The following is a 57,671-nucleotide window of genomic DNA, read 5'->3' on the forward strand; positions in this document are numbered from 1 at the left end:
TTTGACTTTCTTGGAATAACGATACAGTATGAGATGTGCTACACGAATATCCTACAGATTCTTGAGCTGAGCGGGATGGCACTTAAAGCAGAGGAAAGAGGGGAAGACTCGCCGGTTGTTATTGGCGGGGGGCCATGTACGTACAATCCTGAGCCGCTGGCGCCGTTTTTCGATATGTTCTATATGGGAGAGGGAGAGACGGTATATGACGAACTATTGGATGTATACAAAGAAATAAAAAGAAGAGGCGGGGCCAAAAAGGAATTTCTTGAGGCTGCCGCCCATATAGAGGGGATATATGTGCCCTCTTTTTATGATGTCAGCTACAAAGACGATGGGACAATCGCGTCTTTCGTGCCAAATAACGTACATGCCAAGGAGAAGATCAAGAAACAGGTCGCCATGGATGTGACGGTAATTCCCTATCCTGAGGCACCGGTCGTACCGTTTATCAAAGCGACCCAGGATCGTGTCGTCCTGGAGATTCAGCGTGGCTGCATCCGGGGATGCCGGTTCTGCCAGGCGGGTATGCTTTATCGTCCTACGAGAGAACGTGAGGTGGATGTACTCAAGGAGTACGCCTATAAGATGCTCAAAAGCACCGGACATGAAGAGATATCCCTGAGCTCCCTGAGTTCCAGCGACTACAGCTGCCTTCAGGAGCTGGTGACATTTCTCATAGATGAGTTCAAAGGGAAGGGGATCAATATATCCCTGCCGTCTCTCCGTATCGATGCGTTCTCTCTGGATGTTATGAGCAAAGTGCAGGATATACGCAAAAGCAGTCTTACTTTTGCACCGGAGGCGGGATCTCAGCGTATGCGGGATGTCATCAACAAGGGGCTTACGGAGGAGGAGATCCTTAACGGGGCCGGAGAGGCCTTCGAGGGCGGCTGGAGCAAGGTGAAGCTTTATTTTATGCTTGGACTTCCCACTGAGACAGAAGAAGATAGGAAAGAAATCGCGGTGCTGGCGGATAAGGTGGCGAGAAGATATTATGAGATTCCAAAAGAAGAACGCAATGGAAAATGCCAGATTACGGCAAGCACTTCTTTCTTTATACCAAAACCATTTACTCCGTTCCAATGGGCAAAGATGTATACGAATGACGAATACATCTCCAGGGCGGCGACAGTGAAGCATGCCTTCAACGAGCAGCTGAACCGCAAAAGCCTCCGCTATCACTGGCACGATGCGGAAGTCACCGTGCTCGAAGGGGTATTTGCCAGAGGAGACCGCAGAACCGCTGCTGTTATCGAGGAGGCATACCGGCTCGGCTGTCTGTATGATTCCTGGAGCGAGCATTTTGACAATGAGAAGTGGATGCAGGCATTTGAAAATACTTGTGTCGACATAGCGTTTTACAATCAAAGGGAGCGTTCCTTGGAGGAAGTGTTCCCGTGGGATTTTATTGATATCGGCGTTACAAAAGATTTTCTCGTGCGGGAGTGGAAACGGGCCATGGATGGGGAAGTGACCCCAAACTGCCGCCAGAAATGTTCCGGCTGCGGCGCGGCAAGATGGGGAGGAGGTGTCTGTATTGAAGGCAAGAATTAAATTCCGTAAAACAGGTGTGATGAAGTTTATCGGTCATCTGGATGTAATGCGGTATTTCCAGAAAGCGATGAGGCGTGCCGACATCCCCATTGCCTTTACATCAGGCTATAGTCCGCATATGATCATGTCGTTTGCACAGCCTCTCGGAATCGGGATTACAAGCGATGCAGAGTATCTCGATATCGAACTGGCAGAGCCGGTCACGTCGGCAGATGCTGTAGGGCGGCTTAATTCAGTGATGGTAGAAGGAATAGAAGTCGTAAGCCTCGTAAAGATAGCAGATGACAGGAAAAGCAGCGGCATGACCATCGTCGCTGCGGCCGGCTATGAAGTGACATTCCCTGAAACATTCCAGACATCGGAAGAAGTAATAAGAATACCCGAATCATGGAAAGAGCAGGCCGAATCCTTCATGAATCAGGAACAGATAGTCGTGTGGAAGAAGACGAAGCGCAGCGAGAAAGAAGTAGACATAAAACCGATGATTTACGATTTTACAGTGAACGAAGACAGCATATATCTGCTGCTCGCCACTGGAAGCGAACAGAACCTCAAGCCGGACCTGGTGATGGAGACATATGTCAGATACATGGGGATGGATATAAAAAAGATACCTGTACATTACCATAGGTTGGAAGTATATGCCAGAAAAGACGGTAATCTGGTACCACTTGAGAAGCTGGAAATTTGAAAGGGGTCAGACCCCTGTGTACACAGGGGTCTGACCCCTTTCAAAATTTAACATATCGTCCGACTTCTGCTTTTGAAACATCCAAATTGTCTGACGCATATTTTATAAATTCTTTCTTCAGTTCAGACGACCAGAAAATTGCATCTTCAGAAGGCAAATTCTTTCCTGCAAGAAAATATTTAGAACATTTCTCAATGAGAAGCTTTTTTCTTTCATACACTTCTTCTGGCGTATCAATATATATGAATCGGTCATGTTTGTTATGAAATTGCTGGAAGTCAATCGTGTTCGGAAAATGTTGGACATAAATGCGGAAAGCTTTAGGATGAATGAGAAATCTTGATTTTTTTACATATTCTCTCATGCTACTGAATTTATACATTACGGGAGAGGGCACAAGACATGCTTGCATAGGATTGTTATGGATATAGCGCATGCAGCACCAGAAATATTTTTCGTTTTGTATAGCTTCGCTGTGAAAACGCCCCTGGAATACATGGCCGCTTTTATTATATTTGGAGTTATAATACACTGCATATGTAGTGGAAAGCTGCTGGATAAAGGCTGACAGTTCAGTAAAGGGAATTTTGAGAAGCAGATGAAAATGATTAGACATAATGCAATAGGAATAGAGTTCAGCAGGATACTGTAGACATGACTTTTGTAAGATACGCAAGAACTTTTTTTTGTCATTTTCCAAGTTGAAAATGTTGTTTTTATTTATGCCGCGGTTCGTGATGTGATACATGTCCGTAGAACTGCGCATTCTTGGTTTTCTCGGCATAGTTACCTCCTTTCTTGTTGTGCAAACATGATATCACAGTTATAATGAAAAGACCAGAAGAAATCAGAAAAAGGAGAGAATTTTCATAGGGGTCTGACCCCTGTGATATGAAGGGGTCTGACCCCTATGAAAATTATGGAGTATATACCGGCAAAAACAATTGTGACGCGCATGAAAAAGCCTGGGGAATGGTTTGGTGCGGATTATAATATGAATATCTATAAAGGTTGCTGCCATGGTTGTATTTATTGTGACAGCCGATCGGACTGCTATGGCATCGACAGGTTTGATGTGGTCCGTGCGAAGGAAAACGCGCTGCAGATTATCAGGGATGATTTGAGGCGGAAGACAAAAAAGGGCGTCATAGCCACCGGTGCTATGAGTGACCCGTACAATCCGTACGAAAAGGAACTGCTGCTGACCCGTCATGCACTTGAATTATGTGATGCATTTGAATTTGGCGTTACGATTGCAACGAAAAGCACGATGCTAGTAAGGGATATCGATATACTCGAGAGCATAAAGGAACATTCCCCAGTATTGTGTAAAGTTACAATTACTACAGCTGATGACAGCCTTTCTTCAAAAATAGAACCAGGGGCGCCGGTTTCTTCGCACCGATTTGAACTACTTCATGATTTGGCAAAACGAGGAATACCAGCAGGAATTCTGCTCATGCCGGTTCTTCCTTTTCTGGAAGATACGATAGACAATATACGGCTGATTGTACAGAAAGCCGCGCAAAGCGGGGCCCATTTTATTTATCCCGCTTTCGGAGTAACGTTGCGAAACAATCAGCGACAGTGGTATCTCCAAAAGCTTGAACAGTTATTTCCAGATCGGCAGCTTATAGAAAAATATAATAGACAGTATGGCACGTATTACGAGTGCAGGAGTCCCAGAGCAGGGAGGCTTTGGGATTGCTTTAAAAAGGAATGCGAGGAAAATGGGATATTATATCATATGAAAGATATTATACACGACTACAAAGCCCCCTATCGGTGTGAGCAGTTAAGTTTATTTGATGATATATAATTTGATAAAAAGTCAGAAAATAAAAGGAATTTTGAAAGGGGTCAGACCCCTATGCATATAGGGGTCTGACCCCTTTCAAAGGAGGAGCAATGGGAAAGAAGGAAGTTAAGACGAATGCGATGCGTATCCTTGACCGTATGAAGATACCATACGAGTATGATACGTATGAGTGTGATGATTTTGTGGATGGCCTCCACGTGGCAGATATGCTCGGGACGGACAGAAGCCTTGTGTACAAGACGCTTGTGTCGGTCGGCAGGAGCGGTAAATGCTATGTGTTTGTCATTCCTATTGAATCGGAGATTGATTTCAAAAAGGCAGCCCGAGTTGTCGGCGAGAAATCCCTTGAAATGCTGCATCTGAAAGAACTGACGAAAGTGACCGGCTATATCCGGGGCGGATGTACGGCTATCGGGATGAAGAAGCAGTATCCGACGGTGATACAGGAATCAGCGCAGCAGCTGCCCCATATGTATGTAAGCGGAGGAAAGCTTGGCATGCAGCTGAAACTTGCCCCCGCAGATCTGAGAAGAGCAGCAGACGCCTCATTCGCAGACGTCATCCACCAGTAACAGAAGCGGACGGTACCGCAGACAGGAGGAACAGATGGAATACCTTGGTAAAAAAATAGATACGGTGATACTAGACATAGGCAATGTATTGATCGATTTTGCGTGGGAGGATTACCTCGCCTCTTTCCGATATAGCCAGGACACGTATGAGACGGTAGCTAACGCCATGTTCCGGAACGAAGACTGGAGTATGGGCGACTCGGGCCTGGTTACGACGAGCCGGTGGCTTGAACTCTTTATCGAAAATGCACCGGATGCCGAATCTCAGATACGGGAGGTGTTCGCGGATTTTGGCCGCTCTATCGTCCCTTATCCCTTCACGGAGGCATGGATCAGGTATCTCAGAGAGCAGGGAGCGCGGCTCTATTACCTTTCCAACTATTCAGAGGAAATGTACCGCCAGTCAGAGGAACAGCTGGCGTTCCTGCACATGCTCGACGGCGGCATATTCTCATGGAAAGAGCGTCTGATGAAGCCTGATCCCGCTATATACAGCCTCCTTATCGAACGGTACGCCATCACGCCTGAAAGCGCCGTCTTCTTCGATGACTGCAGGGAAAATGTAGAAGCAGCACGAAAGTCCGGAATCAACGGAGTGCTATTTACGACAGATATTCCATTGCGGATGCTCGAAAAATGATGTAATATAAATAGAGAATTACGCAAGAAAACAAAGGCAGTTATGGAGGATTACAGAAAAGATGAAGAAAGTTGTAAAGTTTGGCGGAAGTTCGCTGGCAAGTGCCGCACAGTTTGAGAAAGTAGGAGCAATAATCAGAAGAGATGACGCAAGACGCTATGTAGTTCCGTCCGCACCCGGTAAACGAACGCCGAATGATACAAAGGTGACAGATATGCTGTACAGCTGTTACGGTCAGGCCATCATGGAAGAAGAGTTTGAAGGACAGCTTAAAGAAATCAAATCCAGGTTCAAGGATATTATCAAAGGACTTAAGCTGGATTTGTCTCTCGATGCAGAATTCAAGACGATAGAAGAGAACTTCAGCAAAAAGATAGGAAGGGACTATGCGGCCTCCAGGGGAGAATATCTGAACGGAATAATAATGGCCGCCTACCTTGGCTTTGAGTTTATAGATGCTGCAGAGATCATCGCATTCGATGAGTCCGGAGAATTTGACGCAACCGTTACCAACAGGATATTGTCCGAGAGGCTTGCACATACCGAGCGCGCCGTGATACCCGGATTCTACGGGGCTATGCCGAACGGGAAGATTAAGACCTTTTCAAGGGGAGGTTCCGATATCACAGGATCCATCGTTGCCAAAGCCGTACATGCGTGCATGTATGAAAACTGGACGGATGTGTCCGGCTTTCTCGTCGCCGATCCAAGAATCGTAAAGAATCCAAAGGCCATTGACGTCATTACATACCGGGAGCTCAGAGAGCTGTCATATATGGGAGCGACCGTCCTGCACGAAGATGCCATCTTCCCTGTCAGAAAGGAAGGTATTCCAATCAACATCAGGAATACGAATATACCGGAAGATAAAGGGACGCTTATTGTAGAAGGAACCTGCCGTAAGCCAAGGTTCACCATTACCGGAATCGCGGGGAAAAAGGATTTCGCATCTATCACGGTTGAAAAAGCAATGATGAATTCCGAAGTCGGTTTCTGTAAAAAAGTGCTGGAAGTATTTGAAGAAAATGAAATATCTATCGAACATATGCCTTCAGGTATAGATACGATGACAATCTTTGTGCATCAGGATGAATTTGAGGAGAAGGAGCAGAAAGTGATAGCTGGCATCCACCGCGCGGTAGAACCAGACTTTCTTGAACTCGAATCAGATCTTGCCCTGATTGCCGTCGTGGGCCGCGGCATGCGTGCGACAAGAGGGACTTCGGGGCGCATTTTTTCGGCGCTGGCACACGCTAACGTAAATGTTAAGATGATCGATCAGGGTTCCAGCGAGCTGAACATCATAATCGGTGTGCGCAACCATGATTTTGAAGCTGCAGTCAGAGCATTGTACGATATTTTTGTAACAACGCAGATATAAAAAGACAAGGGGAGGTCTGCAATGAATATATTATTTTTTCTGAAGCCCAAAAGCGAGCTGGCTTACATATACGATTACCATACACTCCGTCAGGCACTGGAAATTATGGAATACCACAAATACTCTTCCGTGCCCATCTTGAACCGGGACGGCAAATACGTCGGCTCCATAACGGAAGGCGATCTGCTGTGGGGATTGAAGCGGCTTGATCTGATGAATCTTCACGATGCAGAAGACATCAGCATCAAAAAGATAGAAAGAAGGCTTGATTACCAATGCGTCAACGCGGAATCAAATATGGAGGATTTGATTGGAAAGGCCATGGAACAAAATTTCGTTCCGGTCGTCGATGATGAAGAACACTTTATCGGTATTATCACACGGCGTGATATTATCGGATACTGCTACGACAAGATGAGCGACTGTGATAAGCGCTGAAAAGCAAATATCCGGCCGGACAAGGACAAAAAGACATAACAGAAAAAGGATGAGCACAATGACAATTGATTTTCATACACATATGTTTCCTGATAAAATCGCGAAAGGGACCCTTCGTTTCCTGGCTTCGGTCTGTCACATAGAACCATACACGGACGGTACGTACGAAGGGCTGAAGGCTTCCGCCATAGCGGCCGGCGTGGACATAAGCGTCGCGCTGCCAATCGTGACGAAACCTTCTCAATTTGAATCTATCAACCGGTTCGCGGCAGAGCATCAGGAGGGCCGCATCGTCTCTTTTGGCAGTATCCATCCCGATAGCCATGACTATAAGCATCAGCTCAGGCAGATCAAATCGATGGGCATGAAGGGAATAAAGCTGCATCCTGACTATCAGGAAGTGTACTTTGATGATATACGATATAAACGGATTGTAGATTATGCGTCAGAACTAGGCTTGATAATAAGCGTACACGCCGGCCAAGATCCCAAGTGCCCTGAAGACGTGCACTGTACTCCGCAGATGGCGGCGGAGCTTATCGATGAAGTACATCCGGAAAAGCTCGTGCTGGCCCATCTCGGAGGCAACGGCCAATGGGACCAGGTGGAAGAGCACCTCGTAGGGAAACATGTCTATTTTGATACGGGAGTCGTGCTTGGAAGAATATCAGACGATCAGTTTATAAGAATTGCCAGAACCCATGGCAGCGATAAGATTCTGTTTGCTACAGATTCTCCGTGGGCCGGGCAGAAGGAATTTATCAGCTATCTGGAATCAATGGACCTTACAGAGGAGGAGAAACGCCGCATATCTGGAGAAAACGCGATGCGGATACTTGGTCTTCTGTAAATGTAGGAAAGGACAAGGATGTAGCCTATGAAAAGACTAGCACCTGTATTCGTTTTGATGGCTTCGGTACTATGGGGCTCCATGGGTATCATAACAAGATACGTGGCGGCAATCGGTTTTAACACGAGGCAGACTGCCGCGGTCAGAATCACGTCTGCCGCGGTGGTACTCATACTGTTCCTGCTTATCACAGACCGCAGCAAGCTGAAGATTGAGAAAAAAGATATCAAATGGTTTCTGGGCACCGGACTCGGAAGCCTTTTTATCAATAATCTGGCCTATGCGGCTACCGTACAGAGAGCATCCCTCTCTGTAGCAGTCGTGCTGCTGTACACGGCACCGTTTTTCGTGATGATCATGTCCGTCCTCTTCTTCAAAGAGAAGCTGACGGTCCAAAAAATATCGGCCCTTCTCCTCTCGTTCGCAGGCTGTGTACTCGTGGTTGGACTGTCTGGCGCAAATGTGGGCGGCAATGCAGTTATCACGCTGATGATCGGATTGAGCGCCGGCTTCGGATATTCCTTGTACAGCATATTCGGCAAAGTATTGATGGGAAAATATGAATCACTGACCGTCACGGTCTATACTTTTATACTGGCAAGCCTCGCGTCGCTCGTTATTGCAGAACCTGCCTCTATGGTGAAGATTATAACGGAAAACACGTCGAAAATGCCGGTGACGGTAATTGGAAGCGTCATCACGCTCGCATTGCCTTATATCTGCTATTCCGCAGCGCTGAAATACATCGAGAGCAGCAAAGCCTCTATCATAGCATCTTTTGAGGTGGTTGCCGCCAGCCTGTTCGGCGTCATCCTATACGACGAGTCGCTGGATATGTTTAATCTTATCGGAATCGTATGTGTGGTGGCTGCGCTGATTATACTGCAGTGGAAGCCAAAGAATGAAAGGGAGAGGTCGTAAACGAAGGCACCGTTTATAGTAATGAGGAAGAGCCGGAATCAGGCAGAGGATGTTCACTCACATAACAGCCCTTTATCTGATGCCGGCTCTTCTTGCAGCAGCAACGTGTACGCCCACGGTCTGGCTGACCGGCGCCCCGGCTACAGAAGATTGATATTGTGGGCGGAAGCTTCTTCCAGCATCTCTTTCGGCCATATGGAAGACTGTACTTCTCCGATGTGTGCCTTTCTCAGATACAGCATACAGATCCGGGACTGGCCGATTCCGCCTCCGATGGTATAGGGGAGCTGGCCGTTCAGAAGCGTCCTCTGGAACTCGAGCTCTGCTCTGTCCTCGCAGCCGGCAGCCTTCAGCTGGCGGCGGAGCGCCTCCTCATCCACCCGGATTCCCATAGAGGAAAGCTCGAGGGCAATATCCAGAACCGGATAGTATACGATGATGTCACCGTTCAGATCCCAGTCATCATAATCAGGAGCACGCCCGTCATGTTTCTCGCCTGAGGCAAGCACTTTTCCAATCTGGGAGATAAATACGGCACCTTTTGCCTTTGCAATGCGGTACTCCCGTTCCTTTGCGTCAGACCCGGGATAAAGATCTTCCAGTTCCTGCGACGTGATAAATGTTATTTCATCCGGAAGGAACGGTTCTATGTAGTTATATCGTCTGGACATGAATTCTTCCGTCTCTTTCAGTGCAGAATATACCTTACGGACGGTATACTGAAGCGTCTCCGTGTTCCGTTCCTCTTTCGAGATGACTTTTTCCCAGTCCCACTGGTCTACATAGATAGAGTGGATGTTATCTGTATCCTCGTCTCTGCGGATAGCGCTCATATCTGTATAAAGGCCTTCTCCGGAATGGAAATCATAACGTTTCAAGGCGTAACGCTTCCATTTGGCCAGAGAGTGGACGATCTCTGCCGGCGCGTCCTCCTGTTCTCTGATATCGAAAGAAACCGGTCTTTCTACTCCGTTTAGGTTATCGTTAAGGCCTGATTCCGGCTTTACAAACAAAGGTGCTGAGACACGGGTCAGGTGCAGGGATTTGGCCAGTGCGCGTTCAAAATGATCCTTCACTTCCTTGATTGCAACTTCTGTTTCCCGGATTGTAAGCGGAGATGAATAGTGTTCCGGGGTTATTAAATGTTCCATATGTAAAACTCCTTTGCGTATTATTCTATCTTTTAATGTATACTTACAGACAGGCGTTAGTCAAGCGATTCTTGATGCCGATTTTACCACGGAAGATGAAACGAGGCAATTTCTGGATATAACTGCATCTTGATAAATACCATATGTTGTGATAATATCTGATATATCCACAACAAATTGTGATTATATGGAGGAAGAACAATGAAAGACATAAAAATCAAAGGGCTGGAACAAGTTCTTGCACATATACAAGGAGATTTTAAAGAACCTGAATATGATCTGTCCCGCCTGTACAGCAAATACGAATCGCTTAAGAAACGGGGGATGGATGAAAGGGAAAAGCTGTCCCTGCTTACGAAAGCGGCTGTGGAGCTCACTACCCAGGAGGCACCTGGATGGGAACTGGTTGCCGCCCGGCTGCTGTACGCCGGATTTCACGACAAGCTGGACGAGGCCATGGAAAGATATGGTATCGCCGGTTTTTATGAGAAGATCGTATTTCTGACGGAAGAGAATCTGTATGGCAGCTATATCCTTGCTAATTACAGCAGGCAGGAGATCGAAGCATTCGGCAGGATGATACAGGAGGACCGCAGCAGGCTTTTTACATACTCCGGCCTGGATCTGCTCCTGAACCGTTACGTCATCCGCACCCGCCAGGGCACTGTGCTTGAAACCCCGCAGGAGATGTTCATGGGGATTGCCATGCACCTTGCTATGAAGGAAAAGGACCGGCGCTCAGAATGGGTGAGACGCTTCTATGACATGCTGAGCCTGCTTAAGGTGACGATGGCAACGCCTACGCTTTCCAATGCAAGGAAGCCTTACCATCAGCTTTCCTCCTGCTTCATTGACACGGTTCCCGACAGTCTGGACGGCATATACCGGAGCATAGACAGCTTCGCCAAAGTGAGCAAATATGGCGGCGGAATGGGGCTGTATTTTGGAAAGGTCCGTGCGAGCGGCAGTACCATACGTGGATTTGAAGGGGCGGCGGGAGGGGTCATCCGCTGGATCAAGCTTGCCAATGACACCGCAGTGGCCGTTGACCAGCTTGGGGTCCGTCAGGGCGCAGTGGCCGTATATCTCGATGTGTGGCACAGGGATCTTCCTGAGTTCCTGAAGCTTCGGACGAACAACGGCGACGACCGGATGAAGGCACACGATGTATTTCCGGCTGTCTGCTATCCCGATTACTTCTGGAGACAGGCAAGGGACGATATCGAAGGGGAATGGCACCTCATGTGTCCGCATGAGATACTGGCTGTGAAAGGATACGCGTTGGAAGACTGTTACGGTGAAGAGTGGGAAAGAAAATATCTGGACTGCGTGCAGGATACGAAGATATCGAAAAGAACCATACCAATAAAAGAAATCATCCGTCTGATTATCCGTAGTGCCGTAGAGACTGGAACTCCGTTCGCTTTCAACCGGGATACGGTAAACCGTATGAATCCTAACGGACACAGAGGCATCATCTACTGCAGCAACTTATGCACAGAGATTGCCCAGAATATGGATGCGGTGGAAGAGGTTCAACAGACCATCGAGGAAATTGACGGGGAAACGGTTGTCGTCACTGTGACAAAACCAGGGGAATTTGTCGTGTGTAACCTGGCCAGCCTCTCGCTCGGCCATATCGACGTGACAGACGAGACAGAGGTCCGACAGACGGTGTCCTCTGTGATGCGCGCACTGGACAACGTCATCGACCTTAATTTCTTTCCGGTTCCGTACGCAAAGCTGAACAATGAAAAATACCGTCCTGTCGGGCTTGGTGTCAGCGGATACCACCATATGCTCGCCAAAAACGGGATTGCATGGGAGAGCGGGGAGCATCTTGCTTTTGCCGATAAAGTGTTCCGTTCGATACACCGTGCCGCTATAGAAGCAAGCTGTGATATCGCGGAGGAGAAAGGGGCCTACGCCTACTTTGAAGGGAGCGACTGGCAGACAGGAGCTTATTTTGACAAGCGCGGGCTTACCGGGACCGGATGGGAACAGCTTCGCACGAGGATTGCCTCCTGCGGCGTAAGGAATGGCTATATGCTGGCAGCGGCCCCGACAAGCAGTACGAGCATCATCGCCGGTACAACGGCGGGCCTTGATCCGGTCATGCACAGGTTCTATCTGGAAGAAAAAAAGAACGGGCTCATACCAAGGGTCGCACCTGAACTATCAATGGACACATACTGGTATTACAAGAACGCACACCTGATTGATCAGACATGGTCCATCCGTGCCTGTGGCGTACGCCAGCGCCATATCGATCAGGCACAGAGCATGAATCTGTATATTACAAATGAATACACCTTCCGGAACGTGCTGAATCTGTATGTGCTTGCATGGGAGTGCGGGGTAAAGACCGTCTATTATATACGCTCCAGGAGCCTGGAGGTGGAAGAGTGCGATGTGTGCGCTTCCTAGTACATGAGCAGAGAGGAGAATGATATGGCAGAGCTTACGAAGAAGATGCTTTTCAATCCGGATGGGGACACCGATGTCCTCAGCAGAAGGATGATTGGCGGCAATACGACAAATCTCAATGATTTTAACAATATGAAATATACATGGGTCAGCGACTGGTACCGGCAGGCGATGAACAACTTCTGGATACCGGAGGAAATCAGCCTGGGGGTTGATATAAAGGATTATCTGCACCTTCCTGACGAGGAGCGCAGAGCCTACGATAAGATTCTTTCTTTCCTTATCTTTCTGGACAGCATACAGACAGCGAACCTTCCTCATATAGGTGCATATATCACGGCCAATGAAGTCAACCTCTGCCTGTCCATCCAGGCGTTCCAGGAGGCGGTGCACAGCCAGAGCTACAGCTATATGCTGGATACGATTTGTGAGCCGCAGAAGCGCGAGGAGATACTGTACCAGTGGAAAGAGGATGAACATCTGCTTCAGCGAAACGAGTTCATCGGGGGCCTGTACAACGAGTTCCAGGAGACAAAAAGTGCACAGTCGCTAGTGAGGACACTTGTTGCAAATTATATATTGGAAGGTGTATACTTTTATAGTGGCTTCATGTTCTTCTACAATCTTGGCCGCAATGGAAAGATGCCGGGTTCTGTACAGGAGATCCGATACATCAACCGGGACGAGAACACGCATCTGTGGCTGTTCCGCAGCATGCTCCAAGAATTAAAAAAAGAAGAGCCATGGCTGTTCACTGCAGAAGATATAAACGTATACCGTCGTATGATACAAGAAGGCTGCGAGCAGGAAATCCGATGGGGGCACTATGTCATCGGGGACAAGATACAAGGGCTTACGAAGGAAATGGTAACAGGCTATATCCGCCATCTTGGAAACCTGAGATGTGCAGGTCTCGGGTTTGAGCCGGTATATGACGGATATGACAGGATTCCCGAGAACATGAAGTGGGTAGAACAATATGCAAACGCAAATCTCATCAAAACCGACTTTTTTGAGGCGAAAAGCACCGCCTATGCCAAGAGCAGCGCTCTGACGGACGACCTGTAAAGACAGACTGGCGGATTGGGAGGATAATATATAATATGAAGCAAAGAAGCAGCCTTTTCTATGGCTCCCTTATTCTGATACAGAATATCTTGCTCGGCATAGGCAACCCGATAGCGAAATACGGGTTGTCCTCCTTTCCTTTCTTCTTATATGTATCCGTGCGTTTCCTCATGGGAAGCCTGTTTCTCGTACTCATATTCCACAAAAGAATCTCTGGCGGCATGAGAGCATCCTTCTGGAAACCGGGTACGCTGATTGCAGCGCTTACGGCGGGAGCGTATATCCTCGGTACGCTGACGTTTAAATATACGACGGCGACAAGCGCCGGTTTCCTATTTGCGCTGCCGGTCATATTTACCCCGTTTCTCATGCGGTTCGTATCTAAAGTAAAAATAGACAAGAAAAAATACATACCGATACTCGTTGTTGTTACAGGTACCTATCTGCTCTGCTGCGGGAGCGGAGGCTTCACATTTGGTCCGGGAGAGGCTATGGCCGTTGCAAGTTCTTTTCTCGTCGCCTGCGTCTTTGAGTTCAGCTCTCTCTATCTGAAGCATATGGAGCCGTTGCTGCTGGCAGCCTACCAGGCCGGATTGACCGGTGCCGTATGTCTCGTCCTGGGAATAGCAAACAATGAGGCCATGCCTGCATTTACCGATGTGCCTGCTGCAGCATGGGGCGCACTTCTGTATCTTGGCATCGGCTGTACGGGAATCAGCTACTGCCTGCAGAACTTTGCGCTCAGCAGGCTTGATTCTACGAAAGCGGCGCTTATCATGTGCTCACAGCCTGTCTTTACGGCGGCAGCTTCCTTCCTCCTGCTGGATGAACGGATGGCGGGACTCCAGCTGGCAGGTGCCGTAATCATAATGGCCGGCATCATCTACGCAAATGTAATGCCTGAACACAGGACTGGCGGAACTATATAAGTCACTTTTGCCTGAAAGGAATGGATCACATGAACATTTATGACGGGGTGTTAGAATTCAAAGGGATATGGAGGAGCTATCAGGAACGTGTTCTTCATCATGCAGAAGAGTACCTTTCCGATAATAAAGTGCACATCGTGGCGGCTCCGGGATCCGGGAAGACAACGTTAGGAATTGAACTTATAAGAAGGCTCGGGAATCCGTGTCTGATTCTGTCGCCGAGCATAACCATCCGGCAGCAATGGATATCCAGGATGGAAGAAGGCTTTCTTAAGGAAGGAGAAGATGCAAAAGAATGGTTCTCCAACGATATCAGGAGCGCCAGGCCCATTACAGCGATCACATACCAGGCGCTCTACAGCTGTATGAAGCAGTATGTGGGACATTTGGAGGATTCAGAAGAGGAAGGCGAAGAAAATACTGCAGAGATGGTGGATTATTCGAATGTGGATATATATGAGGCCATTCGTGAAGCGAAGATACGCACCCTCTGTCTGGATGAGGCGCATCATCTGCGCAGCGAATGGTGGAAATCGCTGGAACTATTTCTGAACCATCTACCGGATGTAAAGCTTATTTCTCTTACAGCGACGCCGCCATATGACAGTACGCCGGCCCAATGGAAGCGATATATCGACTTGTGCGGCCCGATTGACGAAGAGATATTCACACCGGAACTGGTTAAGGAAGGCAGCCTGTGCCCACATCAGGATTATGTCTGCTTCAGCTGGCCTACGAAAGACGAACTGGATACAGTCAGAGAATACACTCTGCGGGCAGGGGCATTTGTCAGGGAACTCCGGACGGATGAGGAATTTAAGAAGATGGTGGCCTCCCACGAAGGTCTGCTCGACCCGGAAGGATACGGAGAGAAATTCCTGGAGGATCCGAAGTATTTTTCATCCATCTTAATATATCTGCAGGAGATGGGAATTCCTTTTTCCCCATATCTGAAGAAGCTGATCGGCACGAAAGGTCATCTCCCCATGTTGGATCATGCATGGCTTGAGGTTCTGCTTCAGGGGTTCCTGTACGATGATGCAGAAGCATATCCCTCCGATACGGTCTACAGAGAAGGGCTGATTGACAGGCTGAAAGAGGCGGGCTGCATACACCGCAGAAGGGTCAGACTCGTCAGAAATGATGAAATCGATAAGATTTTGATTAAAAGCAGAGGGAAGCTGAAGAGCATCCTGGAAATTGTGAAAGCAGAATATGCCAGTTTGGGACATGGTCTGCGGCTTCTCGTCCTGTGTGATTATATCAAGAGGGAATATCTGAGCCAGATCGGAGGTGCAGAGGCCTTCACCGGAGAAATCGGAGCGGTCCCTATATTTGAATATCTCAGAAGGGCCTCTATAGAGGGAATCCGTCTGGGCGTATTGAGCGGAAGCGTAATCATCGTACCGATGGATGTCGAGACTGAGCTTGCACAGCTTCTCCAGGCCTGTGCCTGCGGCGGGGCTCTCGAAGAACTGGAGGGCACCGGATATGGGAGGCTTACGGTGAAAGGGAAGAGCCATGACATAGTCGCGGTCATAACAGAGTTGTTTACAAGGGGAAGGATTCATGCACTGGTAGGGACAAAATCTCTTCTGGGGGAAGGTTGGGATTCGCCATGTATCAACGCCCTGGTTCTGGCTACCTACGTGGGTTCTTTTATGCTTAGCAACCAGATGCGCGGACGTGCAATCCGTACCTTCCCGGAACAGCCGGACAAGACGAGCAATATCTGGCATCTGGCCTGTATCTACAGTGTCACGGGGGACGGGAAGCAAGAGGGGAAGACGGCTGGAGATTATGAAACATTGGTGCGCAGATTTGATGCATTTCTCGGTATTTCTTATAAAGAGGACGTGATTGAAAGTGGAATCGGGAGGCTGGAACTTGATACACAACCGGATTGTAACGGCGATATAAGAAGAATCAACAATAAAATGCTTGAAAAGTCTGGAAAACGGGATGCGCTCAGACGTTCCTGGGAAAAATCCTTGAAAGTCATCTATGACGATATGTGTGTGGAAGAAGTCCAGGAAGCAGACAAGCGGATACTGGAACCAGGCTATCTGTTCCTGAATGCGGTAGCCGTGGAAATCGTCTCGTGGATCTGCATGGTATTGATCATGTTGTTCCGGATTTTTCTACAGGCAGGACTGGAAGCGGGATCATTCTGGTCCGCCGCCACCGGTATCTTATTTCTTGCAGCCGCAGTCTGTGCAGGCAGATATGGCGTCCGCATATTCAGACTGTGCACGCCACAGAAACGGATGAAACAGGCGGCAGAAGGTATTTTGGATGCCCTGATACGGACCGGTAAGATGGAAGCGCCGCAGCACAGCAGAGTAGAAGTCAATGAGGAGGAGTTTCTTGTACTTTCCTGCCTGAGAGGCGGAACTACACGGGATAAGACATTGTTTGCGGAGTGCCTGGCACAGTTCTTTGGTATCATTGACAACCCAAGATATATCCTGCTACATAGGAAGGGCAGCGTACGGATAGGCGATTGTTATGCTGTCCCAGACACATTCGGCAGGAAAAAGGAAGATGCTGTTGCTTTCCGGCTATGCATGAAGAAGAGGATGGGAAAGCATGATCTTATATATACGAGGACTCCGGAAGGCCGCAGGCTGCTTTTGAAAGCCCGTATACGCTCTTTCGCCGCCAAGAATGAACGCATTCTGACAGGACGGAAGCAGGTAAAAGGCAAGTACGAATAAAACAGATATTATCATAATATTTTGGTTGATTTTGACAAAAGTCTGTGCTATAATACAACAGTATGCCGCACAATGAGGTTTTCAAGCGCTGCAATTTTATGCGGCCACCACAATTGGCGAGTAATGATAATAGGAGGTGCCATATGTACGCGATTATAGCAACAGGTGGTAAACAGTACAAAGTAGCTGAAGGCGATATCATTAAAGTAGAAAAACTTGGTGCAGAAGCCGGCGAGACTTATACATTTGACCAAGTGCTTGCAGTAGACGACAACGGATTGAAAGTTGGAAATCCGACTGTTGACGGTGCAACCGTAGAAGCTTCTGTAATTGAAAATGGAAAAGCAAAAAAAGTCATTGTTTACAAGTATAAGAGAAAAACTGGATACCATAAGAAAAATGGTCACAGACAACAGTATACTGCTGTAAAGATTGACAAGATCAATGCTTAATCAGGGAACTACCGATGATTAAGGTAACTATCTATCACAATGAAAAGAATGAATGCGTAGGCTTCAGAGCTTCAGGGCATGCAGGACAGGATGAATGTGGACAGGATATCGTATGTGCGGCTGCGTCTATACTGATGATCAATACCGTTAACGCGATTGAACAGTTTACCGGGGACGAGTTTTCCCTTGTGTCTGATGAGGATGACGGCAGTATGGAATGCAGGCTCGCAGGGCATCCTTCTAAAGAAGCGGAACTTCTTTTAAAGACCATGGTTCAGGGACTGACGGCAATGGAGGACGATGAAGATTACACGCAATACATCGATATCATATTCGAGGAGGTGTAAAAACATGATGAAATTAAACCTTCAATTTTTCGCTCATAAGAAAGGGGTCGGTTCTACCAAGAACGGCCGGGATTCAGAGTCTAAAAGACTTGGTGCGAAAAGAGCTGACGGGCAGTTTGTCAAAGCTGGAAATATCCTTTACAGACAGCGTGGAACTAAGATTCATCCAGGCTTGAATGTCGGACGCGGCGGAGATGATACATTATTCGCTCTCGCTGACGGCGTTGTAAGATTTGAAAGAAAAGGAAGAGACAAGAAACAGGTTTCTATCTATCCAGCAGCACAATAGTGAGATTACGGATAACCCTGCCAAAAACTGGCAGGGTTATTTTAACCAGGTTCAATTGGGGACGGGGGAAAATCCAATTTCCCCGTCCCCAATTGAATCCATGTCACAGTCATGATATGATATATATTGAGCATCATATTAGGTAAGACTATGACAGAAAGCAGAAAGAGGAAAATATTATGTTTGCAGATAGAGCGAAGATATGCATCCGTTCCGGCAAAGGCGGTGACGGGCATGTGAGTTTCCGCAGAGAGCTGTATGTACCAAACGGCGGCCCGGACGGCGGCGACGGCGGACGCGGCGGAGATGTCATCTTTGAGGTGGACGAAGGGCTGAATACGCTTCAGGACTACCGCCACAGGAGGAAATACGCAGCCAAAGACGGGGAACAGGGTGGAAAACGCAGATGCCATGGGGCGGACGCGGATGATATTGTACTGAAGGTTCCGGAGGGAACGGTTATCAAAGAAGCGGAGTCCGGCAAGGTTATCGCAGATATGTCCGGAGACAATAAAAGGCAGGTCGTGCTAAAAGGCGGCAGAGGAGGGCTTGGGAACCAGCATTTTGCGACATCTACCATGCAGATTCCGAAATACGCTCAGCCGGGGCAGCCGTCCCGCGAGCTGTGGGTCAGCCTGGAGCTGAAGGTCATTGCGGATGTAGGCCTGATTGGATTTCCAAACGTAGGGAAATCCACCTTCTTGTCAAGAGTGAGCAACGCAAAGCCAAAGATTGCCAATTATCATTTTACGACGCTTAACCCAAATCTTGGCGTAGTGGACCTGGACGGGGCACAGGGCTTTGTCATCGCAGATATCCCCGGCCTGATTGAAGGCGCATCAGAAGGGGTTGGCCTTGGACATGAATTCCTCCGCCATATTGAGAGGACGAAGATGATGATTCACGTGGTTGACGCGGCAGGGAGTGAAGGCCGCAGCCCGGTAGATGACATCTATAAAATAAACGCGGAGCTTGAGGCGTATAATCTGGAGATAGCAGGGAGGCCCCAGGTCATTGCCGCCAATAAGACCGATCTGATATTCGGCAAAGACGGGGAGAATCCTGTGGAACAGCTGAAAGAAGAATTTGAACCGAAGGGAATCAAGGTGTTTCCGATTTCCGGTGCCACAGGCGAGGGTATAAGCGAACTGCTGTATTATGTATCTGAACAGCTTGGCAAGCTCGACAGCAGTCCGGTCATATTTGAACAGGAATACTTTCCGGAGGATGAACTCATTTATGAAAACCTTCCGTATACGATAGAGAAAGATGAAGGCATGTACGTGGTGGAAGGTCCTAAGATTGAGAAGATGCTCGGATATACGAATCTGGATTCCGAGAAAGGGTTTGCATTCTTCCAGAAGTTTCTCAAAGACACCGGTATTCTGGACGAGCTGGAAGCTGCCGGTATCGAAGAAGGGGATACGGTGCGGATGTATGGATTACAGTTTGATTATTACAAATAGAAGAGGAGCGGCAGTATGATGACGACAAAACAGAGAGCGTATCTGAAGGGGCTGGCCATGACCATGGATCCGGTCTTTCAAGTTGGAAAGAACAGCATAACACCAGAGGTGACAGAAGCGGTAAGAGAAGCGCTTGCTGCCAGGGAGCTGATCAAGGTGGCCGTATTGAAGAACTGTGCCGACGACCCAAAGGAAATGGCCCAGCTTCTCGCGGAGCGTACGCAGTCCCAGGTTGTTCAGGTTATCGGGAAGAAAATCGTCCTTTACAAAGAAGGCAAAGACAAAAACAGACGTATAGAGCTGCCAAAATAAAAATTGCACAGATTTAATTTCCGAAGCAGAGGTCAAGATATATGAAGATAGGCATAATGGGCGGAACATTCGATCCGATACACAATGGGCATCTCATGCTTGGCGAGGCGGCGTACCAGTTATTTCATCTTGACGAAGTATGGTTCATGCCCAACGGGAATCCACCACATAAGCACCACACATCTATCAAGTCAGACGTGGAGGACCGGGTGGAGATGGTGCGTCTTGCGATAGAAGGGTATGAAAGTTTCCATCTTCAGCAGTATGAAGCTCAGAAGAAAGAAATATCCTATTCCTTTGAGACGTTAGAGCATTTCAATAAAATATATGAAGACTATGAGTTCTATTTTATCATCGGTGCAGATTCGCTTTTTGCCATCGAAGGCTGGATCCATCCGGAACGGATATTTCCTACATGTACGATACTTGCCGCTTACAGGGACGATATCGACACGAAAGAAGAGATGTGCAGGCAGATCAATTATCTCAGGGGGAAATTCCATGCTAAGATTGAATTGCTTGCAACGCCGCTCATGCACATTTCGTCCAGTGAATTGAGGACAAGGCTTAAGCAGGGCGGAGATATAAGCAGAATGGTGCCGGAGAAGGTACGAGAATATATAAAGAATCATCATTTATATAAGGAAGTGTAATATGAAGCAGAAGATAAGCAGAATACGCAGAAGGTTAAAGGCAGATCTGGACAGAGAAAGGTATGAGCATACTCTCGGAGTCATGTACACCGCGGCCGCTATGGCGATGCGGTACGGCGAAGACGTAGACCAGGCGCTCATGGCGGGACTTCTCCATGACTGTGCAAAATGCATTGCGCCAGATACGAAGATAAAATTATGTGACAGGTATCACCTGAGCGTGTCAGACATAGAGCTTTCTAATCCGAGCCTTCTCCATGCAAAGCTTGGCGCGTACCTTGCCGCCAAGAAATTCCATATCCGTGATAAGGATGTGATAGACGCCATTGCAAGCCACACGACCGGCAGACCGCATATGACGCTGCTTGAGAAGATCATATTTATTTCTGATTATATTGAGCCGGGAAGAGAAGAACTCCCCAATATGGCTACGGTGAGGAAGCTTGCATTTTCCGATATAGACGAATGTCTTTACCGGATCCTTAAAGATTCCCTCGTATATCTGGAATCCAAAAACATGCCGATTGACCCAATGACAGAAAAGGCATATCAATATTATAAAGAAAAACTTGGTAAAAAGGAGGAATAGCTTATATGGAACATGCAGTAGAGATGGCCCGCATCGCATACGATGCATTATCGGATAAAAAGGGAGAGGACATACGGATTATCGATATATCTCACATATCGGTACTCGCAGATTACTTTATCATTACAGACGGAACGAGCGACAGCCAGATCAAGGCGCTTGTAGAAAATGTAGATGAAAAAATGGAGAAGGCCGGCTATCATCTGAAACAGCAGGAAGGCAAAAACAGCGGTTCATGGGTGCTTATGGACTATGGTGATGTTATCGTGCACGTATTTGAAAAAGAAAACCGTTCCTTCTATAATCTGGAACGAATCTGGAACGACGGAAAGGCCGTACAGCGCGAAGAGCTGAACGTTTAGGAAAGCGGTCGCCGTGCAAAGGCGGACGTGTGACGCCAGATCATAATGAGGAAGAGCCGGAATCAAGTACGGGGATGTTATCTCACATAACATTCCCTCCCTTGATTCCGGTTCTTCTTGCATGCGGCCTGATTTTACAAAACTCACATTTTTTAAATCTTTTTCAGGAACCCACGCGTTATATATAGGTAAGACGTTTTACAGACAGAAAGAAGGTGCCGGAAACTGGACGATAGAAAGATAACGCAGTATTATGATGAAATCTTCCGTTTTGCATATTACATGACAGGCAGTGAAGATGCCGCTTATGACTGTACGCAGGAGACATTTCTGCGGCTGATCCGGTTTTACGGCACATATGTTGAAAAACGGAAGTTCAAGGCATGGCTGTTACGGATAGCCCGGAATGTCTGTTATGACTACTTTCGCAGACAGAAAGAGATACCGTCAGAAGAAGTCACGCTTGGCATGATGCCAGGCAAGGCGGAGCCGGACAGGAATCTTGGACATCTGGAGCGGGGACAGGTCATCAGGGCAGCACTTGACAGACTGCCCCGTATGCAGAGAGATGTGGTAATCCTGAGATTCTACCACGAGCTTTCCATTAAGGAAATAGCGATTATAACGGACAGCAGGATACCGACTGTCAAATCCCGGCTGCGCCAAAGCATGGAGAAGCTTCGGAATCTGCTGAATGAGGAGGAATTGATTTGAGCCTTTCTAAAAAAGAAAAAGAAATACAAAAGGTCCTGAGTGGGTACAGATCTCCGGCGGCCGTTCCGGAACGAAGAAATACGGCGGTGTACATTATCGAAGCCGAATATGGAAAAAAAGGCATACAGAACCGGTGTCCATACTGGATACGCCTTAAAACACAGATAGCATACATCCCAAAGCTTCTCTGGCTTGTACAAGGTATCTTGCTGACGGCGGGGCTGTGGGCCATTATGTACGCTCCAAGGTCTGGCGCGCTTACGGTCTTGTCAGCCGGTTCTCCCGTGCTCGGCGTAACCGTGTTTCCGGTGCTGCTGCGCAGCTTTTCGGATGGCATGTGGGAATTGGAGCAGTCCGCCAGATTCAGCCTGAAAGAGATCTGCGGCATGAGGCTTCTCATATTCGGCCTGACGGATACGTGCATTTTAGCCGTCCTCTTGGCAGCGATGGTTCGGGAAGGCACGTCATTGAGCAGCTACCTATACTGGGTTATCGTTCCTTTTGCCTTATCCTGTTCCTGTTACATGTATCTCATACGTAAGATAAGAAGAAGCGCCTCTGGCTATATGCTCATATGTGCCGGAGCTGTTCTCGGCTGCGTCTCCCTGTACGTACAAGGATATAAAGACAAGATAGAGGGGATCCTTTCTGGCGGCATCGGGAGTGCCGCAGCCGCAGTCCTGCCCGCGGCTGCGGCGGTCATTCTTGGTATACAGGTATATTCTTATGTCAGGTTTATCGGCCAAAAGGGGAAAGGATGGGAGGAAATATGGAATTACAGCTAGATCAGGTTACGAAACAATACGGGGAGAAGCTGGCTGTCGACCGGCTGGACATGAGCCTTGAACCGGGCGTATATGGTCTCTTGGGGGCAAATGGAGCCGGAAAGACTACGCTGATGCGTCTTATATGTGATATCCTGAATCCGACTTCAGGCGTTATCAGCTACTGCCATCAGGATATCCATCAGATGGGAGAGCAATACCGTAATATCTTGGGTTATCTGCCCCAGAAGTTTGGATATTATCCGGAGTTTACCGCACTCAGATTTTTACTTTATATGTCGGCACTCAAAGGGCTGGACAGGACGGCCGCAGCGGAACGCTCTATAGAGCTGCTGAAGCTCACCGGCCTGCTGCAGGAGAAGGATAAGAAGATCAAGACATTTTCCGGGGGGATGCAGCGCAGGCTCGGCATCGCCCAGGCAATGCTGAACGACCCTTATATTCTTGTGCTGGATGAACCGACATCAGGCCTTGATCCAAAAGAACGTGTGCGCTTCCGGAATCTTATCAGCTCTTTCTCAAAGGATAAGATAGTGCTTCTCTCTACTCATATCGTCGCTGATGTGGAATACATCGCCGATAAGATATTCATCATGAAGGAGGGACGGTTTATCAAGACCGGAACGCTGGAAGAGATTATATCAGAGACGGAAGGCATTGTGTGGGAATGCGAGGTAAGCCCGGTCATGGCGGCCTCAATGGAAGAAAAGTATACGATTGTCAATGTAAAGAGGAAAGGTGACAAGACAATCCTGCGCATCGTATCTGAAGAAAGGCCGTCCAAGGACGCGGTGAAAACAGAGGCGACGCTGGAAGATATATATCTGCATTATTTCAGCAGGGAAGGAGAGGAGCCATATGGGACAGCTGTTTCGTTTTGAGTTTGCCAAACTGCTTCATAAGAAAATCGTCATGGCGGCGCTTGCGGCCTATGCTGCCGTAATGATAGTATTACTCGTCAACCAAAGTGCCGCAGGCCTGGAAGTGAAAACAGCAGATGGACAGACATATCACGGAAGAGAGGCTGTGGAATATGAGAAGGCTGTGGCGGATAGGTACCGTGGGAAGCTGGATGCTGAGAAAGTAAACGACATCCTCCGGTCTGCCGCTGCATCCGGTAATCCGGAGGAGTTATCTTATAGAGGAGACTGGATGACAAAATCTATTTCCGCTATGTTTGTCTGGGAATCCTGGGATAAGATAAAGCCTGTGGACGACGCTGACATTGAGGAAGCCTATCCCCAGACGAAAGAAAAGCCATTCCAGATAGGTTATACGAGGGGGTGGGAGACTGCCATGGTGTGTATAGAGTCCATGCTTCTCATTGCCGGCTTCCTCATAGTCATCACGGTTGCGCCAGTGTTCTCGGAAGAGTACTCAAGCGGCATGGATGCCCTCATACTGACAGGAAAAAGAGGAAAGAGCACATGTATCTATGCCAAGATCCTGGCATCCATCAGCTTCTCCGTACTGCTCGCTTTATTCACGATTGTTCTGCCAGCCGCAGCAATGGTGGTACAATATGGAACGAAAGGGTGGGATGCAGCGATTCAGGTGGCCGTACATGGACTGTTCTGGACTGTACCGTATACGGTCGGCTGTATGCAGGCGCTGGCTCTCATTACCGTATTTGCATTTATTGGCTGTATACTTCTGACATGTATGACACTGCTTCTGTCAGCACTTTCCAGAAATTCATTTACAGCAGTTCTGGCTGCCCTGTTTCTGTATGTCCTTCCGATTGTGCTGATTGACAAGCTGGATATCCTTCTGCTCAATCAGCTTCTGTCCATTATGCCTTCCGGCGACTTCAATGTTGCCTTAGTGCTCGGAATGAAGGACATGAGTATCGGAACGCTTGACATCCCGATGTCATATCTGAATATAACCCTGGCCGTCCTTATGGGCATCGGTGCCTGGAATGGTTCCAGGAAGATATTTGGAGGACACCAGGTAACTTAAAAGTAATGAAAAGAAGCGCCGGTCATAAGGATAATTTGACCGGCGCTTCTTTCCAGTAAGAGTTCTAATCAAAAAAACGGAATACCCCAATCACTTTGCCCAATATCTGGACATCCCGCACGATGATGGGGTCCATCGTGTCATTCTGCGGCTGAAGGCGGATGATGCCTTCCTCTTTATAAAAGGTCTTGACCGTGGCCCCGTCCTCGACGAGCGCTACAACCATCTCTCCGTTGCGGGCCGTCTTACGTTCTTCCACCAACACGTAGTCCCCGTCAAGGATACCGGCATTGATCATGCTTTCTCCTTTTACCTTAAGCATAAACGTCTGCTTGTTAGGCATGTATTCCATCGGGATAGGAAAGTAGTTCTCTATATTCTGTTCGGCAAGAATAGGTTCTCCCGCTGCTACGCGGCCCAGAATCGGTACGTTTACCATTTCCCGTCTCGTAAAATTAAAAGAATCATCCAGTATCTCGATTGCTCTCGGTTTGGTCGGATCCCTGCGGATATAACCGTTCTTCTCCAGCGTCTCCAGATGGGAGTGGACTGAAGAGGTGGACTTAAGATTTACGGCTTCGCAGATGTCACGCACCGCTGGTGGAAAACCCCGTTCCAGTATCTGTGCTTTTATGTATTCTAATATTTCCTGCTGCTTTGGACTGATTTTACCTTGCGCCATAAAAAACCTCCTTGATTTCATCCGTACTTTCTGCTTTTATACTTATTTTATCATAGCAAAAGTAAAAAAGCAAACAAATGTTTAGAAAATATGTTCGATTAATTTCCGAAATACTATTGACAAACGTGCGTTCGGATTATATAATCTTCATATAGAACGGTTGTTCGTTTTGACAGAACCTGACGAGGAGGGGAAGCTATGGATGCACACAGGTTATATGCGGCAAGCAAGAGAAGAAGACAAGTATGCATGAAGAAATTCACGGCAGCGATATCGGCGTTCGTTTTGATAATGTGCATGAGCATCCTGCTCGGCTGCAATTTTTCTGATGCTAGCGACAGCCGGGAGGATGCCCCTGTAGAGTACAGATATTACAAGAGCATAGAGATACAGCCAGGTGATACGCTCTGGGGAATCGCAGAAGAATTTATGACTGATGAATACAGTTCCGTGAATGAATATATTAATGAAGTCAAGAAAATCAACGGCCTGGGTTCCGATGACATCCAGGAGAGCCAGTATCTGACCATAGCGTATTATGATACTGAGTTCAGATAGATATATAAGCTTTTCGAAGCCTTATATATATTATACTCACCTATTGGCGGCATGTCCCTAAGAGCAGCGATGCGATTAGGGGCATGCCGCCGTTATGCTGTACGAGATAATGTGCAGTATAATCTTGTGACATATCTATACGACAAATACCGATTTTTCCAAAAGATATGGACAGGAATTTAAAACAATGATATAATCTGCTTAATCAAGGGATTACAGACCGTTCTATAATAAGCTATATAAGGGGGATTTTATTATAATGCCAGAGACAAGAACATATCATGAGCAGACACAGATCAACCAGACGCTGCGGCTCAGGGAAGTCCTGAAGACGCTGCCGCCATTTGCAAAGGATTATTTTCGTGCGATGGAGCCAAAGTCTTCCGCCAAAACAAGAATTAACTATGCCTACGATATACGTGTGTTTTTTCATTTTCTTATGGAAGCCAATCCAAGCTATAAAAATTATACAATCGATCAGTTTGAAGTATGTGATCTTGAAAAGCTGGAACCGGTAGATATCGAGGAATACATGGAATATCTGAAAGTATACAGGCATGAAGATGAACTGATCACAAACAGTGAAAAAGGACTGTCCCGTAAGATGTCGGCCCTCCGAAGCTTCTATAGCTATTATTTTAAACATCAGATAATCATGAAAAATCCAACGCTGCTCGTTGATATGCCGAAGCTCCATGACAAGGCAATCATACGTCTGGACGCCGATGAGGTTGCATTGCTCCTCGATTATGTCGAGACGTGCGGAAGCAGGCTGTCCGGACAGGCATTGACGTATTACCGTAAGACGAAGAACCGGGATCTGGCGATACTGACCTTGCTTCTTGGTACCGGAATCCGCGTATCGGAATGCGTCGGACTTGACCTGACGGATGTAGATTTCAAGAACAATGGAATCACAGTGACGCGTAAAGGAGGCAGCCAGATGGTCGTCTATTTTGGAGAAGAAGTAGAAATGGCTCTTACAAGCTATATCACCGGAGACCGGGCGGCTGCCACTCCCCTCTCCGGCCATGAAAATGCCCTCTTCCTCTCCACCCAGCGCCGGCGTATGGGAATCCAGGCAATGGAGAATATGGTTAAAAAATACGCCAGACAAGTTACTCCGAACAAAAAGATTACCCCGCATAAGCTCAGAAGCACGTATGGTACTTCGCTCTATAAAGAGACTGGGGACATCTATCTTGTGGCCGATGTCCTTGGACACAAGGATGTCAACACGACGAAGAAGCACTATGCCGCCATTGATGAAGACAGGCGCAGGAAAGCGGCATCGGCAGTGAAGCTGCGGGAAAGTTAAGCTGAGGCTCCTATTTCTTCAGCTTTCTTCAGCAGCAAGGTTGGCAGAAAGATTCCGGCACAGAATACACATCCCAGAGCCATGCCCCAGTCAATCCCCATAAAATCGCTGACGATTCCCATGATCCATGGTCCGAACATGCCGCCAAGTCCTCCGCATGCAAAATAAATACCTTGAATCCTGGCAGAATCACCATGTGGCAGACTGGATAGTATGGCTGTCCCTGCCGGGAAGATAATGGAGTAAAAAAGGCCGGTGAGCGCCGCGCACATGACAAACAGCGGTGAACCGAATACACCGAGCAGCATACAGATACATGCCGCTGCAGACGCAGCCAGCACACATTTTCTCCGCCCTGCCCTGTCTACAAATAAGCTGCCGAGCAGCCTGCCTAATGTGATACCGATATAGAACATGGACAAGAACCTGGAGCTGTCCACAACGGAGAACAGCTTCTCTTTTCTGTAGAAATCAACCATCCATGTTGCAACGCCCATCTCAGCGGCCATGTATGAAAAATTCACAAGATACATGAGCAGGATTCCTCTTTGTGAGAGGATGCTGCGTATGTTCGACTCTTCTTTCTCTTCTGCATGTGATCCGGCCGGTCCGGTTTCGGGCCGTGATGAATTTTTAATCATACAGAAGAAAAAGGTGGACGGTATGAGGAGCAATAAACCACATCGGTAGACCAAGCGCCAGGAAATCCCCTCGCCAAGCATATATCCTGCAATAACCGGAGAAATGATTGCGCCGAGTCCGGCGATGGAAGTTAATAAGCTGAGATAACCACCTTTCTTATCCGGATAACACTCTGTAATTATATTGCATCCGACCAGTTCTAATGCACCAAGTCCCATTCCCATAAAGAAGATAAATAATATGAGCAGAGGCATCGCAGAAGAAAAGGAGTATCCCGTTACCCCAAGTACCATACAGGCACCGGCAAAAACCAAAGCTGCCTTCTGTCCGCAATAATCTGTTAAGAAGCCTGCCAGGAAGGTGGCGGCAAAATACCCCGCATATTGCCCCATAACAATGGTCCCGCCTATAGAATAATTGAAATTCATATCATCCAGCAGATTAGATAAGGTGGATCCTTTCAGACTATCAAACAGCCCGAAAAGCAGATAGCTCAGCAAGCTTGCCGCGGTAATCATAAGACATGGATTTTTATTGAGTTTAAGCATAAGGTACCTCCCGGAGATAAGATGATTATCGTAATTTCCTTTTTTATGGTATAATTATAACAGCTAAAAATATAAATCGATAATAGAATTCAGCCAGTTAATATGACAATACGGTCAGGATATGGAGGAATGTAATGCTGACATTTGGTGACACCACTATCGACAGCCAGAGGCATGAATATTTGGAGGATGGAACAGTGGAATTTCCTGTTGCATGTTATTTTGATGATTTAAAGCAAAAATCCATTCCATGGCATTGGCATGAGGAATTAGAAGTTGGAATTGTCCGGGAAGGGACCATAACGATCAGGACTCCAAACGGCCAGTGGCAGCTTTCAAAAGGAGAATGCTTTTTTATCAACAGCAGCATACTGCATACGATACAGGCTCAGAATCCGGAGGGATGTTCCACAGATTCCTTAGTCTTCCACGCGAATCTAGTTGGAGGCAATATGGACAGCGTCTTCTGGCGTAAATTTGTTCGTCCGGTTACGTCGAACGCGGGAATTGCCATGCTGCCATTTCATAAGACAGAACACAAAAAAGCGAATGAGCTTATCCAGTCTGCATGGCTGGAATGTCTTCACAGTGACTATGGTTTTGAGGTCAACGTCCGCTATCTATTATCACAATTATTTGTAGCGATTACCCAAAACCATCCCGAAATATCAGCCGCCAATCAGAAAAAACTGTTCCAGCACAGTGAACGGATTAAAATAATGCTTACATATATAAAGGATAATTATTCGGAAAATGTAACCGTCCGCAAAATTGCAGACAGCGCCTCTATCAGCGAAAGCGAGTGCCTGCGCTGCTTTCGCAATGTACTGGGCATCTCGCCGATCTCATATCTGAAAAGATACCGGCTGCAGCATGCAGCGGAATTATTAGATGGAACGCAATGGAAGGTCTCTTACATAGGACAGTTGTGTGGTTTTAGCGAGATGAGCTATTTTTCTAAATCTTTCAGGGAGATATATCAATGTACGCCTTCGCAATACCGGTTACGGGATAAATAGCTGAAGACAGCCCTTGGGAAGTGGACTGGGCCTTCTGTCCATGGCTCCCTAAGGGCTGTCTTCCGTTCACACCTTCATATATTCATGACTCTGTTTCAAAGATAAAGTCATATAACGTCTGATACATCCGGCCCGGATCAATCGGCTTGGCAAGGTGTGCATCCATACCCGCCGCCTTGCTCTTTTCGATATCATCATCAAAGGCATTCGCAGTCATGGCAATGATAGGAATCTCCGTTGCATCAGAATTGCTGAGGTGCCGTATATTCGATGCCGCCGTAAGTCCGTCCATTATCGGCATACGGATATCCATAAGTATGGCATCATAGTAGCCTGCCGGGGATTTGCTGAACATCTCCAGCGCACGCAGCCCGTTTTCTGATGTATCTACCTGAAAGCCCTTGCTCTCCAGCAGCATCACAGCTACTTCCGTATTGATCGCATTGTCTTCAGCCAGCAGCACCCGTTTGCCCGTAAAGTCATAATCCTCAGGTTCCGGCTTCTTCTCCTGCTCCTCTTTCTCTCCCAGAGCCTTCGTAAACGCGGATATCAGAGCGGATTTGAACATAGGCTTGCTCATGAGCAGATTTACACCTGCCAGCTTTGCTTCGTGTTCGATGGCAACCCAGTCGTAAGCGGTCATGATAATGATGGTGACCTCCGGCCCTACAATCGACCGTATACGCCGGGCCGTTTCCAGCCCGTCCATCTCCGGCATCTTCCAATCTATGAGAATCATGTCGTAATAGCGGCCTTCACCCCACAGTTTCTTCACTTTATCTACCGCTTTTCTCCCACTGTCAATCCATTCTGCCGTAATTCCCATCTCACGCAAGGTTACGACTGCACTTTCACATACGGCGACATCATCGTCGACAACGAGAGTCTTCAGATGAGAAAAATTATAATTTTGCTTTTTCTGGTGATGGCGGAGCTTCTCTTCTTCGCTGATTCCTAATTTGACATCTACCGTAAACTCTGTACCGATTCCTTTGATCGAACGCACCGCAATGTTTCCATCCATCAGGTCTACGATGTTCTTAGAGATGGCAAGACCCAGTCCCGTGCCTCCGTACAATGCGGTGGTCCCGGTAGACTCCTGTGAAAAAGGCTCAAAAATATGGGGCACGAAATTCTCATCCATACCGACTCCCGTATCATTTACGATAAAGCGCAGAGTCGCATCGGACTTCGTCTTTCTCCTCTCTGCAGCCGAGAATGTCACTTTTCCTCCTTCACCGGTAAACTTGATGGCATTAGACAGGATATTGATCAGCACCTGCTGAAGCTTCATCGCATCCCCCACATAATAATCATCAAGAACGGGGTCAATGATACATTCATAGTCCACCTGCTTGGCAGCGGCCTGTGAATAACAGATTGAATTGATGCCGTTCAGAAATTCTTCCGTTGGAATCCTTTCGTTCTTTAGCAGCATCTTTCCGCTCTCAATGCGGCTCATATCCAGAATATCGTTGATCAGGGACAGAAGGAATCGTGATGATATGCCTATCTTAGAAATACAATCTTCTACCTGCTCATCGTCACCGATAGACTGGGCGGCTATGGTGCTCATGCCGATAATCGCGTTCATCGGCGTGCGTATCTCGTGGCTCATGCGGGAAAGGAAATCAGACTTCGCAGCATTGGCCTGCTCGGCCGCCACCAGTGCTCCGGCCAGCTCTTCCTTCTGCTTCTGCTCCTGCCTTACGACATCCGTCACATCTGCCCTCGTCATGCATACACGTCCCAGATCCTCGTTGATATAGAACACCTGGAACCGCTTGATACGTATACCATGGCTCTCAGTCAGTTCCAGTATAAAAGTGTATGAATTCTCTTTTGCCAGCCGCTCCTTCATGTATGCGTAGTCCAGCTTCTCCAGAAACTCTTTTTGGGCGCCTTCCTCCATGCAGCGGCTGGCCACCTCACGTATCTGCTGCTGGAAATCTCCCTGCAGCGGTATAGACTGCTCCCACTCGTCCGAAAACCCGACAAGCCGGTATCCGGAAGTCGTAATATCGATTTCTGTGATAATATCATAATCCAGCTTCGTAATCTTTTTCAGCAGCAGCTCCTGCAGCCTCTGCTCTGTTATATCCTGCGTATAGAAGAACATTATGACATCGCCGGTTTCTGGATTCAGGCAGGAACGAAAGCTGGATCCGCTCCAGAAAGCCGTTCCATCCTTGCGCCTGCGAAGGAAGCTGAAATTATAATCCACTTTTCCCGCCGCATAATCTGCCAGTACCCTCGAGCGTTCAAGCGTTTCACGAAGCAGCTGACCATACTGTGTTTCTACCGCGGAATCCGCGAGCTTCTCAACCATCTTGTCATAAGTGTCGCCGACACGTGACACGGCTACATTCGCTGTCGATATGTAATTCTCCATTCTGTTTTGCGTGACGTTGATACGCCCCTGGAATGTACCGTCTTTCGATGACAGTTCGGCAAAATATGTCATCTCCTGCTCGTACAGTTCATTTACCCTCTCCTGCAGGCGTTTTTCTTCCGTGATATCTACGAGCACGCAGTAAAAATGCCGCTCTCCGTTCTGCTCCTCCACGAGCTGTGCCTTGACAGATGCCCATTTGATGCTTCCGTCCCTGCAGACGAGACGGTTCTGATGCTGGATCGTATTGCTGTGCTTAAGCTGACTGTTCAGCCTCTCCGGCATGGCAGAGAGGTCTTCAGGATAGATGACCGCCGACATCTTGTTCCCCATGGCGGCAAACTCTTCCCTGCTGTATCCAAGGAATTCAAACAGTCCGTCGTTGGCGCCGATTACAGAAAAATCGTCGTCAAATCTGCACTGGAATACTCCGCCGGGTATATTATTGTAGAGATGCAGCACTTCTTCCTGTGCCTTTTTCTGGCTCGTGATATCGACGCAGACAGAGGAGATAGCCTCTCTTCCATCTTCTGAAACCGTCTTCCGTCCTACATCATGCACCCATATATAAGAACCATCTTTCTTTTTCATCCGGTAGTCGACCGTATACCTGTCTCCCTGCTCCAATTGGACAGCGACTTCCGCATCTACCATCTCCCGGTCATCCGGGTGCATGCAATTAGAAATCATACCTCCAATATCGGAGCAAAACTCTTTTTCATCCTCGTATCCGAGATAATCCAGCATATTATCGTTAATAAAGTAGAAAGGAAACCCTTCTTCTATGTATCCGCCCATCATACCGCCGGGGACAGAGTCGTTCAGAAGCTTCTGACGCTGTCTTGAGATATGTTCCATCACCAGTGCCTGGGGATAGTGTTCGTCGCCGGTCTGGTTCCTGCTCGGCTCTGCGACATGGATGCTGAACAACTTCCATATGCCCTCTTCCAGAACGAGGATATAGAAGCCGCGCAGATACCACGTATATAGTGAATTCTTGAGGGTTATCTCGGCAGAGAGGCTTTGGACCCCTTCCTTGGGCATCTGCTCATAGATGACCGATATATTACACGCAAAGGGTTCCGGAACCTCTGCGATGTCCTGTCTGATGTAGTCCGACATTGCTTCTTTTCCAAAGGCCGTCTCGCCTTCCCCGCTCCCCACGAAGCTCACGCCATCCGACAGGAAAGAGACGGTCGCGTCCAAATCGCGCAGGACAAACCAGCAGTGGCAGAATTGTTTTACTGTTTCTAAAGCAGTTAATTGTATTTTCATATGTCACATCCTTTTTGTAAACAGCAGCAGCCTTTGTTTCCGCGTTTGGCCCGGTATAATGCCTTATCGGCCTCAACGATGATATTGGCCAGGGGCACGTTGTAATCCCATATGACGACGCCGCCCGTACAGCTCGTGGCAAACTGTTCCGTCAGCTCTCCTTCCTGGAAGGCCCTGCAGATCTCCTCGCCCTTTTTCAGGGCGGTATCGGCCACACCCATCTGCTTGATGACGGCGATAAATTCGTCTCCTCCGAACCGGGCCAGGATATCGCTGCTCCTTGTGTGTTCGCCGAGCAGCCTGCCAAACTTTTTAATAAGCCGGTCGCCGCACTCATGCCCATACGTATCATTGATCTGCTTCAAGTCGTCCAAGTCAAAAAGATATACTGCCAGAGGTGCATCCTCCTTGCGCAGAGCCCTGGAGGCATCACTGAGCCCCCTCCGGTTCAGAAGTCCGGTCAGATAGTCCCTTCCGGCTTCTTCCTGTAAAGCCTGTTCCCGCTCGTAAGAGATTGAGCGTCTCATCGCGTGAGCCAGACGTCTTTCCATCATTCTCGAGGAGTAAGGCTTGTACGCAAAATCATCGGCGCCTGCCTCGACAGCCCTTTCTTCTGTCCGTATGTCCGGCCGCGCCGTGGCAATGACAGGGATATTCCAGACGTTCTTTTCCCTCTGTAGAACTTCCAGTATGGAAAACCCATCCATGTCAGGCAATGTCAGGCTTAATACGACGGCAGAAATCTCACGTTCAAAGCGTACGATGAAGCCGAGCGTCTCTTGCCCGTTAGCTGTCTCCACAATCTGGTACCTGCCGCCAAACAGGTTCCTCAGTTCACGGCGGCATGCTTCCTCTTCTTCCGCTATAAGTATATATCCGAGGGAGGATTCGCTGCACAGGCTTTCTTCCGGCATTCTCTCCTTCTCCTGCACTTCTGTATCCAGCCGCTTCAATAGAGCCTCAAAATCCACACATGGCATTGGACGTGCAAAAAAGTACCCTTGTACAAAATCACACCCAATCTCCCTCAGCCGGTCCAGCTGTTCCCGTGTCTCCACTCCTTCCGCAACCACACTCAGCTTCATCCACCGCGCAAGTCCCATGATAAAGCCGAGAATCCCTTTATCAATCGGCTTTGCCGTCTCGCTCTGGATGAATTTCATATCCAGCTTCAATATATCAAGCGGCAGCTGGTTGAGCATATTTAAGGAGGAATAGCCGCTTCCAAAATCATCCATCTCTATGATGAACCCCAGCTTTCGGAGATGCTGGACCGTAGTGATGATCTGCTCCGGATCTTCCGTATAGGCACTTTCTGTTATCTCAAGATGCAGACGTGCAGGAGCAATGTCATATTTTCGGACCGTCTTCATCAGAACTTCCGCCAAGTCCACTTGATAGACATCTGCCCGGGACACGTTGACAGAGACCGGTATGGGCGGATATCCTTTCTCATCCCACTCCTGCATGACAGCACATGTCCTGTCCCAGACGTACTGGTCCAGCTTTGTTATAAAGCCATTTTTTTCAAAAAGTGGTATAAAGGCTGCCGGAGACTGAATCCCCCACTCTGGATGTTCCCAACGGACAAGCGCTTCGGCGCCGGCAAGCCTGTCAGTGCTGATACTGTATTTCGGCTGCAGATAGATGACAAACTGCTCTTCTTCCAGCGCTTCTTCCATTATGTCTGTGATTGCCTGTTCGTGCAGCATCTGGTTGCGCAGGTCATCATCATATCTCGAATAATGCTTTCCATACTGTCCTTTGATTTTCCGCGCGGCAAGAAGAGCACGGTCGCACATCTGGCCGACGGCCAGCGTACGGTCCTCAACAGCATAGACGCCCCACTTCATCACGGTATTGCGCATGTTGCTTATCCTTCCGAGCTCTCTGTCGGCCTGCACGAAAAATTCATCTGCATAATCATCTCTGCGCTCCACCAGGCAGGCAAACTGATCCGCATGCAGACGTCCGCAAATGCCTTTCTCTCCGACGAGCTTCGCATATATCGAAGCTATGCTGCATAGTAGGCGGTCTCCCGCAGGTACCCCGAAAATATCATTCACAAGCTTGAAATTCTCGATGTCCGAACAGAGGATATCATATTCTTTTCCTGGATTATGTTCCAGCGTCTCTTTGACGCGCCGGTAAAAGAATTCTTTGCTGTACAGCCCTGTCAGGCTGTCGAACTGGAACTGGTTGATGATTGCCGCAGTCTCCCGCAGGCGGATGATGCTCGCAACCCTCCGCAATATGGCCTGCGGCCTGTACGGCTTTGTGATAAATTCTGTCGCGCCGCTTGACAGTGCCGTGATTTCATCGTCTTCGCTGTCACTCTGCGTCGTTACGATAACCGGAACGGACGCGTATGGTGTCTTCTGTATGACAGACAAAAAGGCATGTCCGTCCATGACGGGCATGACGATATCGAGCAGAATCAAGGATATATCCCCGTGGCATTCCTGCAGAACTGCCAGGGCTTCCTTTCCGTTCTCCGCCTCGAGAACTTCATATTCCGACTTCAGGATTTCACACAGCAGCATCCGGTTGATTTCATTATCTTCCACTACCAAGATTTTCTTTTTAGCACTCATAGATATCCCCCCTTATCCCTCCGGCAAAACGCTGGCTGCCCCTGCCGTCTATGCAGCAAAACATGTCCGAACTGCATCACAAGCACCCGGACAAGAAGTCGGACAGGAGGAACTCAATGCCAATTCCTCCTGTCCGGTCCGATTCGTTCTAAATTAGCCGTATCTATCATTTTCTTAGCATATTGTACCATGCGGGTTAACGTTTTTCAAGACAATTCTCCATTGCCATAGGCTTGATTTATGATACAATAGAACCATAACAGGAGGTACTGCCATGAGTATCAAACGGCTTCCATTCTTTCTTTCCGCCGCCAAATATCTGAATTTTACAGAAGCGGCCAGTGAGCAGTTCATATCCCAGACTGCCATGAGCCTGCAGATCAAGAAATATGAAGAGGAACTTGGTTTTAAACTCTTCAACAGAAGCAATACAGGGGTTACCCTCACGAAAGCCGGAGGCTACCTGTATAAACGCTGCCAGTATATCACGGCTGATTATAACCAGGCTGTCTCTCATGCCCGCCAGCTTTCAGAAGAAGATAAGCCGCAGGTGCGGATTGGATATTCCGGCGCATATGAACAGATTGCCGTCACGCCTCTTGTAACGAGCTTCTACCAAAGGCATCCGTCCTCCCAGGTAGAGCTTATCTACGGGAAGCGGAAGAAGAAAGTCCTGCGGCAGCTGGAGGACGGATATCTGGATCTGGCGGTCGTGTCCGACTATGACCGCAACTACAGCCAATGGCTGAAATCGTGCCCGCTCCGCTACGACTGCTGCTTGTTCCTCCTCAGTTCAGACAGCGAATATGCCCGGTATGGCTGTCTGGAACCTTCCTTGCTTGCGGGAAAGCCTCTGCTTCGTACCGTAGAAAATGATTTCACCTCCTACGAATGGCAGATATGGAATGTCATGAACTTCCTCGGACTCGGAGGAAACGAAGTGATCTATGCCAATGATTATTACAGCATGGCGCTGCTTGCCAAATCGGACATCGGCTTCAGCATCGTACCAGAATGTATGAAAGACGTGCCGATGGAAGGACTGTCCTATGTACCGATTGCCGGAAGGAAGCTGAAGACAAGCTGTTCTGTCATCTATATGGAGAGCAGCTCCAATCCCATACGTGAAGAATTCCTCATGACGCTCAAAGAGCAGGCTGCAAAGACCGATCCGGCATTATAGCGCAAATATATAGAGCAGGCAGAAATCCCGCGGTATAACCGCCGGATCTCTGACCTGCCCTGTTAAAACGATGGACGTCTATTATGTAACTTGTCTGCTCTTGCACTTATGGTCTGTAGGCACCGTCCACGCTGATTGTAGTGGCCGTAATCCCATTGGCCAGATCAGATGCAAGGAAGAGATATACGTTGGCAATCTCTTCTGTCTTCAACATACGCTTCATCGGGAATGACTTGAGATAATCCTCCAGGATTTCAGGCGGAAGTCCTTTCGTCATATCCGTGTCCACGACGCCGGGAGCCACGCCGACTACGCGGATATTTTTGCGGATTATTTCCCGGCCGAGGCCGTGCGTGAAGCCGATAACACCTGCTTTGCTCGTCGGATATCCAATACCTGATATGGATCCATAGATACCGGTGACAGACGCCGTGTTAATGATAACGCCCTGTTTTGCCTCTTTCATACACTGGTAAGCAGCCCACGCGCCGTTGAACACGCCTATGACATTGACATCCATGATATGCTTAAATGCCTCCTCTGTCACTCTTGAGAACACGTCATTCATCGTAATCCCGGCATTATTGATCATAACATCCAGCCGCCCGTACTTTTCGGCTACTTTTCCGACCGCCGCCATAACCTCGTCCCGGGATGTGAGGTCCGGTGCGAAACCGAGCACTTCTTCTTCCGGATAGAGTTCTTTCAACTCTGCCAGTGCCGTGTCAACCTCCTCCTGCGTCTCACCGAATATGGAAACCTTTGCTCCGTTATCGATGAATATTTGTGCCGCTTTGAATCCAATGCCTCTGGTCCCACCTGTTATTACTGTGATTTTGTCTTGTACAAGATTCATGAATTATCCTCCCTTTCTTCTGTTTCGCTTTATATGTACTAAAACTTTGATTGATATAACTTTAACATTTAGCACATTATGACATTGGATAAACGCACTGCATATTACAACCTAATTGGTTTATGATTTGCCGCAATAAGTAACAGTTACACGGACAAAATCTAACATAATACTGTCAATGTTCAATATCATAATCTTATGACAGCATATCTGCCGTCACGTAAATCATCTGTTCCGCTACATGTTCAGGAAACCGGCGTCCACTTTGATTTCGGCTCCCGATATATACCGTGAGGCAGCATCGTCGGCCAAAAATGTAATGATGCTGGCACAGTCTTCCGGCTGGCCCAAAATCGGCTTGGCGCCTTCCACGTGCGGTGTAATCGTATGCAGCGGAGCTGCATTGCCGGCACGCATCTGCCAGTCGAGGATTCCGATATTCTTCTCACGGGCCGCCCGGTTGATTTCCGTCTTGATATTGCAGGGCAGAATACAATTGCAGCGGATCCCACGTTCAAAGAAGCTGGCTGAGATATTGCGTGTGATACCAAGGACGGCATGTTTTGTCATGACATATGTCGTGCCGCCTTTCAATCCTCTTATGGATGCGGCAGAAGCAACATTCACGATATTTGCAGGAGTGCCCTGCTCCAGAAATATCCTGACTGCACGCTGGCAGCCAAGATAGACTGCACGCTGGTTCGTCTCATACTCATAGTCGTAGATTTCCTGTGGAGTCTCATGGATAGGCAGCTGTCCGTCCAGAACTCCTGCATTATTGACAACCACGTCTACATGGCCGAACTCTTCCAGACAAGTGTCGAACATCCGGTCAATCTGCTCCGGCACACGGACATCTGTCTGAAGAGGAAAGATGCGGCCGGCCCCTCCTTCTGCCTCTGCTTCGGCCTTCAGTTCTTCCAGCCTATCCATCCTCCGTGCGGCGGCAATGACGCTGCCCCCTTCCATGGCAAACTGCCGGGCTGCAGCACGTCCGATACCGGAACTGGCCCCTGTTACAATAATCGCTTTTCCTTTAAATCTCATAAGATCATCCTCCTTTCATTTTTTCTGCTTGGACGTCTTTTCTGCTTCCTTCTTCCAGTGCTCGGTGAATCCCTCCCGGTAATGCGGGAACAGTTCTTCCAGCTTGTAGATTTCGTACGTCTGCTTCCAATCGAAGGACGCCGTAATGCCTCGTCTGGCAAAGTCTTCTATCTCCTCGTCCGTGTAACCCAGGTCACGCAGCACTTCTGTGTTATTCTCTCCAAACAGTGGAGAACCCCACTTGATTTCACCGGGGTTGTTCTTCCACTTGTTCACGATGCCAAGTCCTTTGACTTTGCCCATCATCGGGTCATCCCATTCGGCAAATACTTCTCTCGCTTTCCAGTGTGGGTCTTCCGCACAGTCCTTAAGGGAACACACTTTCTGGCATGGAATCTGGTTTTCTAGCATTACCTTCTCGACTTCATCGACCGTATGCTGGGACACAAATTCTTCCATAGCGGCCTCCAGCCTGCGTCCAAGGTCTGAATCCGCCACCCAGCCTGAGATGACCTGGTCTATCTCAGGATCTCCGTCGCCCGGCTTGGGAAGTCCGATAATCGGATAGCCGCGGTGGACAGGCCCATTGCCGTTCATACCGATAAAAATGGTTCCTCCGTCTTTGCATGTATAAAAGCTGAACAGTGCGGCCTGGGAGTCTTTGTTGCCGGTGCGCTCAAATTCTCTACCGTCTGTGAAATACTCTATCGGACGCGTATCCAGTATGCGCGCCAGCGACTCATACTGTGCCACGTCTACGGATTCCCCCTTACCTGTCCGAAGGGCATGTATATAGGCGGCAAGTGCAGTCCAGCACGTATTGAGCGCCGTAACATAGTCGCTCAGATAAGGAGACACCTTCAGTGCTTCCTCCGGCGTGCCGTTGAAGCTCATATAGCCGGAAAATGCCTGCCCGACAGCGTCGTAGGACGCCCGTCTGATATAGTCAGGCACGCCGGTCTGCCCGAATCCGGAGACATGGACGATGACAAGCCTTGAGTTAAGCTCCCAAAGGACCTCGTCCGTAAGTCCCATCTTCTCATAAGTGCCCCCTTTTGAGGATTCGATGAAAATATCTGTCCATCGGATGAGCTTTTTGAATATCTCAAGCCCTTCCTCCGTCTTCATGTCAGCTACCATGGATATCTGATTGCGGTGATTCTGTGAATAGCCATAATGTCCGCGCGTGCTGTCCGGGTTTTTCGGCGATTCAAAGTGTACGACCTCCGCGCCCGTCTCTCCGAGCAGCGTCGCGCCAAAAGGACCCGCGATCGCACCCCCGCAGACGAGTACCTTTACCCCTGCAAGTACGCCAAACTGTGGAAAGTTGTTAAGCCCTGTTCCTTCCATTATTTCATTCTCCTTTCAAAAGTGATGCGTTCCTGTACCATATTGCCGTCTCCTAAAGCATAGACTGACCGGATGCCACACGTCCTGCGATTCTCCCATAGAACAAAGCGCCCCCGATTGATGTCCCACAGGTCGGATACTCTGTTCCGAACATGCCCGTGTCCGCCACTTCACCTGCCGCATACAGTCCAGGAATAGGCCGGCCCTCGTTATCTAGCACACGGGCCGATATATCGGTTTCCAGCCCTCCAAAGGAAACGGTAACACAAGGATGAAGCCTGAGCGCCGCGTATTTCGGCCCGTTAATCGGGTGCAGGAATCTGGCGGGTTTTCCAAAGTCTTCGTCTTCGCCTTTGGCGACCAGTTCCGTGTAGCGGTCAAATGTTGCCTGCAGTACATCCGGATCGCACTTGATCATAGCAGCAAGTGCTTCGATGCTGTCAGCGGCTTTGTCGCGGCTTGTTCCCTCCACTGCCTGCTTGAACCCATACTGTACTCCTCCATAAGGCTCCTCTCCGCTCGTGATATACCACCCGCAATTGCTTCCAGAGGCAGCCAGTGCGTCAGAAACATGGTACTGGTAGCTCCATTCATTGACGACCCGCTCGCCCCGGTCGTTTACGATCAACCCAGATTCGTCATTGATCCCGATGCCGCAGGTCAGGCTCGTATATACGACCTGTATGCCAGGATGCACGAAGTTGCGGGCTCCGATTTTCTCGGCTGCTATCAGGCCTTCGCCTACATTGCTCTTTGGTGCTGTAGAAAAATAATGGGCCACCGGATACCGGGCACACATCTCTTTGTTTCGGGCATAGCCCCCGGTGGCAAGGATGACCCCTTTCGCTGCATATACCGTCAGCTTGGAGCCGTCAGCCCGCTCGCATACCGCACCGTTGACTTTGCCGCCTTCGTCTGTCAGAAGTTCCTTCAGCGCGGTATTATAGATGATTTCTCCGCCCAGTGCATCTACGTAGTGGTGCGTCAGCGGAGTAGTTATCTCCCCGCCCTGACCGTTGGTCTGACCACCGCCTCCCATACTGTTATGTACACGCCACGGCTGCATGGATACGTGAATTGCCTCCACGTCCTGTACCTTATAGCCCATAGTCCCGAGCCAGTCTATCGTAGTATTCAAGTTCTCTACGAGATAGCGGTTCTTTGCCGCGTCCATGAAATCGCCTCTGCGGTTGCCGACTTCCATCAGATATTCGTAGCACATCTCTTTCGTATCATAAATTCCCTGCTTCTTCTGCCATCTCGTCCCTGCTCCCAGCAGCTTCCCTCCTGAACGGGCCGTAGAACCGCCTGTGATGCCCTGCTTTTCTATAAGTACTACATCTGTGCCGCCTTCCTTGGCCTCGATTGCAGCTGCAAGGCCGCCGGCACCGGCGCCAAATACGGCGATATCGACAGTGCGGACCTCATCGTTAGGTTCCGGAGCTTCAGGCCCGGGTGCCGCCTTCAGCTTCTCCACATCTTCGTCCGTCGCTCCGGCCGCCTTCAGGGCTGCCGCGACTGCTTCCAGAATAGCACTGCTTGTCAGATCGGCACCATTTACAAGCGGGATATTGAGCGACTGATATTGAATAATCTGGGGCGGTATGACCTCCACAGGGGAAGTAGGCAGATCCCATGCAAGCCCGCGCACCTCCTTATGCTTGATGATTTTAATATCCTTGATTTTCTCTTCTGTGACATCCACATTTACGATAAGTTTTCCCCGGTAGCCCCGGCCAATTCCTTCATACGTGCCTGGAACATATTTTGCCATTCCTGTTTCCTCCTTTTTGAGTATTTGTTATTTTAATAACACTATCTTGATATTCTCATTCTAGCATGTAAAAATCAGCCTGTATAATTTAAAAATAATGCTTCGCCATAAGTTTAGCTTATGTCTGGTGATGTGGCTGCGGGAATGGAAACGGATGACCTCCTTTGCTGCAAAATACAAAAGAAGCCTACTAAGCCAAATGGTGTGCATAACATAAATATCCGCCATATCTGTGTTTTGATATGGCGGATACCTATCGTCTTATTTTAGATATTTTACTTGTCTACTTGACAAAGGGCTGATCACCATTGCCACACCTCTCCTTCGGCGTCTGCATTTACTTAAACCTGTCCGTAAGCTTCCCGTCCTCCAGATAGAGAATGCGGTCGCTCTGCAGAGCTATGCTTTCATCGTGGGTGATTACAATAAGCGTCTGCCGGTATTTCCGGTTTGATTCTTTCAGCAGCGAGATGATATCCGCGCTGTTTTTCCTGTCCAGGTTTCCCGTAGGTTCATCTGCAAGGACAAGTGCGGGATGCGTGATGAGCGCCCGTCCTATAGATACACGCTGCTGCTGTCCGCCGGACAGCTGGCTCGGAAGGTGATGCAGCCTTTCCGAAAGTCCGAGCGTTTCTACCAATTCCTCCAGATAGGCTGAATCCGGCTTCTGACCGTCGAGCAGCAGGGGCAGCATAATATTCTCCTGTACATCCAGGATGGGAATCAGATTGTAAAACTGATATATGAGTCCTACCTGCCTTCTTCGGAAAATCGACAATTTTGATTCATCCATACTGCCAAGGTCTGCTCCTTCCACGCAGATTTTGCCGGATGTGGGGACATCCACACCTCCAAGCATGTGAAGGAGCGTAGATTTTCCGGAACCGGATGGCCCTACGACAGCGACGAACTCCCCCTTGTCCACTGTAAAGGACACATTGTCCAGTGCTTTGACTTCATTATCACCTGTCCCGTATATTTTGCTTACATTTTCTACTTTAAGCAGTTCCATAAACACCCCTCCTATACCGTTTCTTCTTTGATTATGTCAATAAGCTGTATTTTTTTAACATTTCTGAATGACAGATATACCGATAGCAGGATAAGCAGAAGGAAGGCCACCGTCTCCATCACGATAATCTGATAAGGGAACATCGGTTCCACCGCCTGTTCTTTTCCCCATGACTGGAACAGTACAAAAGCCAGAGAAACACTGGCCGCAAGACCAGCCACATATGCACCGGCCGTGCATATGAGATTTTCCAGATAGAGCATCTTTGCTATCTGGCGCCTGCTCATGCCGACGGACAGCAGCACTGCAAATTCCCGCCGGCGCATCTGCGCGGCAGATGTAATGATTTTGATCATCTGGAATACACTTATCACTGTCAGAAAGATAAGGACTCCATAGACGAATAGATGTCTGAGAAGGGGGAAAGGCTCTGTAAGCGCCCCCATTATCTGAGCGGGATAGCTGTCGCACGTGTAATCGACCTGGGACCAGTCGAAATTGTCGATATCCATCCCACCTCCGTCAGACAGTCCGTACTTCTCTCCAATCTTTGCAGTCTCCTCCTGCATTTTTGCGGTTTCTCTTTCACGGGTCTGCAGAGCGTTCCACGTCGTATCATTGGAGAGGAAAGCGTAGGATGATGCTGCAAGCTTCAGACTGCGGTATATAGTGTTCCCTCGTTGTACTACGGCGGGAAACAACACATTATCAGGAAGCTCTGGCGCTTTGCTTTTTACTTTTATTGCCAGTCTGCGGTATGTGCCCGACCCATCCTTCGGAAAGTCTTTATTCTTTACAAGACGTTCCAGTGCCTGCTGTGTCGTATAGAAGTATATCGTATTCGGCTCCTCGACAGGACTGTCTACATAGCACGGCGCTGTCTCCGTCGTAACCCCGAGCACCTGGAACTCCCACTTCACGAATTCATCCACCTGTTTTCCGTAGGATACATCTTCCGGGTACATCCACTGGCCGGCATCCGAGTATACGGACAAGAGGCCTTTTACCTGTTCTGAGAGCACGCTCCTGTACCTTGTAGTCCCGCCGGTTTTGACGACCGGATAGTCTTCGATGAGCACCGGAATCTTTCCATCCCCCACATCGCCGGGACCAGAAACTCCCGCTTTATCCAGATAAGCGCGGAACCCGTCTTCATCCATGCCTATGACCACAAGATTCATGGCATATCCATGTTGTGTTTCCCCTTCTATGCCCCCTATCGTTATGGGATTTTTATAGGAAGTTCCCAATATATAGCTTCTATATTCTTTGAGCTTTGGATTGATGTCTTTCGCTTCAAAAAGTACGGTACCCATGTCCGCCCGTTCCTGGATGGAATATTCTTCTATGCCAGGAAGGGTAACGGCCTCTGCGGTAAAATCCTCCCACGCGTCATTTCTTTTGTTATACGCTTCCTCCAGAACCATATCCGCGTTATCTTTCGGACGCCTGTCCCGGGCTTCGTAGCGGCCGTCCAGGTAATTCAAATAGATATATCCGTCCAGAAATAAGAGCATGGATATGATAAAGGATATCCCGGTAATGATATAACGTCTCTTAAAGAATATGATATTCTTCAGCGCAAGCTTCCCTTCTGTCCTGAAGAAGCGTTCCATCCAGCCGGGGAGCATAACCGGCTTTTTGAAGCTTCTTTTATCCGTCACATTGCGTATGAAATCGATAACAGGTCTCTTGGCTGGATTTCCGATCGTTACGATACCTGTCAGCAGTACGGCCGCACATTCGCACAGAAATATGAGCGCCAATACGCGCCAGGACACGACGGTGTCAAACGGGAAGATAAGGACCGACAGCAGCACGCCTGCCCCGATGCCGGTGGGGATAGCGGCGCCTCCCAGTATGACAGTCTCCATAAACGCAATCTTCCTTCTCTGGAACGGTGTCGCCCCTACACTGGCCAGAATGCCGAGATAGCGTCCTCTGTCCCTGAATGACATAATGAGCATATTGTACAGAAATATTACGAGGACGGCCAGTACGACCGCCATCATGCCAGATGCGGCACTGAGCAGCGGCTTTACATCTTCCCGCGCCACATCTGCCGCTTCCAGCTTCTGCATGAAGGATGTCAGGAAGACGGAAAGCATTGTAAGCAGTACGGTAGCCGTCCAAATACCTGCGGCTGTTGCCAAGGTCCGTTTTTTGTTTTGTTTCAGATGGCGGATAGTCAATATCTGGATGATATCCATAAGATGCCTCCTTCCTTACAGCGTTCTTTCGCTATAATTCCAGTATATACAGGGAAGGTGACAGCGAAGTGACAGATAAGGTGACAAAATTGTCACATATTGCAATGGTAGAACTTGATTTTAAAAAGAGTACCTCTTCCATAATCTGATTCAATCTCAATCGTTCCGTCCTGCGCGGTAATCAGCTGCTTTGCCAGGGCAAGTCCGATACCCACGCTGTCCGGAGAAGCATTTGCACCTTTGTAGAAGCGCTCAAATACATGCGGCTTATCCTTTTCGCTGATGCCGCCACCCTCATCTCGTATTAGAATACCGGTATAGATGGGATTCTCCCTGACACCAATCGTGATAGTTCCGCCACATGGAGTGTGCTCCATACAGTTCTTCAGTATATTGGATACTGCCTCGCAGCTCCAGTGCAAGTCTCCCTGGAACACAGCCGCAGGTGCATCCGGAACCGCCAGACGCTGACCACGCAGTTCCATCGGTATGAGAAGATGTTCCGATGCCTGACGTATCAGGTCCGCTGCCTTTACCGTTTCCTTCTTCAGCGTGATAGATCCCGCGTCAATCCGTGACATTGTAAGCATTGCGGACAGCAGCCATTCCATGCGGGACAGCTGGGTATGGAGGGATCGTGTGAATTCCAGACGCTTCTGCGGCGGCAGTGCTTCGTCTTTCAGCAGATCGATCATCACATTCATGGATGTCATCGGTGTCTTAAGCTGATGGGAGATGTCCGATATCGTGTCAGCGAGGAACTGCCTGTCCTGATGCAGTAGTTCTGCCTGAGAATGGCACTTGGTGAGCAGTTTATAGAGCTCGCTTTTCAGCACGCTCAATTCTCCTTCCAACTGGTCAGGCACCTCAAGCGGAAGCATGTGCTTCTGCGCCTTCCGCAGGAATTCCGACAGCTTTCTAAGCTTCCCATAACGGTAGCGTGAAAAGGCTGAGAAGCAGGCAGTATACAGCAGGCCGTCCACAAGCACGACATACACGCCCAAAGCCGGAACGCGCATGCATACTGCAGCAGATAAGCCGGAAAGGATTAGGATAAATAAAACGGAATATAAGATTTCCCTGTTCTTAAACATGTGATTCTCCTATCGTATAGCCAAGTCCGCGCACTGTCTGTATGAGACCAGGATGGCCCGGCTGTATCTCCAGCTTATCCCTCAGCCTCTTGATGTACACGGTCAGCGTATTGTCGTTCACATACTCCCCTGCGATGTCATAGATATGGGAAAGCAGCTGCTCTCTTGTGACGACCTGCCCTTCGTGGCGGATAAGGTAAAGAAGAAGCTTGTATTCCAGAGCACTGAGGCAGATTTCTTCCCCCCGGCAGTATACCTTGCCTTCGTCCGTAAGAACCTTGATATCCCCTGCATGGTAGACCGGCACGGATCCGCTGACCTGACGGCCGTCATACCTGCGCAATACACTGCGTATACGTGATATGAGTTCCCGGATCCTGAATGGCTTCACGATGTAATCATCCGCCCCGATATCCAGACCCATGACGACATTGGCCTCTTCGTCACAGGCCGTCAGAAAAATAACCGGTACATTGTGGTATCTCTTGACTTTTCTGCACAAATCATAACCGGTCCCATCCGGCAGCATGACATCAAGCAGATACAGGCCGATATCCCTCTTTCCGAGATATGGCAGCGCCTCTGACATGCTGCCGGCATGTATGAGCCGGAATTCTTCTTTTTCAAGCGTATAGGCAACTGCATCGGCAATCGCCCTGTCATCTTCTACGATTAATATATTCGTCTTCTCCATCCCATCAACCTCTCGTTTCATTTTACATGATAGTGCATCCCGAGTCAAATATCCCGCTGCAGGCAACGGAGAATCAAGCTTGTAATATCTCCGGAAATGAGATAATATTAGCAGGTACGGAAGAAATGCTGATAAAGAGATGCACAGAAAGGAATTATTGACATATGAAACTACAGCAATTGTTGAGCTATACGCGGAAGGCGGTCGAGGAGTACGGAATGATTGAGGAAGGGGATCATATCGCGGTCGGCATATCCGGCGGCAAGGACAGTCTGACACTGCTGTACGCGCTGCACGGCCTCAGACGATTTTATCCGAAGAAGTTTGAACTGAGCGCGGTGACGGTAGACCTTGGATACAGCGAGTGTGATTTCACCCCGGTCATCGGGCTGTGTGAAAGCCTCGAAGTCCCTTACAATATCGTCAAGACAGATATTGCCCATATTCTTTTTGAAGAACGCAGGGAAAGCAATCCTTGCTCGCTCTGCGCAAAGATGAGGAAAGGGGCCCTGAACCAGGCAGTCAAGGAGATGGGATGTAATAAGGTGGCCTATGCACACCATAAGGATGACATTATTGAGACGATGCTGCTCTCTCTTTTATTTGAAGGCAGATTCTACTCCTTTTCGCCACGGACATATCTGGACCGTATGGATCTTACTGTCATACGGCCTGTCATGTATGTGGACGAGGCAGATATCATAGGTTTTAAAAACAAATATGACCTGCCGGTAGTAGCGAGCAGATGCCCCATAGACGGTTATACGAAACGGCAGTATGCGAAAGAACTTGTCAAGCAGCTGAATACAGAACATCCCGGGGCAAAGCAGCGGATGTTTACCGCTATTTTAAATGGCAGCATAAAGGGATGGCCGGAACGAATCCTGCACACAAGGTGACCGGCTTAACCCGACCAGCTGTTTTTTCATATGATTACAGATAACGGGAGGGAAGCAGGCCTGCTTCCCTCCCGTTATCTGCTCTATGCTTAACCTATCCGGTTAAAGTTTCCTGTCCACCCCTTTTTCTTTCAGCCGCACCAGGCTTTTGATGGCTTCGGCAGTACCTTCGATGCCGAGCACGGAACTGTCGAGACATATGTTGTAGCTTTCTGCGTCAGCCCATTTTTTGTTCGTGTAGTAGTTATAGTAGCTTGCGCGCTTCTTATCCGTCTTCTGGCACATATCTTTCGCCTTCGCATCCGTCAGCTCATAGATACGCGCGATACGCCTTGTACGTGCATCCAGGCTGGCGTGGATAAATACGGTCAGCACATTTTCGTATTCCTGGAGCGCATAGTCTGCACATCTGCCCACGAGAATGCAGGGACCTTCATCAGCTATCTTCTTGATCGCATCGAACTGCGCCAGAAACACCTTGTGGTTGATAGGCATATCTGTATAGCTTCCGCTGGAATATCCAAGAGAATACGTATCCATGACAAGCGAATACAAAAAACTGTTGGTCGGTTTCTCATCATGTGTCTCAAAGAGCTCCTGGCATATGCCGCTCTCTTTCGCTGCTCTGTCAAGCATCTCCTTATCATAGAGTTTAATTCCCAGGTCATTAGCGACCTTATAGCCGATTTCACGCCCTGCGCTTCCGAACTGTCTTCCTATCGTAATAATTGTATTAGTCTTTTCAGCCATGCAATCACACTCCTTTGTAAGTATGCCTATATTATATAACAATATATCTCAAATGTACACAATTTTCCGAAAATATTACACTAAATATCCCTTAGCCGGTCTAACAATTCCACAAAATATTGTGGGAGAGGCGCTTCAACTTCCAGATACCCGCCGGTGCGTGGATGGACGATTCCAAGCGTCTTCGCATGCAGCGTCTGCCCCTGCAGGCCCGGAAAAGGACATTTCCGCGGCCCGTATACTACGTCGCCGACAAGGGGGTGGCCTATGCTCGACATATGGACACGAATCTGATGTGTCCGGCCTGTTTCCAGTTCACACTGAATATAACTATATTCTCCAAAGCGCTCCAGCACCTTATAGTGTGTCACGGCTCTTCTGCTGTTTTTTGCATGGGTACTCATCTTCTTTCGGTCCGTGGGGTGCCGTCCGATAGGAGCGTCGATGGTGCCGCTCACCTCCCTGAAGCCCCCGTGCACGACTGCTTCATAGACACGGCGTATGCTGTGCTCCTTCAGCTGTTCTGACAGCGACTGGTGTGCCGTATCGTTCTTGCACACGACGAGGGAACCTGTCGTGTCCATATCTATCCTGTGTACAATACCTGGGCGCATCATACCGTTGATACCGGAAAGCTCCTGCCCGCAGTGGAACATGAGCGCATTGACGAGCGTTCCGCGGTAATGTCCAGGAGCAGGGTGTACGACCATCTGCTTCGGTTTGTTTATGACGATGATATCCGCATCCTCGTACAGAATATCAAGCGGGATGTCCTCCGGGAGTATATCGGGCTCCGTGGCAGTTGGTATGCTGACTTCAACCATATCACCACAAGAAAGCCTGTAATTGACTTTTACAGGCTTATTGTTCACTAATATATGATTATCCTTGATCAGCTTCTGTATATAGGAACGAGACCTGTCGGCAAGCTCGTCTGTAAGGTAGCGGTCTATCCGGTCCCCCTCATCATTTTCGACGGTGAAAAATTCGCTCAAAATCTTCCTCCTTATAGTAAAAGAACAGGAGCACGACTAACGCAAACGTAGATACGGTCACATAGATGTCGGCCACATTGAATATTGGAAAATCAATCAGCTTAAAATAAAAGAAATCAACTACATAGTTGAGCCGCACCCTGTCGATACAGTTTCCAAACGCGCCGGCCACTATCATTACCGCGCAGATACGGAGCGGCAGGAACCGTCGCTCCATAGGAACCTTAACGTAAAACCATATGACGACTGCACATATGACTGCCACGCTGATAAAAAAGAACATACGCTGATCCTGAAACAGCCCGAAGGCAGCACCTCTGTTCTCAAGATATTCAAACTGGAATACCCCCTTCAGGAGTATAAATGGTTCTCCGCCCTTCAGTCTGGTTATTGCCAGATGTTTTGTGAACTGGTCCAGCATCACACCGGCGGCCGCCGCGATGACAGCAGCCGCGTAATGCTTCATTCTGTTAGCTTCTTTCATATTGTTATTGTCCATTCTTCCCCATGCCATCTCTCTATATATATTTGCGAACAGCTATCATATACCGGCCTTTTTTCGTCCGGGAAAGGATTCCTTCGTAAGCAAGCCTCCCCATGCCCCGTATGGATATACGGTCTGATTCCTTAATCTGACAGCCATTGCTCGTAATCAGCTTCCCGTTGACAAATACCTTGCCTCCTTCGATATAGGAAGTCAGCTTGCTCCTCGACAGAGGATATGCGACAGACAGAACCGTGTCCAGCCTTATGGATGGTACAGTTCCTTTTAATTCTTCGTATCTGGGTACATAATCAAACTCCGCGGCGGTACACTGTTCCGCCAGTACGGTCGTATGACGGATTCTTGTCAGCTCATGCGTAATGTAGGCAGCCAGCTCTTCCTTCGCAAACAGCACGGCTCGGCCGTCGTCTGCCATGATGTCCCCTAACTTACAGCGTTCAATTCCAAGATTCATGAGTGCCCCCAGATAATCCCGGTGGGTCAGTTCCTCGGCGAACTTCCTGTTGACCGGCCTGATTTCAATGGCACTGACCGGATAGACATATTCATAATAAAGAGCATCAGGTAGAAATGCAACCATCTGACGCTCTGATAAACCATAGCCACCATATGTTTCGTAACGTGCAGGAAACATATCCTTTGGTGTTGTATGCAGTATATTCAACTCATTCAAATTTAGAAAATCAGAAAATGTAACAATACCGCGTGCAAAGGCCGTTTCCGACAGCTCGGCCAGCCTTTTCTGTAATAACTGTTCTTCCTTATTCATAACCTGTCCTAAAATCTTGACCTCATGGATGACGCGTCAAAAGACGTATTCAGCAAATCCTGCAAATCCCCCGAGATATCTACATTGGTAGGTGTCACGAGGAATATGTAGTTTGAAATCTTCTGAAGATTGCCGTTGATGGCAAACGTAGCGCCTGACGTGAAATCTATAATTCTCTGAGCCACTTCCAAATCCAACCCCTCAAGATTCAGAATGACTGTCCTGCCTGACAGCAGGGTCTCTGTAATCTCCCTGGCATCATCGACAGAAGTGGGCTTGATGACACATACCTCCATGCTTACCCCGCTTCTCCTGGCGGGCTGGCGCATCGGTGTTACTTTATTATTCGAACGGGAAGACTTGGAAGATGTTCTGGCCGGAAGTTCGTAATCCTCTTCTTCCTCATCGTCATAGTCCTTTTCTTTCCGGAAGAAACTTCTCTTTGGCTTCTCTTCGTAATCGTCGTCCTCGTAGTCATCGTCGAAGAAATCATCATCATCGTAATCATCATCATCACTCAGCTTCATGATATCCAGAAACTTATCTAATACTCCCATTATAAAAAATCTCCTATCTTACGTTATACTTGAGCGTAATTGCGCTCACCGAATATACCGGTTCCCACTCGTACCATGGTGGCCCCTTCTTCAATTGCAATCTCGTAATCATTGGTCATACCCATGGAAAGTATACTCATATTCATATTATCAACGTTTTTGTTGGCAATGTCAACAGATAATTTGCGCAAACGGGCGAAAACAGCCCGGTTTTCCTCAGGATTTTCGACGTTCGGAGCGATTGTCATGAGACCCTTCACATTAAGATGAGAAAATCCTGCAATTTTCTCTACAATTTCATCTAATTCTTCAGGTATCACACCAAATTTACTCTCTTCTCTCGCAACATTTACCTCTATCAATATATTTGCAGTAATATTATGTTTTTCTGCTTCTTTTTCAATTGTTTCAGCAAGTCTCACAGAATCGACAGAATGAATCAGCTCTGTTTTATCAATCATGTATTTTACTTTGTTCCTCTGCAGGTGTCCAATCATATGCCATCTGATGTCGTCCGGCAGCACCCCATATTTGTCGACCAGTTCCTGCACCTTGTTCTCCCCAAACACGCGTACGCCGAGGTCATAGGCATCTCTCAGAATATCTGCGGGCTTTGTCTTGCTCACTGCTATAAGCGTCACTTCGCTGCGGTCCCTCCCAGCCCTGTCACAGGCTTGCTGGATTCTGGCCTCTACTTGTTCCAGATTCTCTTTCAGCATCATCATCACTCCTCTGTTTTAAAATACGACATTGTTCTCTCTCACCGCCTTGCCGTCCAGGGCGATATGGTCATAATTGGCAAGTCCAAAGTTGTTTCCCGACTCTACGATATAGTATTCATCACTCTCGCACAATATCTTTATCTGCTTGAAGATCGCATATCCTTTATTAATATTATAGACGCCTTTCAGGCTTTTTGTATCCTTAAGCCTGTACGTGTCATTTGAATCTGCTTTGATCAGTACGGTATTTTCTTCAAAAGCGTCCGGGTTCAGATACACCATCCCCGTGTCATTATCCCGGTAGTAGACATCTGCCTTCTGGAATTCAGCGTTATCCTTCCCTGTGTCGATGAGCACGCCTGTTTCCTTGCTGTTTCCACCCTGCGTCAGATAATCCTCCGGTACGGTATAGAATTTTTTCCTGACTACCGACGATTTCGGTATTTTCAAACCGGATTCGTCTTCCAGTATCAGCTCGATATCAAGATAGCGTTCCTCCGCATACCTTATCATAGAACTTGTAAATGTAAGGAATCCGATATTATAATCCTTCGTATTATATATGGCGAAACCGGCAACAGCCATCTCGTTGTCTTTTGTGAAACGGACTTTCACCTGTTTCGTCTCTGCCAGTTCCTGGGCCGTATCATCATCGAGTACGATGGCTAGTGTCCACGCATCATCGGTAATCAGCTTATATACCGGCTCTCCTGCCTTTATCTTCGTATTGTTCTTTATGCTCTTGCGTTCATAATCCTTCTTTTCCACCATATCCTTCGTCACGTCTTTTAAATCCAGCCCCTCATAGCCATCCGTGGAGTAGATGACAATGCCATCGTCAGACGCAGGATATACCTGGAACTCTTCCTTCCCCTCGCTGATCATGCTTTCCAGCTGTGACTGCCTGCTCTGGCTCGATTTGCTCTCCAGCACCGCAGAGATATTATTCTTAAGTGTGTAGACATCACCGTACTGGCTTTCATTAAAATTCTCGCTGAAAGACTGCGTCTTTACAAGCAGTGCCGCCTGCTCTTCCGCAGTGAGGCTGGCGGCCTCCCCGCTGTCCGGCTCGTTAAAATCAAGCGTATCAGAGGAAAGCGTATATATCTGTGTCTTGGCGCCAACTTTTGTTCCCTCCGGAGCAAAATAATTGATATAGCCGTCCGCATCTGCATTGACGACTTCTTCCTGCCTGATGATAAATCCGGTATAAGCCGTATCTTTTAATATGGAACCTTCCCGCACTTCGTAAGCAGATACTTTCTTGTCTGTCAGGTAGAGAAGCACGGTCACTACAAGATAGATAAATATGACGCCAAATATGATGACCCCTATGTTTATATTCCATTTTTTCCGGTAAACCTGTATGTTGGTCAAATCGTTTCCTGCCACAATATAACCCCCTGTGTTATCGTATGTCTCTTAGCGTATGTAAGGCGGCGCCATGAAGATAGCTGAATGTCCTTCCCTGGAAAGTTCCGCGCCGTTCCATCTCCCCCGTCACTTCATCCTTCAATTTCCACCAGCTCTCGCCCCAGTTGCAGAACACGGCGTCTTTTTCTGGTATACGGCTGAACAGCCGCTCTACCGCCATGTCAGGACTTAAAAGCTCGAGGAAAAGTATGAGACGTTCTATATATTCTTCTTTTGAGCACAACGTTATTGTACCATTTTCATAAGCTTCACACAATGGTGTGTTTTTCGCCACATACAAAGAATGGATTTTCACCGTGTCAATCTTCAGTGCAGATAGTATTCTCGCTGTTTCCATGCAGTCATCCCTGCCGTCTCCCGGAAGGTTGAGGATTACATGCGTGCATATATCAAATCCATAAGGGCGGATCATCAGGACCGCGTCTATAAATGCCGCAAGCGTATGCCCCCGGTTCATCTTCTCAAGCGTATGGTAATTGGCCGTCTGAAGTCCCAGTTCCACCGTTATCCCGACGTGATGCTCTCTGCCGATCTCCTGCAATATGTCCAGATATTCTTCCGTGATGCAGTCCGGTCTCGTTGACACGGCAATTTCAACGATATCATCTATCTCTGCCGCCTCGGTTATAAACGACCGGAATTCTTCCGGCGGCAGGAAGGTGTTCGAATAGTTCTGGAAATATGCGATAAACAGGTCCGCATGATATTTCTTTGAAATATACGCTTTCGTCCTGTCTATCTGAACAGCCACAGGAACCTCCGCCTCCATCGCTTCGAACCCTGTACCGGACGCAGCGCAGAAGATACAGCCATTGCCTGTAATCCGGTTTGGACATGTGACAGGAAGATTTATCGGGAGCTTGTATACTTTCTCTCCATATTTATTTTTTAAAAATTGTGAATATGGATAATAATACGGGTTTTGATCCATCTGACAAATTTTCCTTTCTTATGTATATTTTTGAATTGGTGCAGACATACTATGTTTAGCATCGAAAAAAGGAGGAAATCACATGAAATGGTTTGACAATACCGCTCTTACACTTGTTATCATAGGTGCAATTAACTGGCTTCTGGTCGGAATCTTCCGATTCGACCTCGTAGCTTTTCTCTTTGGTAATCTCTCCTGGCTGTCACGAATCATCTATACAATCGTAGGTTTATGCGGCTTATACCTCATCAGCCTTTACGGCAGAATTTCCAATACACCAGGCAGCCGTTCATAAGTAAGAGGGGTATCCCTGAAATGAGATGCCCCTCTATTATTATTCCTCTTCCGGAATCGCTTCAATAATCCCAGTCATATCTTCATATAATATCGATTTTGTGTCCGCACCCATGACTACGGATATGTACGGCTTATTCTGTCGGTCTTCAGACAGCAGAATCAGGCAGTTGCCCGCCTCTTTCGTCGTTCCGGTCTTACCGCCGATGACAGCTGCATTCTGCGGAAGCGCCGCCTCTCCCAGCGCGTAGAAGCTCGTCGGCTCCCATGTAATCTGGCGCTTGACTCCGTCACTGCCTGTAATATCAGCAGTATATGCCTTTGTCTCTATGATATCCAAAAACTCATCTTGCTTGATGCATTCGTTGAAAATCAGATACAGATCATATGCCGTCGTATAATGATTTTCATTATGTAGTCCGTTGGAATTCAGAAAATGACTTTCCGTCGCCATAAGCCTGGCGGCTTCTTCGTTCATCATCTCTGCAAATCCTTCCATGCTGCCCCCTACATAGTCTGCGATTGCCACCGCGTTATCGTTGCCTGAATAAAGAAGAAGGCCATACAGCAAGTCCTCCAGTGTCAGCTTGTCACCTGCTTTCAGACCGCACGTCTGCTCATCCGGCGCAAAGCTGCTTTCATCCGCATCCGCGCCGACCGTGACAACGTCAGATAAATCTGCGTTCTTAATCGCGACCAGTGCTGTCATAATCTTCGTCGTGCTGGCAGGATACAGCCTCTCATGCACATGATAGGCAAAGTCCGTCTCATTCCTGTCTAAATCGAACAGTGCGGCCGCAGTATAATTACCGGCTTCCGGCGCATTATCAAGAGGGACATCCTCTGTTGCAACGCACAGATTCTCTGCAAACAGCTCTGCCTCATATATACTCTTATTATAATGTTCCGCCTCGTATCCGACGGCTGCACTGCCGGATACGGACAGCGCGCATCCTGTAAGCAGCACGCCGGCGGCAGCGGCACACAGGATGATAGTCTTACCGGTACATTTCACGCCAATCCAAATCCCCTCTGTCAATTGCTAATATTATCACTTCCGCCGTGGCCAGATTCGTAGCCATCGGTATGTTATGCATATCGCAGAGACGCACGACGTCGTTGACATTGGGCTCATGCGGCTTAGCGCTCAGCGGATCCCTCAGGAAGATAAGTGCATCAATGTCGTTCTGCCCAATCTGAGCTCCAAGCTGCTGCATCCCTCCCAGCGGTCCTGCAAGATATTTGTGGATATTCAGATTTGTCACCTCTTCGATGAGACGTCCGGTCGTTCCGGTGGCAAACAGATTATGCTTGCTTAAAATTCCACGGTATGCAATACAGAAGTTCTGCATCAGCGTTTTCTTGGAATCATGTGCAATCAGGCCTATATTCATAGTATTCACTCCTTATTGATATTTTTTCGGCTGTAGACCTACATTTAAAACAAATCCAATACCGATATATAAACTGACCAGCGATGTCAGTCCGTAACTTACAAACGGCAGCGGAACCCCAGTATTCGGAAGTACCTTCGTGGCGACCCCGATATTAATGAAGCTCTGGAACCCGATGAGCCCCCCGATACCGCAGCATATGATTTTCCCCGCCATATCCTGCGATCGGACCCCTATCAGAATACATTGTATCACAATTATTAATATGAGTGCAATAACAACACAAGAACCTATAAAACCTAATTCTTCCCCCACGATGGCGAAGATAAAGTCTGTCTGCGGCTCCAGAATAAAGTTCCCGTTTTTTACGGATGTCGTCGTGTTGTTATTGAGCCCTTTCCCTGTCAGCTGTCCGGAGCCGATAGCCATCTCAGAGTTGTTCTGCTGGTAGGCCCCGTCACTGGCATACTTCTCCGGTTCCAGAAAGGCGAGGATACGTTCCTGCTGGTAATCCTTCAGTATCTTCTGATCCGGCTGGACGACAATGCTCAGGAATATGATTGCTGTCGGTATCAGTATCAGCAGAACGGTTCCGATGAACTTGTAGCTCAGCCCACCGATATATATGAGCAGGCAGAGAACGAGCGCCGTACATATTGTAGTGGAAAGGTTTGGCTCCACGATAATCAGTGCCAGCGGGACGCCAGCCAGCGCCGCATATTTTATGATAGTCCACCTGTAATTGATGTCCTCTTCATGCTTCATGAGGAACTTGGCAAAAAACAGGATTAACAGAATCTTGGCAAGTTCCGACGGCTGAAACGTCGTAAAGCCCAGGTCTATCCAACGGGTTGCCCCATTGACCTCATCCCCGATAAACAGCACGAGCAAAAGGCTCAATATGGAAAATCCATAGATGAGCCAGTACATATTCAGTACCCATACATAATCAATGAGGGATACGACCGCCATCACGCCCAGCCCCAGCACTAGGCCGACTATCTGCTTGTTCTGGTATGATTCATTGGCGCTGCCGACTACGAGCACGCCGAGTATCGACAGAGCCAGTACGGATATGACT

At 48.3% G+C, this 57,671-nt stretch carries 56 protein-coding genes (2 of these 56 only partly in view); 31 read left to right on the plus strand and 25 right to left on the minus strand.

What is annotated here, in order from left to right; genetic code table 11:
* On the plus strand, positions 1-1,557 hold the 3' portion of the coding sequence (locus HMPREF0980_RS04710; RefSeq protein ID WP_049727946.1) for a TIGR03960 family B12-binding radical SAM protein. Its footprint begins 309 nt before the window's first position; the window shows 1,557 of its 1,866 coding nt (coding positions 310-1,866); its start codon lies beyond the left edge, outside the window; it ends in the stop codon at positions 1,555-1,557.
* 19 nt (positions 1,558-1,576) lie between these two features.
* Complete coding sequence (locus HMPREF0980_RS04715) at positions 1,577-2,248, plus strand: TIGR03936 family radical SAM-associated protein (RefSeq protein WP_242847351.1); 672 nt, start codon at positions 1,577-1,579, stop codon at positions 2,246-2,248.
* Positions 2,249-2,288: 40 nt separating this feature from the next.
* Here the strand turns inward: HMPREF0980_RS04715 and HMPREF0980_RS04720 are convergent, their stop codons facing one another.
* Positions 2,289-3,032, minus strand: a complete 744-nt coding sequence (locus tag HMPREF0980_RS04720) for a transposase (protein ID WP_049727948.1) — start codon at positions 3,030-3,032, stop codon at positions 2,289-2,291.
* Positions 3,033-3,167: 135 nt separating this feature from the next.
* Here HMPREF0980_RS04720 and HMPREF0980_RS04725 point away from each other — a divergent pair, with 135 nt between their 5' ends.
* From HMPREF0980_RS04725 to HMPREF0980_RS04755, 7 genes are all read left to right on the plus strand, one after another.
* Complete coding sequence (locus HMPREF0980_RS04725) at positions 3,168-4,067, plus strand: SPL family radical SAM protein (RefSeq protein WP_049728335.1); 900 nt, start codon at positions 3,168-3,170, stop codon at positions 4,065-4,067.
* Positions 4,068-4,156: 89 nt separating this feature from the next.
* The gene (ybaK, locus tag HMPREF0980_RS04730) at positions 4,157-4,639 is read left to right on the plus strand and encodes a Cys-tRNA(Pro) deacylase (protein ID WP_049727949.1); all 483 of its coding nucleotides are present in this window, start codon (positions 4,157-4,159) and stop codon (positions 4,637-4,639) included.
* A 34-nt stretch (positions 4,640-4,673) separates the two neighbouring features.
* Positions 4,674-5,279 (plus strand): HAD family hydrolase, encoded by a 606-nt coding sequence (locus HMPREF0980_RS04735; RefSeq protein WP_049727950.1) that lies wholly within the window; start codon positions 4,674-4,676, stop codon positions 5,277-5,279.
* A 61-nt stretch (positions 5,280-5,340) separates the two neighbouring features.
* A complete protein-coding gene (locus tag HMPREF0980_RS04740; protein WP_049727951.1) occupies positions 5,341-6,660 on the plus strand; it encodes an aspartate kinase in 1,320 nt (439 codons plus the stop codon).
* A 21-nt stretch (positions 6,661-6,681) separates the two neighbouring features.
* Positions 6,682-7,098 carry a CBS domain-containing protein gene (locus HMPREF0980_RS04745; protein WP_049727952.1) on the plus strand — a complete coding sequence of 139 codons (417 nt, stop codon included), beginning with the start codon at positions 6,682-6,684 and terminating at the stop codon, positions 7,096-7,098.
* A 58-nt stretch (positions 7,099-7,156) separates the two neighbouring features.
* Positions 7,157-7,948 (plus strand): amidohydrolase family protein, encoded by a 792-nt coding sequence (locus HMPREF0980_RS04750; protein ID WP_049727953.1) that lies wholly within the window; start codon positions 7,157-7,159, stop codon positions 7,946-7,948.
* A gap of 27 nt (positions 7,949-7,975) precedes the next feature.
* Positions 7,976-8,869, plus strand: coding sequence for a DMT family transporter (locus HMPREF0980_RS04755; protein ID WP_049727954.1), 894 nt, complete (start codon positions 7,976-7,978; stop codon positions 8,867-8,869).
* Between the two features lie 140 nt (positions 8,870-9,009).
* Here HMPREF0980_RS04755 and asnA read toward each other — a convergent pair whose 3' ends face one another.
* Positions 9,010-10,020, minus strand: coding sequence for an aspartate--ammonia ligase (gene asnA, locus HMPREF0980_RS04760; RefSeq protein WP_049727955.1), 1,011 nt, complete (start codon positions 10,018-10,020; stop codon positions 9,010-9,012).
* Positions 10,021-10,221: 201 nt separating this feature from the next.
* Here asnA and HMPREF0980_RS04765 point away from each other — a divergent pair, with 201 nt between their 5' ends.
* From HMPREF0980_RS04765 to HMPREF0980_RS04840, 16 genes are all read left to right on the plus strand, one after another.
* Entirely contained in the window at positions 10,222-12,447 is a 2,226-nt protein-coding gene (locus HMPREF0980_RS04765) for a ribonucleoside-diphosphate reductase subunit alpha (protein ID WP_049727956.1), read from the plus strand.
* 24 nt (positions 12,448-12,471) lie between these two features.
* A complete protein-coding gene (locus tag HMPREF0980_RS04770; RefSeq protein ID WP_049728336.1) occupies positions 12,472-13,515 on the plus strand; it encodes a ribonucleotide-diphosphate reductase subunit beta in 1,044 nt (347 codons plus the stop codon).
* A gap of 35 nt (positions 13,516-13,550) precedes the next feature.
* Complete coding sequence (locus tag HMPREF0980_RS04775; RefSeq protein WP_049727957.1) at positions 13,551-14,444, plus strand: DMT family transporter; 894 nt, start codon at positions 13,551-13,553, stop codon at positions 14,442-14,444.
* A gap of 29 nt (positions 14,445-14,473) precedes the next feature.
* A complete protein-coding gene (locus HMPREF0980_RS04780; protein ID WP_049727958.1) occupies positions 14,474-17,161 on the plus strand; it encodes a DEAD/DEAH box helicase family protein in 2,688 nt (895 codons plus the stop codon).
* A 143-nt stretch (positions 17,162-17,304) separates the two neighbouring features.
* Positions 17,305-17,613 (plus strand): 50S ribosomal protein L21, encoded by a 309-nt coding sequence (gene rplU / locus HMPREF0980_RS04785; RefSeq protein WP_049727959.1) that lies wholly within the window; start codon positions 17,305-17,307, stop codon positions 17,611-17,613.
* Positions 17,614-17,627: 14 nt separating this feature from the next.
* Positions 17,628-17,960, plus strand: coding sequence for a ribosomal-processing cysteine protease Prp (locus HMPREF0980_RS04790; RefSeq protein ID WP_049727960.1), 333 nt, complete (start codon positions 17,628-17,630; stop codon positions 17,958-17,960).
* A 4-nt stretch (positions 17,961-17,964) separates the two neighbouring features.
* Positions 17,965-18,249 (plus strand): 50S ribosomal protein L27, encoded by a 285-nt coding sequence (gene rpmA, locus HMPREF0980_RS04795; protein ID WP_049727961.1) that lies wholly within the window; start codon positions 17,965-17,967, stop codon positions 18,247-18,249.
* 179 nt (positions 18,250-18,428) lie between these two features.
* A complete protein-coding gene (obgE, locus tag HMPREF0980_RS04800; protein ID WP_049727962.1) occupies positions 18,429-19,715 on the plus strand; it encodes a GTPase ObgE in 1,287 nt (428 codons plus the stop codon).
* 18 nt (positions 19,716-19,733) lie between these two features.
* The gene (gene yhbY, locus HMPREF0980_RS04805) at positions 19,734-20,027 is read left to right on the plus strand and encodes a ribosome assembly RNA-binding protein YhbY (RefSeq protein ID WP_049728337.1); all 294 of its coding nucleotides are present in this window, start codon (positions 19,734-19,736) and stop codon (positions 20,025-20,027) included.
* 41 nt (positions 20,028-20,068) lie between these two features.
* On the plus strand, positions 20,069-20,680 hold the full coding sequence (gene nadD, locus HMPREF0980_RS04810; protein ID WP_049727963.1) for a nicotinate-nucleotide adenylyltransferase: 612 nt from the start codon (positions 20,069-20,071) through the stop codon (positions 20,678-20,680).
* A 1-nt stretch (position 20,681) separates the two neighbouring features.
* Positions 20,682-21,269, plus strand: a complete 588-nt coding sequence (gene yqeK, locus HMPREF0980_RS04815) for a bis(5'-nucleosyl)-tetraphosphatase (symmetrical) YqeK (protein WP_049727964.1) — start codon at positions 20,682-20,684, stop codon at positions 21,267-21,269.
* 5 nt (positions 21,270-21,274) lie between these two features.
* On the plus strand, positions 21,275-21,631 hold the full coding sequence (gene rsfS, locus HMPREF0980_RS04820; RefSeq protein ID WP_049727965.1) for a ribosome silencing factor: 357 nt from the start codon (positions 21,275-21,277) through the stop codon (positions 21,629-21,631).
* Positions 21,632-21,871: 240 nt separating this feature from the next.
* On the plus strand, positions 21,872-22,345 hold the full coding sequence (locus HMPREF0980_RS04825; RefSeq protein WP_255351349.1) for an RNA polymerase sigma factor: 474 nt from the start codon (positions 21,872-21,874) through the stop codon (positions 22,343-22,345).
* Positions 22,342-23,130: a hypothetical protein gene (locus tag HMPREF0980_RS04830; protein ID WP_049727967.1), complete on the plus strand. Its 789-nt coding sequence runs from the start codon at positions 22,342-22,344 to the stop codon at positions 23,128-23,130. Before HMPREF0980_RS04825 ends, HMPREF0980_RS04830 begins: the two co-directional genes overlap by 4 nt.
* Entirely contained in the window at positions 23,115-24,011 is an 897-nt protein-coding gene (locus tag HMPREF0980_RS04835; protein ID WP_049727968.1) for an ABC transporter ATP-binding protein, read from the plus strand. The genes HMPREF0980_RS04830 and HMPREF0980_RS04835 overlap by 16 nt, the downstream gene beginning before the upstream one ends.
* Complete coding sequence (locus tag HMPREF0980_RS04840; protein ID WP_049727969.1) at positions 23,989-25,092, plus strand: ABC transporter permease; 1,104 nt, start codon at positions 23,989-23,991, stop codon at positions 25,090-25,092. The genes HMPREF0980_RS04835 and HMPREF0980_RS04840 overlap by 23 nt, the downstream gene beginning before the upstream one ends.
* A gap of 64 nt (positions 25,093-25,156) precedes the next feature.
* Here HMPREF0980_RS04840 and lexA read toward each other — a convergent pair whose 3' ends face one another.
* Positions 25,157-25,774, minus strand: a complete 618-nt coding sequence (lexA, locus tag HMPREF0980_RS04845) for a transcriptional repressor LexA (RefSeq protein WP_049727970.1) — start codon at positions 25,772-25,774, stop codon at positions 25,157-25,159.
* A 198-nt stretch (positions 25,775-25,972) separates the two neighbouring features.
* Between lexA and HMPREF0980_RS04850 the strand changes: the two genes are divergently transcribed.
* Together HMPREF0980_RS04850 and HMPREF0980_RS04855 are read left to right on the plus strand one after the other, a co-directional pair.
* Positions 25,973-26,332, plus strand: coding sequence for a LysM peptidoglycan-binding domain-containing protein (locus tag HMPREF0980_RS04850; protein ID WP_049727971.1), 360 nt, complete (start codon positions 25,973-25,975; stop codon positions 26,330-26,332).
* A gap of 259 nt (positions 26,333-26,591) precedes the next feature.
* Positions 26,592-27,650: a tyrosine-type recombinase/integrase gene (locus HMPREF0980_RS04855; RefSeq protein WP_049727972.1), complete on the plus strand. Its 1,059-nt coding sequence runs from the start codon at positions 26,592-26,594 to the stop codon at positions 27,648-27,650.
* Here the strand turns inward: HMPREF0980_RS04855 and HMPREF0980_RS04860 are convergent.
* A complete protein-coding gene (locus HMPREF0980_RS04860; RefSeq protein WP_049727973.1) occupies positions 27,647-28,840 on the minus strand; it encodes an MFS transporter in 1,194 nt (397 codons plus the stop codon). The genes HMPREF0980_RS04855 and HMPREF0980_RS04860 overlap by 4 nt on opposite strands.
* 134 nt (positions 28,841-28,974) lie before the next feature.
* On the opposite strand from HMPREF0980_RS04860, the gene HMPREF0980_RS04865 reads away from it, so the two are divergent.
* A complete protein-coding gene (locus HMPREF0980_RS04865; protein WP_049727974.1) occupies positions 28,975-29,859 on the plus strand; it encodes an AraC family transcriptional regulator in 885 nt (294 codons plus the stop codon).
* 82 nt (positions 29,860-29,941) lie between these two features.
* Here the strand turns inward: HMPREF0980_RS04865 and HMPREF0980_RS04870 are convergent, their stop codons facing one another.
* Both HMPREF0980_RS04870 and HMPREF0980_RS04875 read right to left on the minus strand, forming a co-directional pair.
* The gene (locus HMPREF0980_RS04870; RefSeq protein ID WP_049727975.1) at positions 29,942-33,526 is read right to left on the minus strand and encodes a response regulator; all 3,585 of its coding nucleotides are present in this window, start codon (positions 33,524-33,526) and stop codon (positions 29,942-29,944) included.
* The gene (locus HMPREF0980_RS04875) at positions 33,523-36,120 is read right to left on the minus strand and encodes an EAL domain-containing protein (RefSeq protein ID WP_049727976.1); all 2,598 of its coding nucleotides are present in this window, start codon (positions 36,118-36,120) and stop codon (positions 33,523-33,525) included. The genes HMPREF0980_RS04870 and HMPREF0980_RS04875 overlap by 4 nt, the downstream gene beginning before the upstream one ends.
* Before the next feature lie 274 nt (positions 36,121-36,394).
* Between HMPREF0980_RS04875 and HMPREF0980_RS04880 the strand changes: the two genes are divergently transcribed.
* Positions 36,395-37,303 (plus strand): LysR family transcriptional regulator, encoded by a 909-nt coding sequence (locus HMPREF0980_RS04880; RefSeq protein ID WP_049727977.1) that lies wholly within the window; start codon positions 36,395-36,397, stop codon positions 37,301-37,303.
* Between the two features lie 106 nt (positions 37,304-37,409).
* Here HMPREF0980_RS04880 and HMPREF0980_RS04885 read toward each other — a convergent pair whose 3' ends face one another.
* The 8 genes from HMPREF0980_RS04885 to HMPREF0980_RS04920 form a co-directional block, all read right to left on the minus strand.
* Positions 37,410-38,159 (minus strand): SDR family NAD(P)-dependent oxidoreductase, encoded by a 750-nt coding sequence (locus HMPREF0980_RS04885; protein WP_049727978.1) that lies wholly within the window; start codon positions 38,157-38,159, stop codon positions 37,410-37,412.
* 237 nt (positions 38,160-38,396) lie between these two features.
* On the minus strand, positions 38,397-39,206 hold the full coding sequence (locus HMPREF0980_RS04890) for an SDR family NAD(P)-dependent oxidoreductase (RefSeq protein WP_049727979.1): 810 nt from the start codon (positions 39,204-39,206) through the stop codon (positions 38,397-38,399).
* Positions 39,207-39,221: 15 nt separating this feature from the next.
* Positions 39,222-40,556 (minus strand): bile acid CoA-transferase BaiF, encoded by a 1,335-nt coding sequence (gene baiF, locus HMPREF0980_RS04895; protein WP_049727980.1) that lies wholly within the window; start codon positions 40,554-40,556, stop codon positions 39,222-39,224.
* A 52-nt stretch (positions 40,557-40,608) separates the two neighbouring features.
* Positions 40,609-42,330: an FAD-dependent oxidoreductase gene (locus tag HMPREF0980_RS04900; RefSeq protein ID WP_049727981.1), complete on the minus strand. Its 1,722-nt coding sequence runs from the start codon at positions 42,328-42,330 to the stop codon at positions 40,609-40,611.
* Between the two features lie 337 nt (positions 42,331-42,667).
* Complete coding sequence (locus HMPREF0980_RS04905; protein WP_049727982.1) at positions 42,668-43,342, minus strand: ABC transporter ATP-binding protein; 675 nt, start codon at positions 43,340-43,342, stop codon at positions 42,668-42,670.
* Positions 43,343-43,353: 11 nt separating this feature from the next.
* Positions 43,354-45,552, minus strand: a complete 2,199-nt coding sequence (locus tag HMPREF0980_RS04910; protein ID WP_049727983.1) for an ABC transporter permease — start codon at positions 45,550-45,552, stop codon at positions 43,354-43,356.
* Between the two features lie 92 nt (positions 45,553-45,644).
* Positions 45,645-46,646, minus strand: coding sequence for a sensor histidine kinase (locus HMPREF0980_RS04915; protein ID WP_049727984.1), 1,002 nt, complete (start codon positions 46,644-46,646; stop codon positions 45,645-45,647).
* The gene (locus HMPREF0980_RS04920) at positions 46,639-47,340 is read right to left on the minus strand and encodes a response regulator transcription factor (protein ID WP_049727985.1); all 702 of its coding nucleotides are present in this window, start codon (positions 47,338-47,340) and stop codon (positions 46,639-46,641) included. The genes HMPREF0980_RS04915 and HMPREF0980_RS04920 overlap by 8 nt, the downstream gene beginning before the upstream one ends.
* A 164-nt stretch (positions 47,341-47,504) precedes the next feature.
* On the opposite strand from HMPREF0980_RS04920, the gene HMPREF0980_RS04925 reads away from it, so the two are divergent.
* Positions 47,505-48,239 (plus strand): tRNA 2-thiocytidine biosynthesis TtcA family protein, encoded by a 735-nt coding sequence (locus HMPREF0980_RS04925; RefSeq protein ID WP_049727986.1) that lies wholly within the window; start codon positions 47,505-47,507, stop codon positions 48,237-48,239.
* A 102-nt stretch (positions 48,240-48,341) separates the two neighbouring features.
* Here HMPREF0980_RS04925 and HMPREF0980_RS04930 read toward each other — a convergent pair whose 3' ends face one another.
* The 8 genes from HMPREF0980_RS04930 to HMPREF0980_RS04965 form a co-directional block, all read right to left on the minus strand.
* Positions 48,342-48,989, minus strand: a complete 648-nt coding sequence (locus HMPREF0980_RS04930) for a cytidylate kinase-like family protein (RefSeq protein ID WP_049727987.1) — start codon at positions 48,987-48,989, stop codon at positions 48,342-48,344.
* Between the two features lie 80 nt (positions 48,990-49,069).
* Positions 49,070-49,984 carry an RluA family pseudouridine synthase gene (locus tag HMPREF0980_RS04935; protein WP_049727988.1) on the minus strand — a complete coding sequence of 305 codons (915 nt, stop codon included), beginning with the start codon at positions 49,982-49,984 and terminating at the stop codon, positions 49,070-49,072.
* Complete coding sequence (gene lspA / locus HMPREF0980_RS04940; protein WP_084002654.1) at positions 49,956-50,483, minus strand: signal peptidase II; 528 nt, start codon at positions 50,481-50,483, stop codon at positions 49,956-49,958. Before lspA ends, HMPREF0980_RS04935 begins: the two co-directional genes overlap by 29 nt.
* A 19-nt stretch (positions 50,484-50,502) precedes the next feature.
* Positions 50,503-51,258: a YlmH family RNA-binding protein gene (locus HMPREF0980_RS04945; protein WP_049727989.1), complete on the minus strand. Its 756-nt coding sequence runs from the start codon at positions 51,256-51,258 to the stop codon at positions 50,503-50,505.
* An 8-nt stretch (positions 51,259-51,266) separates the two neighbouring features.
* Positions 51,267-51,815 (minus strand): cell division protein SepF, encoded by a 549-nt coding sequence (locus HMPREF0980_RS04950; protein WP_049727990.1) that lies wholly within the window; start codon positions 51,813-51,815, stop codon positions 51,267-51,269.
* A 23-nt stretch (positions 51,816-51,838) separates the two neighbouring features.
* Complete coding sequence (locus HMPREF0980_RS04955) at positions 51,839-52,534, minus strand: YggS family pyridoxal phosphate-dependent enzyme (protein WP_049727991.1); 696 nt, start codon at positions 52,532-52,534, stop codon at positions 51,839-51,841.
* A gap of 18 nt (positions 52,535-52,552) precedes the next feature.
* A complete protein-coding gene (locus HMPREF0980_RS04960) occupies positions 52,553-53,929 on the minus strand; it encodes a biotin/lipoyl attachment domain-containing protein (RefSeq protein WP_049727992.1) in 1,377 nt (458 codons plus the stop codon).
* Positions 53,930-53,945: 16 nt separating this feature from the next.
* Positions 53,946-54,902: a tRNA modification radical SAM protein MnmL/YtqA gene (locus HMPREF0980_RS04965; RefSeq protein WP_049727993.1), complete on the minus strand. Its 957-nt coding sequence runs from the start codon at positions 54,900-54,902 to the stop codon at positions 53,946-53,948.
* A gap of 82 nt (positions 54,903-54,984) precedes the next feature.
* On the opposite strand from HMPREF0980_RS04965, the gene HMPREF0980_RS04970 reads away from it, so the two are divergent.
* Positions 54,985-55,197 carry a DUF378 domain-containing protein gene (locus HMPREF0980_RS04970; protein WP_006441362.1) on the plus strand — a complete coding sequence of 71 codons (213 nt, stop codon included), beginning with the start codon at positions 54,985-54,987 and terminating at the stop codon, positions 55,195-55,197.
* Between the two features lie 39 nt (positions 55,198-55,236).
* Here HMPREF0980_RS04970 and HMPREF0980_RS04975 read toward each other — a convergent pair whose 3' ends face one another.
* The 3 genes in view from HMPREF0980_RS04975 to HMPREF0980_RS04985 are tightly spaced (at most 12 nt apart) and all read right to left on the minus strand, a layout consistent with a single transcriptional unit that may run on beyond the window.
* Positions 55,237-56,211 carry a D-alanyl-D-alanine carboxypeptidase family protein gene (locus HMPREF0980_RS04975; RefSeq protein WP_049727994.1) on the minus strand — a complete coding sequence of 325 codons (975 nt, stop codon included), beginning with the start codon at positions 56,209-56,211 and terminating at the stop codon, positions 55,237-55,239.
* The gene (mgsA, locus tag HMPREF0980_RS04980; protein ID WP_049727995.1) at positions 56,195-56,590 is read right to left on the minus strand and encodes a methylglyoxal synthase; all 396 of its coding nucleotides are present in this window, start codon (positions 56,588-56,590) and stop codon (positions 56,195-56,197) included. Before mgsA ends, HMPREF0980_RS04975 begins: the two co-directional genes overlap by 17 nt.
* Before the next feature lie 12 nt (positions 56,591-56,602).
* Positions 56,603-57,671: the 3' portion of an FtsW/RodA/SpoVE family cell cycle protein gene (locus HMPREF0980_RS04985; protein WP_049727996.1), read on the minus strand. The gene runs 56 nt beyond the window's last position; only the last 1,069 of its 1,125 coding nucleotides appear in the window; its start codon lies off the right edge, out of view — the gene reads right to left on this strand; its stop codon occupies positions 56,603-56,605.

This window comes from Dorea sp. D27 (assembly GCF_001185345.1).
GTDB lineage: Bacteria > Bacillota > Clostridia > Lachnospirales > Lachnospiraceae > Extibacter.

Coding starts and splice junctions, on each gene's coding strand:
- lspA (WP_084002654.1), bottom strand. CDS start 50,483: ATGGACAATAACAATATGAAAGAAGCTAACAGAATGAAGCATTACGCG.
- rsfS (WP_049727965.1), top strand. CDS start 21,275: ATGGAACATGCAGTAGAGATGGCCCGCATCGCATACGATGCATTATCG.
- HMPREF0980_RS04840 (WP_049727969.1), top strand. CDS start 23,989: ATGGGACAGCTGTTTCGTTTTGAGTTTGCCAAACTGCTTCATAAGAAA.
- HMPREF0980_RS04765 (WP_049727956.1), top strand. CDS start 10,222: ATGAAAGACATAAAAATCAAAGGGCTGGAACAAGTTCTTGCACATATA.
- HMPREF0980_RS04720 (WP_049727948.1), bottom strand. CDS start 3,032: ATGCCGAGAAAACCAAGAATGCGCAGTTCTACGGACATGTATCACATC.
- ybaK (WP_049727949.1), top strand. CDS start 4,157: ATGGGAAAGAAGGAAGTTAAGACGAATGCGATGCGTATCCTTGACCGT.
- HMPREF0980_RS04860 (WP_049727973.1), bottom strand. CDS start 28,840: ATGCTTAAACTCAATAAAAATCCATGTCTTATGATTACCGCGGCAAGC.
- asnA (WP_049727955.1), bottom strand. CDS start 10,020: ATGGAACATTTAATAACCCCGGAACACTATTCATCTCCGCTTACAATC.
- HMPREF0980_RS04910 (WP_049727983.1), bottom strand. CDS start 45,552: ATGGATATCATCCAGATATTGACTATCCGCCATCTGAAACAAAACAAA.
- lexA (WP_049727970.1), bottom strand. CDS start 25,774: ATGGCGCAAGGTAAAATCAGTCCAAAGCAGCAGGAAATATTAGAATAC.
- HMPREF0980_RS04885 (WP_049727978.1), bottom strand. CDS start 38,159: ATGAATCTTGTACAAGACAAAATCACAGTAATAACAGGTGGGACCAGA.
- HMPREF0980_RS04855 (WP_049727972.1), top strand. CDS start 26,592: ATGCCAGAGACAAGAACATATCATGAGCAGACACAGATCAACCAGACG.
- rpmA (WP_049727961.1), top strand. CDS start 17,965: ATGATGAAATTAAACCTTCAATTTTTCGCTCATAAGAAAGGGGTCGGT.
- obgE (WP_049727962.1), top strand. CDS start 18,429: ATGTTTGCAGATAGAGCGAAGATATGCATCCGTTCCGGCAAAGGCGGT.
- HMPREF0980_RS04965 (WP_049727993.1), bottom strand. CDS start 54,902: ATGGATCAAAACCCGTATTATTATCCATATTCACAATTTTTAAAAAAT.
- HMPREF0980_RS04890 (WP_049727979.1), bottom strand. CDS start 39,206: ATGAGATTTAAAGGAAAAGCGATTATTGTAACAGGGGCCAGTTCCGGT.
- HMPREF0980_RS04775 (WP_049727957.1), top strand. CDS start 13,551: ATGAAGCAAAGAAGCAGCCTTTTCTATGGCTCCCTTATTCTGATACAG.
- HMPREF0980_RS04780 (WP_049727958.1), top strand. CDS start 14,474: ATGAACATTTATGACGGGGTGTTAGAATTCAAAGGGATATGGAGGAGC.
- HMPREF0980_RS04715 (WP_242847351.1), top strand. CDS start 1,577: ATGAAGTTTATCGGTCATCTGGATGTAATGCGGTATTTCCAGAAAGCG.
- nadD (WP_049727963.1), top strand. CDS start 20,069: ATGAAGATAGGCATAATGGGCGGAACATTCGATCCGATACACAATGGG.
- mgsA (WP_049727995.1), bottom strand. CDS start 56,590: ATGAATATAGGCCTGATTGCACATGATTCCAAGAAAACGCTGATGCAG.
- HMPREF0980_RS04770 (WP_049728336.1), top strand. CDS start 12,472: ATGGCAGAGCTTACGAAGAAGATGCTTTTCAATCCGGATGGGGACACC.
- rplU (WP_049727959.1), top strand. CDS start 17,305: ATGTACGCGATTATAGCAACAGGTGGTAAACAGTACAAAGTAGCTGAA.
- HMPREF0980_RS04735 (WP_049727950.1), top strand. CDS start 4,674: ATGGAATACCTTGGTAAAAAAATAGATACGGTGATACTAGACATAGGC.
- HMPREF0980_RS04875 (WP_049727976.1), bottom strand. CDS start 36,120: ATGAGTGCTAAAAAGAAAATCTTGGTAGTGGAAGATAATGAAATCAAC.
- HMPREF0980_RS04740 (WP_049727951.1), top strand. CDS start 5,341: ATGAAGAAAGTTGTAAAGTTTGGCGGAAGTTCGCTGGCAAGTGCCGCA.
- HMPREF0980_RS04920 (WP_049727985.1), bottom strand. CDS start 47,340: ATGGAGAAGACGAATATATTAATCGTAGAAGATGACAGGGCGATTGCC.
- HMPREF0980_RS04880 (WP_049727977.1), top strand. CDS start 36,395: ATGAGTATCAAACGGCTTCCATTCTTTCTTTCCGCCGCCAAATATCTG.
- HMPREF0980_RS04930 (WP_049727987.1), bottom strand. CDS start 48,989: ATGGCTGAAAAGACTAATACAATTATTACGATAGGAAGACAGTTCGGA.
- HMPREF0980_RS04970 (WP_006441362.1), top strand. CDS start 54,985: ATGAAATGGTTTGACAATACCGCTCTTACACTTGTTATCATAGGTGCA.
- HMPREF0980_RS04900 (WP_049727981.1), bottom strand. CDS start 42,330: ATGGCAAAATATGTTCCAGGCACGTATGAAGGAATTGGCCGGGGCTAC.
- HMPREF0980_RS04955 (WP_049727991.1), bottom strand. CDS start 52,534: ATGCTGAAAGAGAATCTGGAACAAGTAGAGGCCAGAATCCAGCAAGCC.
- HMPREF0980_RS04870 (WP_049727975.1), bottom strand. CDS start 33,526: ATGAAAATACAATTAACTGCTTTAGAAACAGTAAAACAATTCTGCCAC.
- HMPREF0980_RS04850 (WP_049727971.1), top strand. CDS start 25,973: ATGGATGCACACAGGTTATATGCGGCAAGCAAGAGAAGAAGACAAGTA.
- HMPREF0980_RS04865 (WP_049727974.1), top strand. CDS start 28,975: ATGCTGACATTTGGTGACACCACTATCGACAGCCAGAGGCATGAATAT.
- baiF (WP_049727980.1), bottom strand. CDS start 40,556: ATGGAAGGAACAGGGCTTAACAACTTTCCACAGTTTGGCGTACTTGCA.
- yqeK (WP_049727964.1), top strand. CDS start 20,682: ATGAAGCAGAAGATAAGCAGAATACGCAGAAGGTTAAAGGCAGATCTG.
- HMPREF0980_RS04725 (WP_049728335.1), top strand. CDS start 3,168: ATGGAGTATATACCGGCAAAAACAATTGTGACGCGCATGAAAAAGCCT.
- HMPREF0980_RS04925 (WP_049727986.1), top strand. CDS start 47,505: ATGAAACTACAGCAATTGTTGAGCTATACGCGGAAGGCGGTCGAGGAG.
- HMPREF0980_RS04750 (WP_049727953.1), top strand. CDS start 7,157: ATGACAATTGATTTTCATACACATATGTTTCCTGATAAAATCGCGAAA.
- HMPREF0980_RS04745 (WP_049727952.1), top strand. CDS start 6,682: ATGAATATATTATTTTTTCTGAAGCCCAAAAGCGAGCTGGCTTACATA.
- HMPREF0980_RS04945 (WP_049727989.1), bottom strand. CDS start 51,258: ATGAATAAGGAAGAACAGTTATTACAGAAAAGGCTGGCCGAGCTGTCG.
- HMPREF0980_RS04755 (WP_049727954.1), top strand. CDS start 7,976: ATGAAAAGACTAGCACCTGTATTCGTTTTGATGGCTTCGGTACTATGG.
- HMPREF0980_RS04950 (WP_049727990.1), bottom strand. CDS start 51,815: ATGGGAGTATTAGATAAGTTTCTGGATATCATGAAGCTGAGTGATGAT.
- HMPREF0980_RS04790 (WP_049727960.1), top strand. CDS start 17,628: ATGATTAAGGTAACTATCTATCACAATGAAAAGAATGAATGCGTAGGC.
- HMPREF0980_RS04905 (WP_049727982.1), bottom strand. CDS start 43,342: ATGGAACTGCTTAAAGTAGAAAATGTAAGCAAAATATACGGGACAGGT.
- HMPREF0980_RS04915 (WP_049727984.1), bottom strand. CDS start 46,646: ATGTTTAAGAACAGGGAAATCTTATATTCCGTTTTATTTATCCTAATC.
- yhbY (WP_049728337.1), top strand. CDS start 19,734: ATGACGACAAAACAGAGAGCGTATCTGAAGGGGCTGGCCATGACCATG.
- HMPREF0980_RS04835 (WP_049727968.1), top strand. CDS start 23,115: ATGGAATTACAGCTAGATCAGGTTACGAAACAATACGGGGAGAAGCTG.